At 31.8% G+C, this 42792-nt stretch carries 41 protein-coding genes and 1 pseudogene; 14 read left to right on the top strand and 28 right to left on the bottom strand.

Features of this window, described 5'->3' with window-relative positions; all coding sequences use genetic code 11:
• Nucleotides 1-120: 120 nt before the first annotated feature.
• The 6 genes from COC46_RS04805 to COC46_RS04780 form a co-directional block, all read right to left on the bottom strand.
• Nucleotides 121-627, bottom strand: coding sequence for a DUF3189 family protein (locus tag COC46_RS04805; RefSeq protein ID WP_098808613.1), 507 nt, complete (start codon nt 625-627; stop codon nt 121-123).
• 24 nt (nt 628-651) lie between these two features.
• Nucleotides 652-1320 (bottom strand): DUF421 domain-containing protein, encoded by a 669-nt coding sequence (locus COC46_RS04800; protein WP_098808612.1) that lies wholly within the window; start codon nt 1318-1320, stop codon nt 652-654.
• 98 nt (nt 1321-1418) lie between these two features.
• The gene (locus COC46_RS04795) at nt 1419-2636 is read right to left on the bottom strand and encodes an NAD(P)/FAD-dependent oxidoreductase (protein ID WP_098808611.1); all 1218 of its coding nucleotides are present in this window, start codon (nt 2634-2636) and stop codon (nt 1419-1421) included.
• Between the two features lie 129 nt (nt 2637-2765).
• Nucleotides 2766-3815: a class III poly(R)-hydroxyalkanoic acid synthase subunit PhaC gene (gene phaC / locus COC46_RS04790; RefSeq protein WP_098808618.1), complete on the bottom strand. Its 1050-nt coding sequence runs from the start codon at nt 3813-3815 to the stop codon at nt 2766-2768.
• Between the two features lie 77 nt (nt 3816-3892).
• Complete coding sequence (locus tag COC46_RS04785) at nt 3893-4636, bottom strand: 3-oxoacyl-ACP reductase (protein WP_098808617.1); 744 nt, start codon at nt 4634-4636, stop codon at nt 3893-3895.
• Nucleotides 4637-4657: 21 nt separating this feature from the next.
• Complete coding sequence (locus COC46_RS04780; protein WP_098808610.1) at nt 4658-5137, bottom strand: polyhydroxyalkanoic acid synthase subunit PhaR; 480 nt, start codon at nt 5135-5137, stop codon at nt 4658-4660.
• Between the two features lie 208 nt (nt 5138-5345).
• On the opposite strand from COC46_RS04780, the gene phaQ reads away from it, so the two are divergent.
• The 5 genes from phaQ to nagE all read left to right on the top strand — a co-directional run bounded on the left by phaQ (nt 5346) and on the right by nagE (nt 8662).
• The gene (phaQ, locus tag COC46_RS04775; RefSeq protein WP_098808609.1) at nt 5346-5765 is read left to right on the top strand and encodes a poly-beta-hydroxybutyrate-responsive repressor; all 420 of its coding nucleotides are present in this window, start codon (nt 5346-5348) and stop codon (nt 5763-5765) included.
• A 47-nt stretch (nt 5766-5812) separates the two neighbouring features.
• Entirely contained in the window at nt 5813-6322 is a 510-nt protein-coding gene (locus tag COC46_RS04770) for a hypothetical protein (protein WP_098808608.1), read from the top strand.
• Between the two features lie 62 nt (nt 6323-6384).
• The gene (locus COC46_RS04765; RefSeq protein WP_098808607.1) at nt 6385-6828 is read left to right on the top strand and encodes a MaoC family dehydratase; all 444 of its coding nucleotides are present in this window, start codon (nt 6385-6387) and stop codon (nt 6826-6828) included.
• A gap of 93 nt (nt 6829-6921) precedes the next feature.
• A complete protein-coding gene (locus tag COC46_RS04760; protein ID WP_098808606.1) occupies nt 6922-7110 on the top strand; it encodes an alpha/beta-type small acid-soluble spore protein in 189 nt (62 codons plus the stop codon).
• Between the two features lie 187 nt (nt 7111-7297).
• On the top strand, nt 7298-8662 hold the full coding sequence (nagE, locus tag COC46_RS04755) for an N-acetylglucosamine-specific PTS transporter subunit IIBC (protein WP_098808605.1): 1365 nt from the start codon (nt 7298-7300) through the stop codon (nt 8660-8662).
• 571 nt (nt 8663-9233) lie between these two features.
• Here the strand turns inward: nagE and COC46_RS21870 are convergent.
• Nucleotides 9234-9416 carry a hypothetical protein gene (locus tag COC46_RS21870; protein WP_141550871.1) on the bottom strand — a complete coding sequence of 61 codons (183 nt, stop codon included), beginning with the start codon at nt 9414-9416 and terminating at the stop codon, nt 9234-9236.
• Between the two features lie 285 nt (nt 9417-9701).
• Here COC46_RS21870 and COC46_RS04750 point away from each other — a divergent pair, with 285 nt between their 5' ends.
• Nucleotides 9702-10529 (top strand): CAP domain-containing protein, encoded by an 828-nt coding sequence (locus tag COC46_RS04750; RefSeq protein WP_255294812.1) that lies wholly within the window; start codon nt 9702-9704, stop codon nt 10527-10529.
• Between the two features lie 102 nt (nt 10530-10631).
• On the opposite strand, the gene COC46_RS04745 is transcribed toward COC46_RS04750, so the two are convergent.
• The 3 genes from COC46_RS04745 to adhE form a co-directional block, all read right to left on the bottom strand.
• Complete coding sequence (locus tag COC46_RS04745; RefSeq protein ID WP_098808604.1) at nt 10632-11321, bottom strand: copper homeostasis protein CutC; 690 nt, start codon at nt 11319-11321, stop codon at nt 10632-10634.
• Nucleotides 11322-11331: 10 nt separating this feature from the next.
• Entirely contained in the window at nt 11332-12240 is a 909-nt protein-coding gene (locus tag COC46_RS04740; protein ID WP_098808603.1) for an RluA family pseudouridine synthase, read from the bottom strand.
• A gap of 92 nt (nt 12241-12332) precedes the next feature.
• A complete protein-coding gene (gene adhE / locus COC46_RS04735; RefSeq protein ID WP_098808602.1) occupies nt 12333-14936 on the bottom strand; it encodes a bifunctional acetaldehyde-CoA/alcohol dehydrogenase in 2604 nt (867 codons plus the stop codon).
• 587 nt (nt 14937-15523) lie between these two features.
• On the opposite strand from adhE, the gene COC46_RS04730 reads away from it, so the two are divergent.
• Complete coding sequence (locus COC46_RS04730) at nt 15524-16162, top strand: YitT family protein (RefSeq protein ID WP_098808601.1); 639 nt, start codon at nt 15524-15526, stop codon at nt 16160-16162.
• A gap of 250 nt (nt 16163-16412) precedes the next feature.
• Here COC46_RS04730 and COC46_RS23070 read toward each other — a convergent pair.
• Nucleotides 16413-16611: pseudogene (locus COC46_RS23070) on the bottom strand (histidinol dehydrogenase); the annotation flags it as partial.
• A 200-nt stretch (nt 16612-16811) separates the two neighbouring features.
• Between COC46_RS23070 and COC46_RS04720 the strand changes: the two are divergent.
• Complete coding sequence (locus COC46_RS04720; RefSeq protein ID WP_098808599.1) at nt 16812-17237, top strand: MarR family winged helix-turn-helix transcriptional regulator; 426 nt, start codon at nt 16812-16814, stop codon at nt 17235-17237.
• Nucleotides 17238-17275: 38 nt separating this feature from the next.
• Here the strand turns inward: COC46_RS04720 and COC46_RS04715 are convergent, their stop codons facing one another.
• The 5 genes from COC46_RS04715 to COC46_RS04695 all read right to left on the bottom strand — a co-directional run bounded on the left by COC46_RS04715 (nt 17276) and on the right by COC46_RS04695 (nt 22479).
• Nucleotides 17276-18322: a polyamine ABC transporter substrate-binding protein gene (locus tag COC46_RS04715; RefSeq protein WP_098808598.1), complete on the bottom strand. Its 1047-nt coding sequence runs from the start codon at nt 18320-18322 to the stop codon at nt 17276-17278.
• A gap of 28 nt (nt 18323-18350) precedes the next feature.
• The gene (locus tag COC46_RS04710) at nt 18351-19154 is read right to left on the bottom strand and encodes an ABC transporter permease (protein WP_098808597.1); all 804 of its coding nucleotides are present in this window, start codon (nt 19152-19154) and stop codon (nt 18351-18353) included.
• Nucleotides 19154-20005 (bottom strand): ABC transporter permease, encoded by an 852-nt coding sequence (locus COC46_RS04705; RefSeq protein WP_369700016.1) that lies wholly within the window; start codon nt 20003-20005, stop codon nt 19154-19156. Before COC46_RS04705 ends, COC46_RS04710 begins: the two co-directional genes overlap by 1 nt.
• The gene (locus tag COC46_RS04700) at nt 20002-20976 is read right to left on the bottom strand and encodes an ABC transporter ATP-binding protein (protein ID WP_098808596.1); all 975 of its coding nucleotides are present in this window, start codon (nt 20974-20976) and stop codon (nt 20002-20004) included. The genes COC46_RS04705 and COC46_RS04700 overlap by 4 nt, the downstream gene beginning before the upstream one ends.
• Nucleotides 20977-21090: 114 nt before the next feature.
• The gene (locus COC46_RS04695; protein WP_255294811.1) at nt 21091-22479 is read right to left on the bottom strand and encodes an aldehyde dehydrogenase; all 1389 of its coding nucleotides are present in this window, start codon (nt 22477-22479) and stop codon (nt 21091-21093) included.
• A gap of 327 nt (nt 22480-22806) precedes the next feature.
• Here COC46_RS04695 and COC46_RS04690 point away from each other — a divergent pair, with 327 nt between their 5' ends.
• Entirely contained in the window at nt 22807-23427 is a 621-nt protein-coding gene (locus COC46_RS04690) for a DUF47 domain-containing protein (RefSeq protein ID WP_098808594.1), read from the top strand.
• An 11-nt stretch (nt 23428-23438) separates the two neighbouring features.
• Nucleotides 23439-24449, top strand: a complete 1011-nt coding sequence (locus COC46_RS04685; protein ID WP_098808593.1) for an inorganic phosphate transporter — start codon at nt 23439-23441, stop codon at nt 24447-24449.
• Between the two features lie 108 nt (nt 24450-24557).
• Here COC46_RS04685 and COC46_RS04680 read toward each other — a convergent pair whose 3' ends face one another.
• On the bottom strand, nt 24558-25763 hold the full coding sequence (locus COC46_RS04680) for a D-alanyl-D-alanine carboxypeptidase family protein (protein WP_098808592.1): 1206 nt from the start codon (nt 25761-25763) through the stop codon (nt 24558-24560).
• A 201-nt stretch (nt 25764-25964) separates the two neighbouring features.
• Entirely contained in the window at nt 25965-26633 is a 669-nt protein-coding gene (locus COC46_RS04675; protein ID WP_255294810.1) for a DNA alkylation repair protein, read from the bottom strand.
• A 160-nt stretch (nt 26634-26793) separates the two neighbouring features.
• On the opposite strand from COC46_RS04675, the gene COC46_RS04670 reads away from it, so the two are divergent.
• Nucleotides 26794-28005: an MFS transporter gene (locus COC46_RS04670; RefSeq protein ID WP_098808591.1), complete on the top strand. Its 1212-nt coding sequence runs from the start codon at nt 26794-26796 to the stop codon at nt 28003-28005.
• Nucleotides 28006-28221: 216 nt separating this feature from the next.
• Here the strand turns inward: COC46_RS04670 and COC46_RS04665 are convergent, their stop codons facing one another.
• From COC46_RS04665 to qoxA, 6 genes are all read right to left on the bottom strand, one after another.
• Nucleotides 28222-28740 carry a hypothetical protein gene (locus tag COC46_RS04665; protein ID WP_098808590.1) on the bottom strand — a complete coding sequence of 173 codons (519 nt, stop codon included), beginning with the start codon at nt 28738-28740 and terminating at the stop codon, nt 28222-28224.
• Nucleotides 28741-29423: 683 nt separating this feature from the next.
• Complete coding sequence (gene katG, locus COC46_RS04655) at nt 29424-31622, bottom strand: catalase/peroxidase HPI (RefSeq protein WP_098808588.1); 2199 nt, start codon at nt 31620-31622, stop codon at nt 29424-29426.
• Between the two features lie 486 nt (nt 31623-32108).
• A complete protein-coding gene (gene qoxD / locus COC46_RS04650; RefSeq protein WP_098808587.1) occupies nt 32109-32390 on the bottom strand; it encodes a cytochrome aa3 quinol oxidase subunit IV in 282 nt (93 codons plus the stop codon).
• Nucleotides 32387-32986, bottom strand: coding sequence for a cytochrome c oxidase subunit 3 (locus COC46_RS04645; RefSeq protein ID WP_369700017.1), 600 nt, complete (start codon nt 32984-32986; stop codon nt 32387-32389). Before COC46_RS04645 ends, qoxD begins: the two co-directional genes overlap by 4 nt.
• Nucleotides 32955-34922 carry a cytochrome aa3 quinol oxidase subunit I gene (gene qoxB / locus COC46_RS04640; RefSeq protein WP_098808585.1) on the bottom strand — a complete coding sequence of 656 codons (1968 nt, stop codon included), beginning with the start codon at nt 34920-34922 and terminating at the stop codon, nt 32955-32957. The genes COC46_RS04645 and qoxB overlap by 32 nt, the downstream gene beginning before the upstream one ends.
• The gene (gene qoxA, locus COC46_RS04635) at nt 34922-35821 is read right to left on the bottom strand and encodes a cytochrome aa3 quinol oxidase subunit II (protein WP_098808584.1); all 900 of its coding nucleotides are present in this window, start codon (nt 35819-35821) and stop codon (nt 34922-34924) included. The genes qoxB and qoxA overlap by 1 nt, the downstream gene beginning before the upstream one ends.
• Before the next feature lie 961 nt (nt 35822-36782).
• Here qoxA and COC46_RS04630 point away from each other — a divergent pair.
• From COC46_RS04630 to COC46_RS04620, 3 genes are all read left to right on the top strand, one after another.
• Nucleotides 36783-37112: a DUF1904 family protein gene (locus COC46_RS04630; RefSeq protein WP_098808583.1), complete on the top strand. Its 330-nt coding sequence runs from the start codon at nt 36783-36785 to the stop codon at nt 37110-37112.
• A gap of 249 nt (nt 37113-37361) precedes the next feature.
• Nucleotides 37362-38720, top strand: coding sequence for an arsenic transporter (locus COC46_RS04625; protein WP_098808582.1), 1359 nt, complete (start codon nt 37362-37364; stop codon nt 38718-38720).
• 35 nt (nt 38721-38755) lie between these two features.
• Nucleotides 38756-39421: a DUF2642 domain-containing protein gene (locus tag COC46_RS04620; RefSeq protein ID WP_098808581.1), complete on the top strand. Its 666-nt coding sequence runs from the start codon at nt 38756-38758 to the stop codon at nt 39419-39421.
• 217 nt (nt 39422-39638) lie between these two features.
• On the opposite strand, the gene COC46_RS04615 is transcribed toward COC46_RS04620, so the two are convergent.
• Genes COC46_RS04615 through COC46_RS04600 form a run of 4 tightly spaced genes read right to left on the bottom strand, consistent with a single transcriptional unit; the run spans nt 39639 to nt 42308 of the window.
• Nucleotides 39639-40832 carry a DUF4097 family beta strand repeat-containing protein gene (locus COC46_RS04615; RefSeq protein ID WP_098808580.1) on the bottom strand — a complete coding sequence of 398 codons (1194 nt, stop codon included), beginning with the start codon at nt 40830-40832 and terminating at the stop codon, nt 39639-39641.
• Nucleotides 40829-41284 (bottom strand): hypothetical protein, encoded by a 456-nt coding sequence (locus COC46_RS04610; protein ID WP_098808579.1) that lies wholly within the window; start codon nt 41282-41284, stop codon nt 40829-40831. The genes COC46_RS04615 and COC46_RS04610 overlap by 4 nt, the downstream gene beginning before the upstream one ends.
• Before the next feature lie 14 nt (nt 41285-41298).
• On the bottom strand, nt 41299-41763 hold the full coding sequence (locus COC46_RS04605) for a hypothetical protein (protein WP_098808578.1): 465 nt from the start codon (nt 41761-41763) through the stop codon (nt 41299-41301).
• The gene (locus tag COC46_RS04600) at nt 41760-42308 is read right to left on the bottom strand and encodes an RNA polymerase sigma factor (RefSeq protein WP_098808577.1); all 549 of its coding nucleotides are present in this window, start codon (nt 42306-42308) and stop codon (nt 41760-41762) included. Before COC46_RS04600 ends, COC46_RS04605 begins: the two co-directional genes overlap by 4 nt.
• Nucleotides 42309-42792 lie beyond the last annotated feature (484 nt).

The raw sequence follows: 42792 nt of genomic DNA, 5'->3' as shown, positions 1-42792 counted from the left end.
GTTTAGCATTGAAGAACATTTAGATCACTTTATCATTAATAAAATTTACTTATTGTTCCAATATTGACAACTTTATATTTCAACACTCTGAAAAAATGGACGTAACATAACGTCCATTTTTTAATCTTTATTAAAGTTTTTATTAGAAAGATCTGTGACCTTTTCAGCAGCTAAATGATGATATTTTTGAGTATTTTCTACTAACTTTATCAAATTTAAATATGTTTGCTTTGCTCCTAATACAAGTAATGGTACTCCAATAAAATCCAAATGCAAAAATCTTGATGTAAAGCCCCCTAAAGTCATTGCTAATGGTACTGTTGGGGAAGTACTCGATAAAATAATTTTATCTTCCTCATTTAATAAGATTTTCCCTAAACCTTCGATAGCTGTCGGCACATTTTTAGTATATCGTTTTGCTACTGTATACACTTGGTCTCCATTTTCGTCTTCACCATGAAAAAATAGTTTTCCACCATCTTTTGGTTTTAGTTTATTAAATAAGTATGTATTCTTTACTTCTTCTGTTGTGGGCTGACGATCAAGTGGCAATTGTTTTAAATGATATGCAGCAGCCAATGGTGAAGAATGTGTACCTCCAAAACAGTAATAAATATAATATTTCATTTATCTCATCCTCAAATTTTTGTATTAATACGTATGTAAATGTAGTTGCTTAGAATCCCATTCTGCAAAACATACCTGTTTCAGTGATAAATTTGACTCAGACAGTTTTTTATGTACCCACTTTTCATCTTTTTTCAGCGAGTTTAGAGCTCTTTCAATTATTTTCCCATCACTAATCACTACGACTGGTAAAAATTCTTTTTCCATTTGTATTTTTAAATCTTGCTTAGTAGGTGTATCGTAATTAGATTTCTTCAAGACACTAATCGTGCCGTCATTTTCTAAAATAGCATACGCAACTTCACTTACTGAAAAAGTATCTTTCGCTCTAAGTAATTGCATCAATTGATCGGTATCTAAACGATTTTTTTTCAATTCTTTCCATTGAATTGCTCCGTGCTTAATTACGACTGCAGGATCCCCTTCTAAGAACTTTCTAGCCCAAATAGACTTTTGTGTTAATATTTCAGTCACAAATATTAAAGCACCCCACGTAAAAATACTAAAAAGAATTTTTGGTAGATTTGCTTCGGTATCGTATATCGCATCTCCAAGTATATTTCCTAGCACGAGAGATGATATCAAATCAAATGGTGTAATTTGTGTGATTTGTGTTTTCCCATTAATTTTAACGACAATAAAAAGTGCTATATATCCGAAAAACAATTCAGTAAACATTTCATGATAACTCATGTAATACACTCCTAAATTTTTATTACCTATTAAATTTTCTTACTACCTTACTCTTTTTATACATATAAATGGTAATCGTTTAAAATTCTAATTAATATTTAATTATTCATATATAGATGTGCGTCTGGATGTGTACCAATGGCTACTAGATCTTTTAATATTTTAGCTAAAATATAACTATATACTGTTCCGTTACCACCATAGGCCATTAAAAAAAGGCAGTTAGGATATTCATTGTATTGTTTGATCATTGGTAAACCAGTATGTGTTCCTCCAAATGCACCTGTCCAATAGAATTCTGCTTTGGCTTCTTTATACTGAGGAAACAATTCTATTAAATTTTTAATAAGTTGTTCTTTTTTATCAAATAACATAGATTCCCGTTTTTCAGGAATTATTGTAGGTTCATCAAGTCCGCCAACAATAATTCTCCCTTCAACCGTTGTACGAATATATAAATATGGTCTTGCAGTCTCCCAAATTAAACAATTTTCATACCATGCTTCTTTATTCTCAATTAATGGTTGGGTTGCAATTGCAAATGTCGAAGTTAATACTGCATTTTTCTCACTTTTTACTTCTAGGGATTCATAGCCACCAGCAAAAATAACTTTTTTTGCACGAATTGTATGCTTGTTTTTAGTAAATAGTTGAACGCCTTCTTTTGTACCAATAATGCTAGTTACTTCTGTATCTGAATATGCCTTCAAACCTCGTTTCAGAGCATATAAGAGTAGTCCATGGGCGCATTTATACGGATTTACTTCTGCATCATCTCCTGTGAATAGTGCCCCTTCTTTAGTAAAATTAAACTTTTCTTTAACTTGGGCTTTAGTAAAATATTCAACATTAAAGCCATTTTCCTTTAATACTTTGTATTCCAAATCAATCATTTTTTTTCCATCTAAATCACTAGCATAATAGAGACTACTTCTTTTTATAAAATCAGGATTAATTTCAATTGTTTTTGACATTTCTTCAATGCCTTTAATTGCCTCTACACATAATTGGTAATGACGTACAGCCTTTTCTTTTCCATATGAATGAATAAATGAATTTAATGATTTGTCATTTGTATATTGTAAGAGTCCGGTATTAGCACTTGTACTACCATGAGCTACTTTTCGTTTATCAAGTAAAATCACCTTAGCCCCTGTTTGACTTAAGAAATATGAACATAAACTTCCCGACTCACCACTTCCTACGATTACAAAATCACAATCTAGATCCTCATCTAGTTGCTTAATATTATTTAACTCAGATTGTGTATTAATATATGTTGTTGGCCAATACAGGACCCCACTAATACTTTTCATCTATAGACTCCTTTCAACCATTTTTAAGGTAGTTTTTGTCAATTGAATAAAAAAAATCCCACTTTTTTAAAAGTGAGATTTTTTAACGTAAATAGTATTGATTTTAAACCTTATATTGAATTGCTGAAATTATGATCTTTCAGCTAACCATTTTCCAATTGTCGGATATGTCGTTTTTAACGAAACAGGTCCAAACATAATCGAAACATGCCCTGATGGAATCGATACATATTGTTTATCGACACTAGAAATATGCTCATTTAGAGCCTCTACTTGGCAAGGCATCGCAATATGATCTTTCGTAGCAGAAATATTTAAAACATTAGCTTTAATGTTAGATACATCTACTCTTCTGCCTCTAATTTCTAATTCACCATTTAATAATTTATTTTGTTGATAAAATTCTCTAATCCATTGACGATATGCTTCACCTGGGAATGGAATACCGTCTGTCACCCATTTTTGCATTAACTTCCATGACTTAATGAATTTTGTATTATCAGATCTGTCTAATAATGTTACATAAGGACCAACGAAATTCGTCATTGGTTTTAACATTTTATTACCGAAATCAATCATTTCAGGTGGAATATTCCCTAATGTATCAACAGCTTTATCTAGTGCAAAATATTTTTCATTTAAAAATGCCCCGTATAATCCTGTATCCGAAAAATCGAATGGACTAGTTACAAAAATTAAGTTTTTAATTGGCGCATTTTCATAAAGTGATGCATAAATACTTGTTAACGTACCGCCCATGCAATACCCTAACATAGAAATTTCTTTTGCACCTGAAAAACGTAGCACTCGATTTACTGCTTTTGCAATATAGTCATGAATGATATCGTCGAATTTCAAATGACGATCCTCATGACCAAAAGTGCCCCAATCTAATAAATAAACATCAAAGCCCTCATTAACGAGATACTCTACAAAAGAATTCCCCTTTGTTAAATCAAGGATATATGGCTTATTAATTAGAGCATAAACAAGCAGTATTGGAGTCTTTTTAACCTTTTTTGTAGTTGGAATATAATGATACAATTTACTTTTATTTTTAGTCCAAATGACTTCTTTAGGAGATTGGCCTACTAAAGGTTCTCCTTCTTTTATAAGTATATCTGCTGTCTTCTTCATTCTTTTGTATGATTCTTTTAATCCATTTGGAAGCGATTCCATAGCTTCTTCTAACTTTTGTGAACTAAACACACTATTCCCCCCCTTTTGTAATGATAAATGATATCTATAAGTAAGACTTAAACGTAAAGTCCGCCATTTACATTAATCTGCTGGCCAGTAATGTACTCTCCACCTTCACATAGGTAAACAACTGCTTTTGCAATCTCATCAACTGTACCAAATCTTCTTTTTGGGATTTTTGATTTAATTTGTTCTTTTACATTCTCAGGTATTTCGTTAACCATATCAGTTTCAATAAATCCTGGACATACTGAATTTACTGTAATGTTTGTTTTTGCTAATTCAAGTGCTAATGATTTAGTAAATCCAATCATTCCGGCTTTTGCAGCAGAATAGTTTGTTTGACCAAAACCGCCCGCTTGACCAATAACTGATGAAATATTAATAATTCGTGCGTTATCAGATTCTAATAAGTGTGGTAAAGCTGAATTACATGTGTTATAAACACTGCTTAAGTTTACATCAATCACTTCATGCCAATCTTCTGCACTTAGTTTTTTGAAACTACGATCTCTAGTGATACCAGCATTGTTTACAATAATGTCTAATCGGCCAAAATGCTCAATTGTACGATCAATTAAGTCTTTTGCTTGGTCTAAATCAGCAACATTAGCTTGAACTGCTAATGCCTCATAACCATACTCAAAAAGTTCATCTACAACTGCTTTTGCGTGTGCTTCACTATTATTATAATTGATTACAACTTTTGCACCTTTTTCTGCTAAGTTAAATGCTATAGCTTTTCCTATTCCTTTTGCTCCACCTGTTACGATCGCTACACGATTTACTAAATCCATTATCATTTCTCCTTTTTTAACTAATTATTGTTTTGTTGTTGTTGTAGTTAATTTTTGTAAAAGTTGTTCAATGTTAGCCATTGAAGACTTTAATTCACTAACTTGTTGATGAATTGATTTGGTTTCAGCTTTTACTTTTGTAAGATCTCGTTTTAATGCAACAATGTCTAACTCTTTTTTCAATGCTGCTACATCTAAATCAGGCTGAGAATCTAAATATAATTGATCCTCTAATGTATCTACTTTCGATTCTAAATTAATCACTAAGCTAGCTACATTTGCGATATCTTCTTTAGACGCAATATTTGAAGCCTCTAAGAACGTTTTTGATTGATCGTTCAGCATCTTTTTACAGAATAGATTAAAATCTATTACAGAACCCATCCACTCGGAAAATTCTTCTTTCTGAACATATTCATTCATCATTTTTCCAAAGTATTTTTCGTTAACATCATACATTTGCTTCCACATTTTCAATGGATCTGAATAATTTTGCTCTGACATTTAAATCCCCCTCACTACTTTTAAGTATAGAAAACAAGTTAACGACAAAACAATCCAATGTTTTCGTGATATTTCTACATCTCCTGTCGAAATTTGTTTTTTAATATTCATTATATTTAAAATACATTGACAATAAATTTAACTAAGTGTAAATTACACCTAAGGGATGATGATTCCATTACTACGATATAGGAGGGAACAAAAATTTATGACTACCAACGAAAAAGAAACAAGTAAAAAAAATAAAAATGAAACGACTGATACACTTACATTGCCAAAAAACTTCTTAGTTCCCTTTCTACTTCTCAGCCTTAAGCAATGGAATATGCATGGTTATAAATTAATGCAAGTATTATTTGATTTGGGCTTTACAACGCTTGATTCAAGTAATGTATATCGGATTCTAAGACAACTTGAAAAAGAAAGTTATATTAAATCTAGTTGGGAATATGGAATGGAAGGACCAGCAAAACGAATTTATTCAATTACAGATGCTGGTGAGGAATATTTAAAAACTTGCCATAATTCATTTACACAATATAATCAGATGCTCCAAACATTTTTTTCGATTTATACTACTTCATTCTTTCCATTTAGCAACTCTGATGAAAGTTATAAAGATGATTGAAATTGCAGCAATGCATTCAATAATAAATTTTTCTGGAGGAAACACTAATGACTGAAAAAACAATCGAATTACAAACTGAACTTGCAGCTGAGAATTTTCAAAAAATGCTTCAATATTTATTAGACAATCAATTACAAATTCAACAATGGACAGAGTCTTTATTTCAAGAACAAGCAAAACAATGGAAAACATTAAACGAGCAAGTACAAGTTCAACAACAAGAGTCTTACGAGCAATTCCAAGAAATGATTAAGTTATTAAATGAAATTAAGCCAACAATTAACCAAGAAACTTATGAAAAAACTTGGAAAAAATTATTTGATCAATTTGCTCCATTTCAATCTTTATGGACAAATATGAACCAAAATCCATATCAACCATTTTTTCAAGCTATGGGTACATTTTCAAATCAACAACAACAATTTTTTCAACAATTGTTTAAACAACCATTAAACAACACACCTTTTACAGCTTGGACGAATATGTATCAGCAGTTCCAAAAAACTCAAGAAGATTGGTTAAAAAACCTACAAGAATTCTCTTTCGCAAAATTTTAAGTTTAAATATAAACAATTTTCTTGATTAGCTAGGCATTTCATCAAGGAGAGGATGAAACAAAATGAATGTTTTCGAAAGTGCAAGACATGTACAGGAATTTCATTTTGACTCCATTTCAGTTGGTGACGAAGCTACTCTTGAAGTAAAAATTACTGCAGAGTTAATTGAACAATTCGCTGCAATATCAACAGATGTAAATCCAATTCATTTATTAGATGACTTCGCAAAAGAAAGCATCTTTAAAGAAAGAATTGCACATGGCATGTTGATTTGCAGCTTTATTTCCTCAGTACTAGGTACTAAACTACCCGGCAAAAACACCATCTACTTATCTCAAGAAGTATTTTTCAAAGCACCTGTAAAAATTAATGACACGATTAAAGTAATAGTCAGTGTATTACGCAAAAGAGACGATAAAAAATTACTAACGCTTCAAACGAATGTATATAATCAAGAAAATTTACTCGTTGTTGAAGGATCAGCATTGGTTAAAAAGTTAACATAACCCTAATATGACTGTATTTACCAAGCATGATAAAACCCTAAATGTAAAAAATACAATTGTAAGCTATTACTTACAGAAAGGGAGATAAATATCATGGCTAGAACAAATAAATTATTAGTTCCAGGTGTAGAACAAGCACTTGATCAATTTAAATACGAAATCGCTAACGAATTTGGAGTAACATTAGGTTCAGATACAACTGCACGTTCAAACGGTTCAGTTGGTGGCGAAATCACGAAACGTTTAATTGCTCAAGCGCAAAGTCATTTAAAGGGTCTTTGATTTAGGTAAAAACAAATTATATAAAATGGCTTAATATAGGGGGGAGATTTTAATCTTCCCTTTTTATTTTTAAATTTTTTGGAAAAAAATAGCAATCTTTATCTTAACTAGTTGTATAGACAAGTTGGACCTTTTAAGTTAATATTGAAAGCGTAATCATTATTATAATTTTCGGAGGGAAAATAATATGCTTAGTTTCTTACAACGCATTGGTAAAGCATTAATGTTACCAATCGCTGTCCTTCCAGCTGCAGGACTTTTACTGCGCTTTGGACAACCCGATCTACTAAACATTCCGTTTATGGCGGCAGCTGGTAATGCAATTTTCTCTAATCTTCCATTAATCTTTGCGATCGGTGTTGCGATCGGTATTTCAAAGGATGGAAATGGAGCCGCTGGTCTTGCAGGTGCAATCGGTTACTTCGTATTGACTGCAGGAACAACAACGATTAATAAAGATATTAATATGGCTGCACTTGGTGGTATTATTACAGGGGTAATTGCTGGTATGCTTTACAACCGATTCAGTGGAATTAAATTACCTGAATGGTTAGGATTCTTTAGTGGACGTCGATTCGTCCCTATTATAACGTCCGCAACCATGCTAGTATTAGCAGGAATATTTGGTTATGTATGGCCAGCTATTCAAGATGGAATTAACTCAGTTGGTAACTGGATTATTGGAGTAGGTCCATTTGGTGCTGCAGTATTCGGTTTCTTAAACCGTATTTTAATCCCATTAGGATTACATCACGTATTAAATACAATTTTCTGGTTCAATTTAGGTGATTTTACAGACGCGGCTGGCAAAGTAATTCACGGTGACTTAAACAGATTCTTCGCTGGTGACAAATCTGCCGGAATGTTCATGACTGGTTTCTTCCCAATTATGATGTTCGGTCTTCCTGCTGCTGCATTTGCAATGATCGCTGCTGCGAAACCAGAAAGACGTAAAACTGTTTCAGGTATGTTTATTGGTCTTGCTTTAACATCATTCTTAACAGGTATTACTGAACCAATCGAATTTGCATTCATGTTCATTGCACCAGTACTATATGCTTTCCATGCAATCTTAACAGGTTTATCAATGGGGATCGTAAATGCTTTAGGAATTAAAGACGGCTTTACATTCTCAGCTGGATTTATGGATTATATCCTGAACTACAATATTGCAACTAAGCCTATTCTGTTACTTCTAATCGGTCTAATCTTTGGTGTAATTTACTTTGTAGTGTTCTACTTCGCAATTAAGAAATTTAACATCAAAACACCTGGTCGTGAAGATGAGGAAATTGAAACTGATGAAGTAACAACTGAAATTGGTGATTCCTTATACCTTCAAGGTTTAGGTGGAAAAGAAAACTTAACAAACATCGATAACTGTACAACTCGTTTACGTTTACAAGTAAAAGATGCTTCAAAAGTAAATGAAGCACTTCTTAAAAAAGCTGGTGCTCGTGGCGTTATTAAATTAGACGATAAAAACGTTCAAGTAGTTGTAGGTACAAACGTAGAGTTTGTTGCTGAAGACTTAAAGAAACAAGTTAAATAATTGAATTTACAAAGCTTGCCTATATGGGCAAGCTTTTTTTGATATTATTGAGGACTTCATGAGTTAATTAATTAGACAGATTTTCTAATTAGCTTACTCATAGGGGGTTCATGAGTCACTTAAACAGATTTATTTGGATTTTCCTTTTACCTACGTGCTGGATTTTTCGGTAGACGCCTTTTCCCATATTTTTTGTAATCCGCGTTTAAATCGCCCATGCATTGTTTTTGGGATTCTATTGCAAACGCATATTTTAATTCAAACCCGTAATTGTTCATGTTGCTTTCATAAATTTCTTTTCTATATAATAAGAAGAGAGTCAAAAGAACAATAATAAAATATTTAGTGTGCTTCGCGTTCTCTTCCTTGTCTTTCATTCGTTCTAGTAATTAAAAACTTATCTTTGTAATTTTAATCGTTTGTTTCTTTTCTTCTATTAATATGCTTTTAATCTCATTCTCTATTTTATAAACCCCAAATAAATCATCACTATGTAAATTAATTTGCGGGACATAATAACCTTCTGCAATAAACCTTTGAAGAAAATCTAATCCATTTTCTTTTCTATATCCTAGATTATAATCTTAGAAATTTGTTCAAATAGTTGATGTTTGTCGTTTAAAGCTTCTTGAACGGATCTTGCCAATATAAAACCATACGGTACTGGTCTTGTATCATCAATAAATAATTTCAAATTATTCACCTTCAATACGTTTTTTACAGAATGATTACAATCGTAACCGAATGACAACAAAACTGGATTTTCCTTCCTGTAATATAACAAGGAAATGCAACCATATCTTTATTTCATATTTTTTTTATGGAAATAAAATACATATATTTAGGATTTTCAATTATTAATATTCTAGTAATATAGTAGTAATAACAACGATTTTTTTAATTTCTGTACTAAGACAGAACTACCAAAAAAATCCTCAAATTTAGTTCCCCATTTTTTCCCATAATTATGTCATGCGTTTTCATGCTAAAGTATTACTTGTACAGCGAGACAATACCCAAACAAATGGAGGAATAAGACATGAAAAAAGTAATCTCATTATCAACATTGGCTGCTACTCTACTAGTAGGTGCTCCTGTAACTGCAGTACACGCGGATACAATCAATAAGGATACAAAGACATATACTCAAAAAGTTGATTTAAATAATGTATTATTTAGCTACTTTAATCTACCAAGCTTAAACACTACTAATGGTAAAGTAGATTTATCTAAATTCGGTATTGATATGACTAAGCTTCAAGATTCAATTAAACAACAATTAGAAGCTCAATTAAAACAAGGTAATGGTTCAAATACAACTACAAAACCAACAGTACCAACGAAGCCATCTACACCGGTTAAACCAACAGTACCAACTACGCCATCTACACCGGCTAAACCATCAACACCATCAACAAAACCGACGGTACCAACTACACCATCTAAGCCAACAACTCCGTCAACTGAAACACCATCAAATTCAGCATCTTTATCTGCTTATGAATCAAAAGTAGTTGATTTAACGAATGCTGAACGTACAAAAGCTGGTTTAAAACCATTTACAGTTAATGCAACATTATCTAAAACTGCACGTTTAAAATCACAAGATATGACTGACAAAAATTATTTTGACCACAACTCACCGACTTATGGTTCACCATTTGATATGATGAAACAATTCGGAATCTCTTATAACTATGCAGCAGAAAACATTGCTAAAGGTCAAAGATCACCTGAAGAAGTAGTTACTGCTTGGATGAACAGTGCTGGTCACCGTGCTAATATCTTAAATCCTAACTTAAATCAAATCGGTGTTGGTTATGATTCAAGATCAAATGCTTGGACTCAACAATTCATCGGTAAATAATTAACAATATATTGTATCTAGCTGTCTCAAAAGTAGTCCGTTTTACGGACTACTTTTTTTATTATCTGAAAATAATTTAAATTTATTCAATCATTTTTTTACTTATCTTTCTTTTATCTCCATAAGTAATCTTTCCATTAAAGAGGAATCAATCACTTCGATTGCAGAATTATTCTTTCGAACGCCTGAACCAAAATGAATTTCTTCAACATTCGTAAAATTAATGAAATCTGAAACATTTTCAATTAATAATCCGCTACCTGCTAAAATTTTTATATTTGATTCATTAGTGAATTCGGCCATTTTTTTAATAGTTTCTTTTCCATCAATGGCACTAGGAGCACCACCTGATGTTAATACATGCGTAATCTCAGGGTATTTCTTTAATATATTTATTGCATTAAGAATATCATTTGACTCATCAATTGCCCTATGAAACGTAAAGTTCATATCTTTTACACGAGCTGATACTTTTTTTAAAAGCTCCTCATCAATTGCTTTTTCTTCGGTCAATGCACCAAAAACGATACCAGTTGCTCCAATTTCCTTACATATTTCAATATCATTTAAGATTACTTCTTGGTCATATGAATCATAAATAAAAGAACGACTATGTGGGCGAATCATTACATGTACAGGGATCGAGACATTTTGAACGACATGTTTAATCGTAGCATAACTTGGAGTTAACCCTCCCTCTTTTATCCCAGTAACTAATTCGATTCGGTTTGCCCCAAATTTTTCAGCGTCTACAGCATCTTTTACGTTTGTGGCAATTACTTCTAATAGCATTTCGTTCAGCTCACTTTTCATTAAGTATTTGTTTAAGATCCGTAGGAAATGGAATATGAATGGATAAAATTTCGTTCGTAAAAGGATGAGTAAATTGTACATTACCAGCGTGTAATCCTTGACGATTCAATAATTTAATTTTACCACCATATAGTTGATCTCCAATTAATGGGTGACCTAGAAAACTTAAATGTACACGTATTTGATGTGTTCGACCTGTATCTAACTGACATTCTAATATCGTTACATTCAGTTTCGATAAATACTTTATTTTTTTATAATGTGTAATCGCTTTATCACCTTTAGGAGAAACTCTTCTTCTAGTAGGATGATGCCGATCTCTTCCAATCGCTTCATCTATTGTTCCTTTTTGTGATTTTACATTACCATCAACAATTGCTGTATATGTACGTTTTATTTTCCGCTCGCTTAACATTGAATCAAGAATTGCGCTACTTAGTGCATGTTTAGCAAAAACTACCCCCCCCGTAGTATCTTTATCTAGACGGTGTATATGTCGCACTTTTGTTTGTAATCCATTTTCTTGAAAATGAAAAGCTACTCCATTTGCTAAAGTGTTTAATTGTCCTTTTTCATTCGGATGTGTATCGATTCCATAAGGTTTGTTAGCAATTAATAAATGTTCGTCTTCATAGCATATCTCAATCGATTGATTTTGTGGAATAACCCCATAATCTTCATCTTTGAATAATAGAATTTCAATTTGATCTCCACCTAAAATTACCGTATTCCAAGGTTTAGCTTCTCCATTTAACTTACATCCTTTAGTCATTCTTAATTCATGTAGCAATTTCTTTGGAAACTGCCATCGATTTTTTAAATACGATTCAACTGTTTGGTTCTTATGTTCATCGCTTACTATCACCTTATACCAAGGATTTAGTTTCTTTATTTCCATTTTTTATTCACCACTTTCAGTATAGCTATTATACCAAAATAAGATTGACCAAAAAAGAAGCACCCGTTAAGGTGCTTCTTTTTCATACTTTCTTAACAGCCTTTGAAAGCATTCATATAAACTTCTTCTAATTCTTTTACTAGTGGTAGTTTTGGATTTGCAGTAGTACATTGATCCTCAAAAGCACGGTCAGCTAAATATGCAACCTTTTCTTTAAATTCTATTTCAGTAACACCTTGTGCCTCAATACTCATATTTATATTTAATTCCTTTGATAACTTAATAACTGCTGCAATTAAACTTTCGACACCTTCTTCAGTTGAAGTAGCTGGTAGGCCTAAGAAACGAGCAATTTCAGCGTATCGTTCATCTGCAATGAAGTGCTTATATTTAGGGAATGCAGTAAACTTAGTTGGTTTTTTTGCATTATATCTTATTACATGTGGCATTAATATTGCATTTGCTCTTCCATGAGGGATATGGAATTCCGCTCCGATCTTATGCGCTAAGCTGTGGTTAATTCCTAAAAACGCATTTGCAAATGCCATTCCTGCGATCGCAGATGCATTATGCATTTTTTCACGGGCTTCGAAATCATTCCCATTTTGGTATGCTCTAGGTAAATATTTAAATACTAATTTTATAGCTTGCAATGCTAATCCATCTGTATAATCATTCGCTAATACACTTACATATGCCTCAATTGCATGTGTCAATACATCCATACCAGTGTCTGCTGTAATGCTTTTTGGAACTGTTGTTACGAATTGAGGGTCAATAATAGCAACATCAGGTGTTAGTTCATAGTCAGCTAATGGATATTTAATATTATTCGCTTTATCTGTAATTACCGCAAATGGTGTAACCTCTGAACCTGTCCCAGATGTAGTTGGAATTGCTACAAATTGAGCTTTTCGACCCAATTTAGGATATTTGTATGCTCTTTTTCGAATATCTAAAAACTTTTGTTTAGGTCCGTCCAAAGTAGTTTCCGGATATTCAAAAAACATCCACATACCTTTGGCAGCGTCCATTGCTGATCCACCACCGAAAGCAATAATTGTATCCGGTTCAAATGACTTCATTCTATCTGCACCCTTCATAACAGTAACATCAGAAGGATCTGGTTCTACATCAGAAAAGATTTCAATCTGAATATTTTCTTGTCTTTTCTCTAAATAATATTTAATTACGTCAACATAACCTAGCTTAACCATTGCTTCATCTGTTACAATAAATGCTTTTTTAATATTTGGCATTTTTTCTAGATACTGAGTTGAATATTTTTCAAAGTAAATTTTTGGTGGCAGTTTGACCCATTGCATATTCATATTTCTTCTTCCTAATTTTTTTATATTTAATAAATGAACTGTTGTAACGTTAGTTGATACAGAGTTTTTACCGTGTGATCCACAACCTAATGTTAGTGAAGGAATAAATGCGTTATATAAATCACCAATACCACCATGAGCTGAAGGTGCATTTGAAATTACGCGACAAGCTTTCATTCTTAATCCAAATTCTCTTTGGATTTCTTCATTATTACTATGAATAACAGCAGAGTGTCCTAATCCTCCAAGCTCTAGCATTTCTTCACAACGTTTAAATCCTTCTTCTTTACCATCTACTTTAATGGCAGCTAAAACCGGACTTAACTTTTCTCTTGTTAAAGGTTCTTTAGCGCCTACACTGTCACATTCAACAATTAGAATTTTTGTATCTTCCGGAACATTCACACCTGCAAGTGATGCAATTTCATAAGCAGATTTACCAACTATGTCCCCGTTCACGGCACATGTTGCTTCATTAATTACGAGCTTTTCTAATTTCTGCTTATCCTCTTTTGTCGCAAAGTAACAATTATTCGCTTTTAACTCTCTTTTCACTTCATCATATATTTCTTCGTCTACAATTACTGCTTGTTCAGATGCACAAATCATTCCATTATCAAATGTTTTTGAGAGAATAAGATCATTAACTGCACATTTAATTTCAGCAGATTTCTCTATATAGCAAGGTACATTTCCTGGTCCAACACCTAATGCAGGTTTTCCGGTACTATAAGCCGATTTAACCATTCCCGCGCCACCCGTTGCTAAAACAAGTGCTACACCTTCGTGATTCATTAAACACTTTGTTGCTTCAATAGACGGAACTTCAATCCATTGTACACAGTTTTCAGGTGCGCCTGCATTAACTGCGGCATCTCGAACAATTCTAGCTGCTTCTCTACTACATTTTTGTGCAGAAGGATGGAATGCAAAAATAATTGGATTTCTAGTTTTAATTGCAATTATCGCTTTGAATAAAGTAGTTGATGTCGGATTTGTTGTTGGCGTTACCCCTGCAATTAAACCTACAGGTTCAGCTATTTCTGTTATTCCAGTTTGCTGGTCTTCACTTATAATTCCAACTGTTTTATTACCTTTAATTGAATTCCATATATATTCTGTTGCAAATATATTTTTAATTATTTTATCCTCGTAGATACCACGCCCCGTTTCCTCAACTGCCATTTTTGCAAGTGGCATATGTTGATTCAAACCAGCAAGAACCATCGAATGTACAATTTCATTGATTTGTTCTTGATTATATCTTTCAAATTCCTTTAATGCTTTTTGTCCTTTTACGACTAATTCATCTACCATTTCAGAAGCGTTACATAATTCATTAACAATTTTTTCTTGAACAGCCATTTGGCTCTCCTCCTCTGATGATGGACATTAATGATCTAATGACTTAATTAATGTCCTTTTATCAATTAGTATTGTGAAGTTTTTCACATATCTGTTTACAAATATTATAATATATTGTTTTTATTGAAAATGCTATGTCTAATTTGTGAAATATTTCACATTATTTATAGTTTCCCCTCCATTTCACATCCATAAACTCATTCTTTGTAGATTTTTGTTAATCCTTTTCTTTTTTCAAATATTTTCGCATATGATAAAATTAAGAATAAGTTCTATTGAACTTATTTTTACCTGTTAGACTCTTCTAACAAAACTGGCAAAAAGGACGTGTAACCATGATTGCTCGAAGGAGCATTTGGCAACGTAAAGACTTATCCTACACTTAGCGGTTTTAATTTAGAGAACCAAAAGAACTCTAAAATAAAACTGAAGGTAGGCGAAACTATGGTTGACAGGCGATTATGTTATTTCTTCAATGATATATAGCTATGTAGTTAGAAAGGCAACAAACTAACTACGAGCTCTATATACGTAGTTAGTTAATAACTTTACTTTTTAACTACTAACTACGAAAAGAGGAAATAACAATGAGTAACAATCGTTTGGGTGAGACCTTAATAATTTTAGTTGGTTCATTTATTTTGGCCACTACACTTTATCATTTTCATTTTCAAAACAATCTAGCAGAAGGTGGATTCATTGGTATTGCATTATTAGTCAAAAACGCATTAAATATTTCACCTTCAATTACAACTTTGCTACTTGATATTCCGATTATCTTAATTGCAGGAGTGTATTTAGGTAAAAAGTTAGTAATTAATACGACAATCGGAGCAATCTCATTTTCTGCTTTTTATTCAATCATTGAAAAAACATCTAATTTTACATTTAATTTTGGAGATCATCTTTGGATACCCGCTATTTTAGGTGGAATTTTCGCTGGACTTGGATTAGGGTTAATTCTAAGAAGTGGTGGTGCAACAGGTGGAGATGATTTAATAACAATCATAATGAGCAAAAAATCAAAAATATCTATAGGCAAAGTATATTTTATTTTTGACGCTGTCATTCTTCTTTGTTCACTTTCTTATCTTTCATGGAATGAAGTAGGCTATACTATTCTTTCAGTTGCAATTTGTGCCAAAGTAACTGAATTAGTTTATGAAAGTAAATTTCAAAATAAATCTGTTTCAATTAAAACAAATGAAAAAAGATTACATGCTTAATGCATGTAATCTTTTTTTGTTTCAGAAAAATCCACGAGCTCATTTAGAACATTTTCAGCAGCTAAATCATATAGACAATCTTTAAAAAGAATTGCCAGTCTTCGATAATCATTATATTTGTCTAACAGCTCGTCCACAGATGAAGATTCACCCATGCTATTTTTCTTTACTTCTTCTTGCTTTTTAGCAAACTTAATTGTAAATGTACCTAGTTTTTCAAACATTGATCCGTAGAACTCATCAAAGTTCGATACGCTAACTAATTCTTCTTCTTCAGCGTCTACTTGAAGACCATCAAATTCTCGTAAGAGTTCGTAAATAATGCTACTGTACTCATCATTTAAATAAATACTTTTTTCGATCCTGTATCCGATCACTCGATAAAAATGACCATCGTTTTTCGCAAATTGAACAGTATCATTTATTTTAAACTTAAAATACTTAAACATTGTACTTCACCCCTACCAATGTCTTTTATCATACTATTTACAAAATACTATGGATACTATACAGCCAAAACTTGACAAATTTAAAAATATCTCCTAAATTACATACATTCTTGAAAATGCTTGAGAAAATTGGTAACCTATACGTACAATACCTGCATTATTAACATCTTTTAATCTTAGTTTAGGAGGTGGATATTGCCTTGTTAACCGATAACGACAAACTTCTTCTAGATGATTTAACAAGTTTAATGATTCGAGTTCGAAAAAACTGGCAAAAATCAGATGAGGAAGTTAAAAGTTCCTTAACTCCACCAAAATATTTACTTTTATACTTAATATATAAGAATCAAAAAATTTCAGCTTCAGAGCTAGGTAAACAAATGGGACTATCTTCCGGTTCAATCACAACCGCAGTAAAGAAATTGGTTGATAATCATTTAATTTCTCGAAAAAGGGATAGCCGTGATCGTAGAGTTACATGGCTTGAACTAACAGATGAGGGAAAACACATGATTGAAGAACTTTTCAATTTTCGCCAAGGTTTATGGCTAACTTTATTTGAAAAGCTATCTCATAATGAGAGAGACCAATTCCGATTATTATTAAGCAAATTAATTTCAAACTAAAAAGGTTATCTCTTGTGGAGATAACCTTTTTTCTATTATTACTTTCCTGTTTTTAATTCAGTCCAATACTTATCGTATAATTCTGTTTGATCTCCAACGTCCTTAATCCAGTTCGTTAAATCAGTTTGTTGTTTTGTTACATTAATAAATGGATTTTGTTTATACTCCGCAGAATGATATGGTTCAGATTTACTATTAGGATCAGCATATCCAATTGCCTCATAATTTTGTGCACTTACTTTTGGATCATATAAATAGTTAATAAACTTTTCAGCTAACTCTTTTTGTTTTGCGTCTTTTGGGATAGCTAAAGTATCTGCCCATCTTGATGATCCTTCTTTTGGTACTACCCATTTAACATCTTTAAGCTCTTTTTGTATATAAGCCGCATCTCCTGACCATACTTGGCCAATCCAAGCATCTTCAGTTATAAACTTTTGTTTTACCGTATCTGTGTCGAACGCTAATAAGTTTGGAGTTAACGTTTTTAAATTATTATAAGCTTTTAGTAATTCATCTTCATTTGTTGAGCTATTTGAAAAGCCATTTTTTATTAATCCCATTCCAAATACTTCTCTATTATCATCTAGTAATGTAACATGACCTTTGTATTTAGGGTTCCATAGATCATCCCAGCTATTTATATCTTCTTTTACATATTTTGGATTATAGGCGATTCCCGTTATTCCTCCAGTATAAACAACTGAATAATCACCTTTCGGATCAAATTCTTGATTAGTGTATTCCGGAGCAATATTATTTAAATTTGGTATTTTACTTTTATCAAGTTTCGCCAACATGTTTTGATGAATCATCAATTTAACCATATAATCTGATGGTTGGATGATATCATAATTCGAACTACCAGCTTTTAATTTTGCATATAATTCTTCATTACTTGCAAATACTTGATAATTGATTTTAACATCATATTTCTTCTCAAATGATTGTAAAACTTTCTCATCAAAATTATCTGCCCAGCTATAAATATTTAATTCTTTTTTACCAACTGAACAAGCAGATAATAGCAAACTTACTAAGCCTAAAGAAACCATTATTGTAGCAGTTTTTTTAAATATACTCATAATGCCTACTGACTACCTCCTTTAATTTTTAAACAATATAGGATTTTTTTTCTGTTTTTTCATTGTTCATACCTTTTGTTCGATAGACTTCAGATATAACCATTAAGAAAATAATGGTAACAATTAAAATTGTTGAAATTGCATTTATTTCAGGGGTTACACCCTTTTTAACCATTCCATAAATATAAATTGGTAATGTAGTGGAACTTGGTCCTGAAACAAAAAAGCTAATAACAAAATCGTCAATACTTAATGTAAAACATATAAGTGCAGAAGCAATAATTCCAGGCATTAGCGCTGGTAAAGTTACAAATCTAAATGTTTGCCATGGTGTAGCACCTAAGTCACTTGCAGCATCTTCTAAGTCTGAAGACATTCCTGAAAGTCTTGCTGCTAAAAGTATAATTACATATGAAATACAAAAAGTGACATGAGCAATAATAATGGTCATACTACCTAATTCAATATTGAAATTCGTAAAAAGTATTAGTAATGAAAGTCCCATTAATATGTCCGGAACGACAATTGGTAAGTAAACTAGTCCACTAATAAAATTTGAAAATTTATATTTATGCTTATGTAAAGCAAGTGCACAAATAGTACCAAGAATTGTTGAGAGTACTGTAGTTACAATTGCAATAAACAAACTATTCATTAAAGCATCTATTACTTGTGGGTTATTAAAAAGATTTAAATACCAATCAAAAGTAAATCCAGTCCACTGTGCATTAATCTTAGATTTATTAAACGAAAATAAAATTAAAATCAAAATTGGTAAATATAAGCAAATTAATATTATAGTAGAAAACCCAATAAGTATCGGTTTTTTCATTATTTTTCACCTCTACTTTTATCAGCACCAATATTTTTTGTCGCTAAATAGTAAAGTCCTATTAGTCCGATTGATGTAATGACTAAGAAAATTGATAGCGCGGAACCAAATGGCCAGTTTCTCGCAGCTAAGAATTGATTTTGAATTACATTTCCTATTAATGCAACTTTAGAACCACCCATTACATCCGAAACGACAAACATACCAAATGAGGCAACAAATACTAATATACTACCCGCAAAGATACCCTTCATAGTTAATGGGAGAGTAACATAAATAAATGTTTGATATGGTGTAGCACCTAAATCATTTGCAGCATCCAATTTTCGATTATCTAATTGTTCTATTGCTACAAAAATCGGTAACACCATGAATGGTAGTAATGTATATACCATTCCCATTATGACGGAAGGCGTATTGTAAAGTAGTTGTAATGGTTCTTTTATTATCCCTAATTGGATTAGCAATGTGTTAATAATTCCCTTTGAACGAAGGATAACAATTAATGCATACGATCTAACTAAGAAATTAATCCAAAAAGGAATTGTGATTAATAAAAGTAAAATTCTCTGCCATTTTTCACTTACAACAGTAGCTGTATATGCATAAGGATATCCAACCAAAAGTGTAATGATTGTAGTGACTAATGCAACCCAAAAAGTCGTCCATAAAACTTTTAAGTAAAGTGGGTCAAAAACTTTTACTATATTTTCTAAAGTAAATGTTTTTTCTATTTCTCCATACATTCCATTTTTCATAAATGCAAAGCCAAAAATTAAAAGTAATGGTAAAAGAAAAAAAACTAGTAGCCAGATAATCGTAGGTGCAATTATGTACTTTTCATTTCTCAATACATAAACACCTCATCTTCCGACTTCCAGCTAATCGCAACTTTATCATTTCTAGAAAAAGTTGTTTGATCAGGCATTTGATAGACAATGATTGTTTGATCATGCTTATGTAAATCAATAAATATTTTATTTAATGTACCAACAAATTCCACATCTCTTATTATGCCTGTATAATTATTTTTTTCATCTGTAGCATGTGAAACTTTAATATTTTCGGGTCTAATTGCAATTTCTCTTTCGCCTCTATTAAAGAAATTATTTTCACCTATAAAGCTTGCAATAAATTTACTTGCTGGATTTTGATAAATTTCCTTTGGTGTTCCGATTTGCTCGATTTTCCCATTATTCATAACAACAATTCGATCACTCATACTCATTGCTTCTTCTTGATCATGGGTTACATAGATAAAAGTAATTCCTAATTCGCGTTGAAGATTTTTTAATTCTCTTTGCAAATCTTTTCGAAGCTTAAAATCAAGTGCTCCTAAAGGTTCATCAAGTAATAATACTTTTGGATTGTTCACTATTGCACGAGCAATTGCAACCCTTTGCTGCTGACCACCAGATAACTGACTAGGTTTACGATTCCTAAATTCAGTTAATTGTGTTAGTCTCATCGCCTCAGTAGATCGTACTTTTTGCTCTTCTATTGAAACACCTTTCATCTTTAATCCAAATTGAATATTTCTTTCAACATTCATATGAGGAAATAATGCATAGTGTTGGAATACTAAGTTCATATCTCTTTTATATGGTGGCAAATTATTTATTGCTTCTCCATTTAATTTAATGACACCTGATGATGGTTCTTCAAAACCAGCAATCATTCTTAAAAGTGTAGTTTTTCCACATCCACTTGGTCCTAGAATTGTTAAAAATTCTCCCGAATAAATTTCTAATGAAAGCGGAGAAATCACATTATTTTCACTAAAATTTTTCTCAACTTGTTCAATTTCAATTATGTTTTTCATTTTCGCGTCCCATCTATATTAATATTTTATTATTATGTAAAAATGACTAAATTATTTTTAACATATAAAAAGCCCCTTTTGTCAAGGAGCTAAGAAACTAAGTACAATTAACCTTTATTTTAACAATTTACGAATAAACCGTAAAGCGTTTTTTGTTGTGTGATATCTAATTTTTAAGTCCATTTTAGTAGTTTGTAAGAGCACGCTTTTATCATGTGTAAAGGCTGAAAAGCTGTACTCCCCATGATAATTTCCAGAGCCACTTTCTCCTACCCCTCCAAATGGTAAATTTGGATTTGCCATATGATAAAGAGTATCGTTTACACATCCCCCACCAAATGGAACTCTTTCGATTACTTTATTTGATATACTCTTACTTTCTGTAAATATATATAGTGCTAATGGCTTAGGGTGTTGATTAATTTCATTCATTACTTCATCTAAATTTTCGTATGAAAGAATTGGTAAAACTGGACCAAATATTTCTTCTGACATAATTGGAGATTCCCAAGATAGATTAGTTATCAAAGTAGGCTCAATTTTATGAGTTAATGGATCATATTCCCCACCGTGTACAATCTCACCATTATTCAAAAAGTTCACTAATCGATTAAAATGACGTTCACTAATGATTTTGGTATAATCATTGTTTAACAAAGGTTTATCGCTATAAAAATGAACGATTTCATTCTTTAAGGCATCAATAAAATCTTTTTTTACCAATTCGTGGACATAAATATAATCAGGAGCAATACAGGTTTGTCCAGCATTCGTAAATTTTCCCCATACAATTCTTTTAGCAGCTAATTGAATATTTGCATCGTTATGGACAATTGTTGGACTTTTTCCACCTAATTCAAGAATTATTGGTGTTAAATTTTTACTTGCGGCTTCCATGACAATTTTTCCAACTTGAACACTTCCAGTAAAAAAGATTAAATCAAGTTTTTGCTGTAATAATAGTGTACTTTCTTCGATTCCACCTTCTACTACTGCAATATATTCTTGATCAAATAGCTCTTTAATTATTTTTTGAATAATAATAGATGTATTAGGAGTTAACTCTGACGGTTTAATGATTGCAGTATTTCCACCAATTATTGCACCTATTAAAGGTGCCATTGTTAATTGAAACGGATAATTCCAAGGTGAAATAATTAACGTTACTCCATATGGTTCTCTGTAAATATAGCCTTTTGTTCCAAAATGAGTGATAGGTGTTTTAACTTTTTTAGGTTTCATCCATTTTTCAATATTCTTAATTGCTTCTGATATTTCTTTTAAAGTAAATCCAATCTCAGTCAAATAAGCTTCAAAATCTGATTTATTTAAATCTTTTTTTAAAGCTCTTTTTATTTCTTCTTCATTCTCTACTATTGAGTTATATAGTTTTTTTAATTGGGCAATTCGAAATTTAGAAGTTTTAGTTGCACCAGTTTGAAAATAAGTTTTTTGCTTTGTTACTAATTGTGTAATTTCAGATGCTTTATATGTACTTTCCAAAATCATCACATCCTTTTTTAGTTCAATAGTTTAAACATATAAGCTTATGCTAATTTAAAAACTCACATAAAGTCAATATTTCTGTGAATACTATTATTAATATAAATGTGTAGAATTCGAAATATTAACTTTGTTAAGGGATTGTAAAGAAATTGTAAATTTGTAAATTAATTAAACGTTTTTAATTGATTAATTTCAAAAACCAATTATTATTATTAACGTGGCCTTTACTTTTTTCGACATTTTTACATAGTTTCTGACATAATAAAATTTACTGAATAATGTGAAGGTGATAATAAATTATATGTTTTAGTTGGAGGAATCATAATGTTTTTTGGACAAAAAAAGGATGTATTCTTTGAAAAGCTTTTAAGTATAGCCCAGAACTTAGACGAGTCATCAAAGTATTACGTTGATTTTAAAATAAAAAATGCTAGCGACTTAAAGAAGTTTCAAGAAGAAATGAAGGATTATGAAACTAAAGGTGATAAGTTCATTCACTCTCTAATCGTTGAATTAAATAAAACTTTCATTACTCCAATTGAGCGTGAAGATATTTTACAACTTGCTATGAAAATGGATGATGTACTCGATGGATTTGAACATTGTTCGGCACGTTTTGAAATGTATTCAATTACATCTGCTGATGAATATATGGTTAAATTCGTTGATATTTTACAAAAAGCAGTTGAAGAAATTTTACAAGCTGTTAAATTACTTTCAAATAAAAAATTACTTGAAATTCGTGTCCATGCGATAAAAATTAAAGATTACGAATCTCAATGTGATGAATTGTTACGTACTTCAATTAAACAATTATTTATGAATGAAAAAGATCCTATCAAAATTATACAGTATAAAGAAATCTACGAAGGTTTAGAATCTGTAGCTGATAGTGCACAAGATGTAGCAAACACTCTTGAGCAAATTATCATGCGAAATGCGTAAGGAGTCATAAAATGGAGCATTTATATTTACTTACGATTTTAATCGTGATTTTTGCATTATTGTTTGATTTTATTAATGGATTTCATGATACTGCAAATGCAATTGCAACTTCAGTTTCAACAAAAGCATTGAGACCGCGTACAGCTATTTTATTAGCAGCGCTAATGAACTTTATCGGTGCGATTACATTTACAGGAGTAGCAAAAACGATTACAACTGGAATTGTTGATCCAATTACGATTGAAGGTACAAATGGACTAGTTGTCGTAATTGCTGCTTTATTAGGCGGTATATTCTGGAATTTATTAACTTGGTATTTCGGTATTCCAAGTAGTTCTTCTCATGCGATCATCGGTGCTATAGCTGGTGCTGCTATATCAGCTAAAGGATTTGGAGTTTTAGAAGCTGAAGGTTTAATTAAGATTATCGAAGCTTTATTAATTTCTCCAGTTATCGCGATTACGCTCGGTTTTATCGTTATGACAATTTTAGCAACTATTTTCAAACGTTCTAATCTTTCTAAAACAAATAAAGGATTTAGATTGTTTCAGATATTCACAGCCGCTTTACAGTCATTTACTCACGGAACAAACGATGCACAAAAAGCAATGGGGATTATTATGATTGCTTTAATTGCTGCTAAAATTGAAACACCAGGTGCAGATGTACCATTATGGGTACGTATTGGTTGTGCAACAGCAATGGCACTCGGTACATCTGTTGGTGGATGGAAAATCATTAAAACTGTTGGCGGAAAAATCATGAAAATTCGTCCGATCAATGGTGCAGCAGCTGACTTATCTTCAGCAGCAATTATTTTCACATTTACAGCTTTACATTTACCAGTTAGTACTACTCACGTAATCTCTTCTTCAATTATGGGTGTTGGCTCAGCACAACGAGTTAAAGATGTAAACTGGGGTACTGCTCAACGTATGCTTATAACTTGGGTTATTACAATCCCAATTTCAGCAGCTGTATCAGCTATTTTCTATCAAATATTAAAGTTATTCTTAGTCTAAGAATAAACAAAAAGGCGAATTTGTAAATCACAGTTCGCCTTTTTATGTATAGATAATATTGAATTTTAAAAGGCTAAACGCTCTTATACGTCTAACCTTTTTAGATTTTTACATATATTCTCTTTTCCTTTTTGGTCTTGAAATATAAAAAATTACAACAAGTAGTAAAATTATCGATCCAGCAATTAAAAATGTACTTAATGAAAGGATTGTAGGTCGATCATAGGATTTAGCAGCTAATAAATCAGTACTTAAAACTTTTTCGTTATTAGCCCAAACTTCAACATCACCAAGTATTTGATTTTTAGCAATTCCATTTTCCTTATATTTCTCACCTATTGTTGATGAGGGATTTAATTTTATTTCATAGTTTGTATTTGTACCTAGTGACGTTAAAAAAGCCAAATCTTTCGCTATTTTTGTTTGAATTAAATCGTCTCTTATTGTTACTTTTTTCTGCCAATCTGATTGTTTTATTAACGTTTTTTTATGGATCTTTGAAAATGCATATGAATCCATTAAATTAATATCCTGCAAATATTGCGGTTTTGAAGAGCGTAATAGAATATTTATAATCATTTGGCCGTCTTTTTTGTCAATTTCAATCAAAGTATTTCTAGCTGAATCTGTATAACCTGTTTTACCTGCATAAAAATAAGGATTTTTAAACATTTTTCCGCGATTAAAAATATACACATTCTTTTGCTTAGATGTATTAATATGAGCATCTTTTGTACCCATCGCTTTAATGATTAACGGGTATTTTAAAGCTGCCTTTGTGATTAATGCTAAATCCTGTGCAGTCGTATAATGATTTGCATGATGAAGTCCATTTGGATTCATAAAATTTGTATGATTTGCGCCAATCTTTTTAGCTTTTTCATTCATCATTTTTACAAAATTATCCATGTTCCCGCCAACTCTTTCACCAATTGCATACGCTAAATCATTTGCACTTAAAATCATCATCGTTTTTAATGCTGTATTCCGATCTAAAACTTCACCTTCAGAAAAAAGTATTTGCGAATTGCTTTTTTCTTCTTGAATACTTCTTTTTGTCATTTGAATTTTATCATTTTCTTTTAGATGATCCATCATAACCATTGCAGTCATTATTTTAGTAGTACTGGCAGGGAAATCAACTTTATTGGCGTTCTTACTATATATAACTTCTCCATTATCAGCTAATATTGAAATAGCCTTATCACTAAATAAATTCAGTTCATCTGCGTGTACAGTTTTCTGAATAAAAACCCCACAAAATAAGCTAATACAAAGACATAATTTTATAATATTATGAAAAGTAGATTTCATATAAAATACTAAATCTCCTTTATATTTTTCATTTGATTGTATCAACACACACTAATGTTATATTTCCAGATTAAAATCTTTACTTAAAAAAACAATAATGCCCCTATTATAACCTTTTCAAATTAATGTCTCAACTAGACATAATGTTGGAATAGATTCAAAAAATCATCGGATATTTCCCGGAAAATCGACATATTCTTTTTACCTTGATTTCACAATATTTTTTAATCCCTCCCTTTTGCTTAAAGATGATAGATTAGTCTTTATTATAAATGATTCAACCGCTTTAGGATCGACATATGAGTATTCTCTCAATGCCCAACCTATTGCTTTTTGAATAAAAAATTCTTTGCTTTCAGATAATAGACTGCAGTATTTGAAAAGACGCTCCTGATCTGTCTTCTCTTTAAACTTCATTTGAAATAATAACGCTACTCTGTTTAACCACATATTATCTGACGTAATCCACTTATTAGCGTACTCATCGATCAATTCAGGATATTTAAAAAAATGATAACTAATCAGTCGTCCTGCAATTGTATCAACCGTATCCCACCAAGATTTTTCCACTACTAGTTGTTCATATAATTTTATCCGTTTTATTTCAGCTTTTTTATATTGGCGGTCTAATAATGTTAATGCAATATATTGAAACTCTCTTTCTTCCAAGTCCCAAATATTTATAATTGACTTTATATTTGGTGGTTCACCATAATGCGTTCGATATTGCTTCAATAGGATATTTCGTTCTGGTGCTTTAATACCTAAAAAAGTAAATTTGTTTTTCATATATGCTTCCATTGCGGGTCGATTTTCATTGTTTTGATGTTCTTTAAAAAACCTCTCTAACTCAGCAGAATAGTTGTCCAATTTTACAACTCCCCTTAATACGCTCTAATTATCATTTTGCATACTGTATTTCCTTTATTATAATAGAGTCTAAAGTTTAATGGAAAGACTATAAAGCAAAATTGTGTAAATTTTTTGAATATTAGTTTATGATAGATAAGTCAAAAGAAAGGAGGATATTATGCAACCAGCAGTTAATACAAAGGTTATTAGTCAATCAACAATGTATCAAATTTTATTTGCAATTAGTTTAGGACATTTATTAAACGACTCGATGCAAGCAGTTGTACCAGCCATATTTCCAATTTTAGAAAAGACAATGAATTTGACTTATACAGAAATTGGATTCATAGCCTTTGCGCTTAATATGACATCCTCTGTGATGCAGCCCGTATTTGGTATTTTTTCCGATCGAAAGCCTTCACCATTTCTCCTTCCAATTGGAATGGCTTCAAGCTTATTAGGAATGCTTTGTTTAGCATTTGCTCCTAATTTATTCATTGTATTATTATCAGTCCTATTAATTGGTATAGGCTCAGCCATCTTCCATCCAGAGGGATCAAAAGTTGCTTTTTTAGCATCTGGTTCAAAAAGAGGTCTCTCACAGGCTATCTATCAAGTAGGAGGAAATACTGGGAACTCTTTGGCTCCAGTCTTTACAGCATTAATTTTCGTTCCACTAGGACAAAAGGGTGCTGTATGGTTTACTATACTAGCTGCCATTGGAATTTGCGTATTAATTTACGTTTCTACATGGTATCGAAATAAGCTGAATGAAACCCCTTTTAAATTGAAAAATAAAAGTCAATCATCAAACGAAAATCTTAAAATTACTTCTGCAGTTAAACTAGCTATTATTTTGCTAATATTTATTACATTTGCTCGTTCCTGGTATTCAGCAGGCATAGGTAATTATTATCAGTTCTACTTAATTAAAAGCTATGGTTTATCGATAAAAAGTACACAATTGTATTTATTTATCTTTATGATTGCAGGAGTAATTGGTACATTCATAGGTGGCACTCTAGCTGATCGCTTCGGAAAACGGAATATGATTTTATTTTCATTAATCGGTACATTCCCATTAGCTTTATTACTTCCTCATGTTTCTTTATTAGCGGTTATCCCAATACTATTTTTAATCGGTATCATTAGTTCAAGTTCATTTAGTGTAATCGTTGTTTATGCTCAAGAACTCGTTCCTGGTAAAGTTGGAATGGTTAGCGGTTTAATAGTTGGTTTAGCATTCGGAATGGGTGCTTTAGGAGCCGTATTATTAGGCGTTATTGCTGATACAACTAGCCTTAAGTTTGTAATGAACTTATGTAGCTTCTTGCCACTTCTAGGTTTTGTAGCATTTATGCTACCAAATGATCGTAAAAAAACAGTTTAAGTAAGAATCTAAAAAAGCAATTTTTCATTTAAAACTAATGAACTTTAAAGAGACTGTCAAATAGACAGCCTTTTTAATATTAAATAATCGTATGTTTTTTTCTTTTTAAAAAATCTGTAAATATCAATATAACAAATCCTACATTCTCTTCATTTTAAATTTTTCTGCAATTTTAAAAAAAGGCGATCTTGTTATACAACAAACACACTGTTTTACTTAATATACGCCATCTTTCCAAACTAATTTCCCTTCTCTTGTATATGCTTCTATTTTAAGTGGATCTGGTTCACCCTCTTTTGAGTCTTCTAATATATTAAAAGTTACAAACCAAACTCTTATTCCTTGTGTAGTATTAATTATTTTTGCCTCTGTTTCCATTGTTTTTTGTTTAACAATGACTCTTACTATGTCATCTCGCGTAATCACTCCTGCAAATGTAACAATCGGTACCTTTGGATCATTATTCATAGTCCAATCAAATCCTTCTTCAGGACGAACTTCCGCATTCCCACTGTTAAACCAAATATTAAAATCATTTGACGAAAATGCATGACGGAAACCGCTTTTATCTTTGTATAAGTAAATAGTGCCTTCATCTATTTTTTCTTTATAGAGTAAAGTTGTTGATTTTGGAAAAGGTACATGATCAATAAACTTATGTGAAGAAGGTGTTACTGTTTTTGTGGAACAACTCACTAATGTAAAGCACAAAAATAGTATAAATAATTTCTTCATGTACTCACCCTTCAGTCATTTTCCTACTAAATATATTCGAATACATTATTCAATATTTGCACTAACTGTTATTATTTTCCTTGTTCAACTTAAATAAAAAAAACGCAAGCAGTTCGTGAACTTCAACTAATGCTAATTGGCTTAACAAGTATCCATAGTACTATCGTAAAACCTAGCAAAAACAGTCCAAATATGAATGAACTAATTTTAAAAATAATTATATGATATCTTTTCGGAAATATTTTTTTAGATATAAATTCTAGTAAAGCGAATAATAATTCATAAAACTCTAATGTAGTTATGCCACCAGTAAAATCGTCATAATCTTCGTATTTCTTAAAAGTAATGTAAAATGCATTTCCACTCAATAATAGTAAAATCAATGTGCATAATAGTAGAACGTAAATATTCATTTTAATATGCCTCGCCTAGAAATCTATTAATAGTATTTTAAAATATTAGAAGCTCTATAACAATAATTTCAAAAAAAGTATTTTTACTGCGAAGCATATGAAAATAATTTACCATTCAGCGCAGTAAAAAAATCGTCTGCTTCCTCTAATCAAATAAATTGAAAAATCCTCCCTGCAATAACAGGAAGGATTTTTATTTGTTCTTTTAAATTATAAGACTTGTTTCTCTATTACTTTAGCATAAAAATATTTTCATATTTTGCATTTTTCTTAGAGTGTTCTTCCTCGAGCAAGGTCGAAACGGTCTGCATTCATGACCTTAACCCAAGCAGTTATAAAGTCGCGTACAAACTTCTCTTTGTTATCGTCTTGAGCATATACTTCTGCTATCGCACGTAGAACTGAATTCGAACCGAACACTAGGTCAACACTAGTTGCTGTACGTATTAATTCACCTGAATTACGATCGCGTCCTTCAAATACGTCTCCGTCTACAGGTGTCCATGCTACTCCCATGTCTATCAAGTTTACAAAAAAGTCATTAGTAAGTGTGCCAACTCGATCAGTGAAAATTCCATGTTTTGTTCCATTATAATTTGCACCTAGGGCGCGCATACCGCCAATAAGTGCAGTCATTTCTGGTGCAGTAAGGCCTAATAGTTGTGCCTTATCTATTAGTAGCTCTGCTGAACTTACACTAAACTCTTTCTTTTGGTAATTAATGAAACCATCAGCGATAGGCTCTAGCACCGCAAAACTTTCGATGTCTGTTTGCTCTTGTGTTGCATCACCACGTCCTGGAGAAAAAGGAACCAATACATCAAAGCCTGCATCATGTGCAGCTTTTTCAATAGCGGCACTACCACCAAGCACAATCAAGTCGGCCATGCTCACTTTCTTATCTAGATGATTTTGGATGTTAGCTAATACATTCAGTACTTTTTCAAGTTTTGCAGGCTCATTTACTTCCCAATCTTTCTGCGGGGCAAGACGGATGCGAGCACCATTAGCACCGCCACGCATGTCTGATCCACGGAAAGTACTTGCTGATGACCAAGCAGTTTTTACTAACTCATTAATTGTAAGTCCTGAATCTAGGATCATTAATTTGATTTTTTCAACATCAGCGTCATTTATTTTAGATTCATAAGCAGGTATAGGATCTTGCCATATTAGAACTTCTTCTGGAACTTCTGGACCTAGATATCTTGAACGTGGGCCCATATCTCTGTGTGTTAGTTTAAACCATGCACGTGCAAATACATCAGCAAATTCTTCTGGATTCTCATGGAAACGACGAGAGATCTCTTCGTATTCTGGATCATAACGCAATGCCATATCAGCAGTAGTCATCATAGTAGGAACACGAACAGTTGGATCTTCTGCATCAGGTGCAAGATCCTTCTCCTCAGGATTTACAGCTAGCCACTGATAAGCACCTGCAGGACTTTTTGTTAGCCACCACTGATAGCCAAATAATAGATCAAAGTAACCATTATCCCACTTTGTTGGATTTGCAGTCCATGCACCTTCAATACCGCTAGTGATCGTGTCACGACCTTTACCAGATCCATGAGTACTTAACCAGCCTAGGCCTTGAGATTCAATAGAAGCTGCTTCTGGCTCTGGGCCAACATGAGTAGCATCTCCTGCTCCGTGTGCTTTACCAAAAGTATGTCCACCTGCGATTAGTGCAACAGTTTCTTCATCATTCATTCCCATACGTGCAAAGGTTTCGCGTATGTCGCGACCACTTGCAATCGGATCTGGTTTACCGTTTGGTCCTTCTGGGTTAACGTAGATAAGACCCATCTGAACAGCAGCGAGTGGATTCTCCAGGTCACGATCACCTGTGTAACGCTTATCCCCTAGCCACTCCGTTTCATTCCCCCAGTAGATATCCTCTTCTGGATGCCAAACGTCTACGCGTCCTCCTCCAAAACCAAATGTTTTTCCACCCATTGATTCAATAGCAACATTACCTGTTAGAATATATAAATCAGCCCAAGAGATCTTGTTGCCATACTTTTGCTTAATCGGCCAAAGCAATCGACGAGCTTTATCGAGATTTCCGTTGTCAGGCCAACTATTAAGGGGAGCAAAACGTTGTGTACCAGTTCCAGCACCACCACGTCCGTCGCCTGTACGATATGTACCTGCGGAGTGCCAAGCCATACGTATAAAGAATGGACCATAATGTCCATAGTCAGCAGGCCACCAATCTTGACTATTTGTCATTAAAACGTGAAGATCTTGCTTAAGTGCTTGGTAGTCTAACTTTAAAAATTCTTCTGCATAATTAAATTCTTCATCCATGGGATTTGATTTTCTGTCGTTCTGATGTAGAATGTTCAAGTTTAATTGGTTTGGCCACCAGTCTTTATTTGCGGTGCCACTTGATTTTGGGGTAGTAGTGCTACCGTGATTAAACGGGCACTTTGCAATGTTAGAAGAGTCATTAGTTTCCATATTTGTTTTCCTCCTTAAGAGTTTATGTATACGTAAATATTTATACGTAACAGACAAGATATGATAATGATTATGCTATCATTATATTAAACTTCTACTTATTTTAATAGAAATAAGTATCACTATTAAGAATTTTTAGATAAATATATGAACAATTGATGTCATTCTATATGATAAAAAAGATGTAATAAAAAGTAGGTCATTCTATAAATAAATTTTTTCCAATCACTTGCTTGTACTATTCTAGTAATTAATTTCGTACTTTATTCCTGTTTCCTTTATACTGTCATCTATTACAAAAAAAACTGCATTTTTGCAACTTACAATCTTTAAATAATGTATGTATAAATTGTACATATAATCAATTAACTTTTACTTATTAATCAATTCGTTATTCGCTATTTTAATATCAATTTTTAACAAAAAATTTAACATTATACCTTAACAAAACAAAAAAGCTCTTCGATAAACGAAGAGCTTTTCATATTACATACCCCAAATTAATGTCCAAAGAGTACCAAAAACAATTGCCACTGCGATAAATACCGCGTAACCTAAATTGATATACAATACTCCTTTATCTTCATTTTCATTCATATGCATGAAAACAATTAACTGAAGACCAGCTTGTAATAAAGCAGTTACAATTAAAATAGCAAATGAAACATTAAAAGGTAAATCTAAATAGTAAACACTTAATGCTATGATTGTTAGAACAAGTGATTGGATGAAGCCAACCACTTGATGCTTAGGAAATAATGCACTCATCCAATCAGTCCTTTCAGATACACAAAACTAAAGATAAAGATCCATACTACATCTAAGAAGTGCCAGTATAGTGAATAAATAAATGTTTTGTTTGCTGTAGTTTCTGTAATTCCTTCACGAGAAACTTGAATTAAGATTGCAATACCCCAAAACATACCGAATGATACGTGGGCACCGTGAGTACCTAGTAAAACGAATAATGCTGATAATGCTCCACTGCTTTGGATTGTCGCACCTTCATGAACATAAGTAAAGAATTCTGTAATCTCTACTCCAAGGAAGATTGCTCCTAAAGCTAGTGTAAAAACAAGGAAACTCATAAAAGCTTTTTTATGGTTTAATTTAATTGAGTTTACTACAAGACCAATCGTAAAACTACTAGTTAGTAAGGCAAATGTTTCGATCATTAAACCTTTCATTTCAAATAATTCTTTTTGAGTAGGTGCTGAACCAGTATTATTAGCTAAAGTGAAATACACTGCGAATAATGTTCCGAATAAGGCGATTTCAGCTCCTAAAAAGATCCAGAAGCCTAGAATTCTATTAGAACTTTCTTCACCTAGACTATATAGAGGCTTGCTGTTCATAATGATCACCTCGTAATTTTTTCTCTGTTTCAATAACTTCTTCTTTATGAATATGGTAGCCATGATCACGTTGGAATGAACGTGCAATTAAGCATAATGCGATAGGAACTGCAAATACAATCATTGGAACCCACCATTCAAATATTAAGAAGAAACCAAATGCCATAAATGCTGCACCTAAAATGAATGGTATACCGCTATTACTTGGCATATGAATATCTGTAATCTCGCCTTCAAGTAATGATTTACCTTCTTTTTTAGCCTTCCAGAATGGATCTAGAGTGTCAACTTTTGGAATAACTGCGAAATTATAAGGAGCAATTGGACTGCTAGTAGCCCACTCTAATGTTCTTGCATTCCATGGATCACCATTTACTTCTCTTGGTGCGTAACGTACACTGTGATAAATATTGTAAACAAGTAAAACGAATCCGATTGCTAATCCTACAGCTCCAATTGTAGCAATCATATTTAATGGTCCGAAACCTGACTCAGCACTATAAGTATAAGTACGACGAGTCATACCTTGTAATCCTAATAAGAATAATGGGAAGAATGTTACGTTAAAGCTTACGATAATAGTCCAGAACGTAATCTTACCAATTTTTTCATTTAATTTGAAACCAAATACTTTAGGGAACCAGTAGTAGAATCCTGCGATAACAGCAAATACTGTACCTGGAATTAATACGTAATGGAAGTGAGCTACTAAGAACATTGTATTATGATATTGATAGTCAGCACTTGCCATAGCAAGCATTACACCTGTAACCCCACCGATTGTAAAGATCGGTATAAATGCTAATGAATATAGCATTGGAACAGTAAATTCAATTTTACCTTTTCTTAATGTGAACAACCAGTTAAAGATTTTCACACCAGTTGGAATACTGATGGCCATTGTTGTAATACTAAAGAAGCCATTTACAACTGCACCTTGACCCATTGTATAGAAATGGTGTACCCAAACGATAAAACTTAGAGCCGAAATGGCAATCATACTGACAACCATACTCTTGTATCCATATAAATTCTTTCTTGAGAAAGTTGAAATAATTTCACTATAAATACCGAAAGCTGGAAGAATAACGATATAAACTTCAGGATGTCCCCAAATCCAGAATAAGTTCGCCCAAAGCATATCATTACCGCCATTGGCCATTGTAAAGAATTGAGTACCAAACTCGCGATCAAACATCATTAAAGCTAAAGCTACTGTTAAAACAGGGAATGCGAATACAATAATTACGTTTGTAATTAAGATTGACCAAGTAAACATTGGCAATTTCATTAATGTTAAACCTGGTGCACGCATTTTTAAGATTGTAACGATAAAGTTGATACCAGTCATCAATGTACCTAGACCAGCAATTTGCAGTGAAATTGCATAATAGTTATTACCAACACCTGGGCTAAATTCTTTACTTGCTAGTGGGAAGTAAGCTGTCCAACCAGCATCAGGTGATCCACCGATAATAAAGCTAACGTTTAAAAGCATTGCACCTGCAAAGAATAACCAGAAACTAACGGCATTCAAAAATGGGAATGCTACGTCACGTGCCCCAATTTGTAATGGAATGACAATATTCATTAAACCAATAATGAATGGCATAGCCATAAACAAAATCATAATTAAGCCGTGAGTTGTAAAAATTTCATTATAATGTTGTGCATCTAATATTTTTAAATCCGGGCCTGCTAATTGTGCTCTCATTAATAGTGCATCTACTCCACCACGGAATAACATTAATAAAGCACAAAGTATATACATGACTCCAATACGTTTATGGTCAACAGTCGTTAACCATTCTGTCCATAAATAACCCCATTTTTTAAATTTGGTTAAACCAATTACAATAGCAAGAGATACAACAACAATACTTACCATTGCACCATAGATCATTGGTTCACCTGTTACAAAAAAGTGATCCCATTTATAACCCATTATTTCATCCCCTCCATATTTTCCATATCATGGTGATCAGATGAATTTTTCATAGAACCATGTTGATGTCCTGCATTTTTACCTTCTGGAGCTGATCTAAATTCTAAATGAGTAGAAGTATAAGTCTTTCTACCTAAGTGCTCAATTTTTAGTAATTTATTAAACTCTTTTTCTGTTAAAGTAGGAGCTGTTTCTTTAACATCTTTAACCCAACCATCAAATTCCTTATCATTCATTGCTAATACTTCAAATTCCATACCAGCAAATCCTTTACCATTGAAATTACTATTCTTACCAACGAATGAACCTGCGTTAGAAGCAACGAAATTCAATTTAGTTACCATGTCGCTCATCGCATATTTTTGTCCGCCTAATTGTGGAACCCAAAAACTTGTAATTGGTCCGAATGAATATAGTCGGAATTCTACATTTCTATTAGTTGGCATGTTTACATAGTTAACAGTTTCAATTCCTTGTTCTGGGTAAGAGAAATGCCATTTCCAGTTTGAAGAACTTGCATAGATAACAAGCGGTTTATCATTTTCATGACCTTTAGGAACGCTTTCAACTGCGTTTGTTGTCTTAACAGTTACTACTGATAAAACTGCAACGATTATTACTGGAATTACTGTCCAAATAATCTCAAGTGTTTTACTTCCCTCTTCATGAGGTGGTTCGTAATCTTTTGGAAGTTTACTAGCACGATATTTATATAAAATAACAATATAAAGAATGTAAACTACTAATAAAACTCCAAGCATCATTAACATTGAGAAGATAATCGTATCTGCTTGCGTTTTAGCAACAGGACCCTTTGGATCAAGAACTGTAATCTTGTCACATGCACCCATAACTACTGCAACCAGCATGATCATCATGCTCGTTAGAAATTTTTTCATTTCGCTCTTCCTTCCTATAATGTAAGTAAAAGTTCAAAATAGTTTTTTTGAATTATTTCTTAGATAAGTATTTTTATAAATTGTCACTAAAATGACAAACAATGTCCACAGTTATAGTAAGATACTTTAATTAAAAAAACAAACAATTAATTACCATTTTGAAAGGAAAAAAAGAGTGTTCACATTTTAGACATATTTAAATTTGAGCTGATTTCTCAAAAACCTATATTTATCAAGGTTTATCACGTTTGCTCATCTTTTCACAACGTTCACATTTTAGACAAATATTAGATTTCGATTAATTTTCAGTTCACATTTTTTGTCCCTATATAATAGTAAATTAGTATAATAATTTTTATGGATTTTTCAAAAAAATCTGTATTTTTACACACAAAAAAAACGCAGAAATTTCTGCGTCAAAAACAGGGTTATTAATTTGGTGAAGAGAAAAACTACTGTCCTAGCATGTTTTTCTCTTCTTTAGGGTTTTGGGGGGTTCTAGGGTTGCTTTCCACATTTTTACTACTTAAATGTGAATACAAACGAAGAACTAAGAAAAACAATGGCTTGTTTCTTATAATTCTTTTATTAATCATAGATTACCACAATTGAAAATGATTATCAATACCAATAATTGCATTTTTTTAAAACCATTACAATTTTAACTTCAAAATTTTATGTTAATTTGTCAATTAATGCATGTGAAATCAAAATGGGATTTTCACTATTTTTGAATATGCCCTACTTTTAAAATTGTGAATGCTCGGCCAACTGATCGAAATATTCCATCGTAAAATGGATTTTGTTCTTTTTCTGTACAGTTATTATATGGTTTAACAGTTTCCACTTTATTTTTAAGAACAAGTCACGTTATAAAGCATATAAAAGAAAAAACCACCTTTACTTGTTTAATATGATAAAGAATATAAGTTATAATTGTAGAAAAAAAGGTGGGACATTTATGCCACAATTATTAATTAAAGGAATATCAGCAGAGGAAATTTGCAAAATAAGTAAGCCATTAATTGTAGAACTAGCAGAGGTTTGTGAGTGTGGAACAGATAATTTTACGATTGATTGTATTCATACAACTTCAATATTTGATGGTGAAATTGTAGAAAGCTTTCCATTTATTGAAGTGAAGTGGTTTGAACGAGGAGTTGAAATGAGAGATCGTTTTGCAGCAACGATCGAAAATCATATAAATACATTAAACATACCTGAATTTGAGATTGCCTTTATTACATATAGAGAAGATAGTTATTATATAAATGGAAAGAGATTTCCATAATTAATATTTCAAAATAACGTTGGCCAGCATCGTAGCTGGCCAATTTTTTTTTGAAAATTGACTTTTTCTGAGTCAACTGTACCTATAGGAAGATGTCATTTCAGGACGTTTCAACTATGTGGACAAATATACAAACTACAAAAAATGGTCTACTAACTAAGTACATGATTACTAAAATTGAATATTAGTATATTAATCGGACAAGTAGGTGACGAAAAAATACTACCGATTAGAGAAAGGTGAATAAGAATGAATTTTGAAATTGCAATGACAGCATTTATTTTCATTATGACAATGGCTGTCATATTCTGGAGACCTAAAGGAATTCATGAAGCATGGCCCGCTACAATTGGGGCGGTATTAATTCTAACAACTGGAATAGTAAGTCGCCATGACCTACTTGACATCCTTAGTAAGATTGGTGGAGCCTCAATAACAATTATTGCAACCATTGTTATGGCTGTTATTTTAGAAAGCTTTGGATTTTTCCACTGGTCCGCAGCACGTCTAGTAACATTAGCAAAAGGTTCAAGTTATCGATTATATTGGTATATACAATTACTATGTTTTTTAATGACATTACTTTTTAATAATGATGGCAGCATCCTAATAACCACCCCTATACTAATTATTCTTTTAAAAAATCTACGATTGAAACCACATCAACAAATACCATACCTTTTATCTGGTGCTTTAATTGCTACAGCTTCGAGTGCTCCAATCGGTGTAAGTAATATTGTTAATCTAATAGGATTAAAAATCGTTAACATGCCACTATATATGCAGCCCTTAATGATGTTTGTACCTACAATGTTAGGCTTATTATTTATGTCATTCATGATGTATTTCGTACTAAAGAGTAAACTTCCAGAAGTTTTACCTGCTTCAACAAATGACATTGAAGAATCTTTTTTCATTAAGAATTTTCACCCACTAAAAAGTAAAATCTCTGTTGAAACAAAAAGAAAGAGAACAAAATTTATGCTTCAAATTCTAACTTTCGTTTTTGTTATGAGATGCTTACTCTTTGTTGCATCCTTTGTTTCAATTCCAATTGAAATTGTTGCAGTAATCGGTTCGCTTATTTTACTTATATGGAGATGGTACCATTTAAGAACAAATCCTGTAGATATCTTAAAAAAGACACCATGGCAAATTCTTTTGTTTGCATTCTCTATGTATGTAATTATTTTCGGGCTTCATAATGCTGGTTTAACAGATTTTCTTGTTAAAGAAATGGAACCTATCGTTAATCAAGGTCTTTTTAATGCAACCTTGGTTATGGGTGGATTAGTAAGTTTATTATCAAATTTATTTAATAATCACCCTGCTCTTATGATTGGTACAATCAGTTTAACTGAAATGGGGCTAGATCCAGTAACATTAAAAGCAATCTATCTTGCAAATATAATTGGTAGTGATATTGGATCATTATTATTACCAATTGGAACATTAGCATCTTTAATTTGGATGCACATTTTAAGAGAAAATAAAATTAAAATAAAATGGAAAGATTATTTAAGCGTTACAATAATTGTTATCCCATTAACAACAATTATTACATTAATATTATTATTTTATTGGATACAATTATTTTTCGCTCATTAATTTGGATCTTTAATTACCTATAGGAGGAGATTAAAGTGAGTGATGTATCTACATTACTTGGAGAACAAGTTTCAGTAAGATTATCCGGAGATGTAATATTCGAAGGAATTCTTACTGATCTTGGACAAGATATTTTAGTGCTTTTTAATGGCATAAAATATTATTATATTCCATGGATGCATATCCATATGGTATATCAAAAAAACGATATAAAAGAAAAAATAAATAACCCTATTGAACCATCCATTACTCAGGAAATGGAGACAATTTCTTATCGTAAAATTTTACTAAATGCTAAAGGGATCTTTTCAGAAATCTATGTAACTGGTAATATAACTTTTCATGGCTATGTTATGAATGTACTAAGTGATTATCTAGTTTTTTATTCACCTGTATTTCATACAATGTATATTTCCTTATCACATTTAAAATGGATCACACCATATAACCATAAAGTTATTCCGTATAATTTAAATAATGAAACGCTAGCCGTCCATCCATCTACTACTCCATTACACAGATCTTTCGAAAGCCAACTAAAAAAAGAAATTGGAAAACTTGTAATTTTCGATGGTGGGACAGATCCAATGAAAATTGGGCTATTAAATAAAGTAGATAACAACCAATTGGAGCTTTCTGTTGCAAGTGGAGAAAATGTTTATTTAAAGCTAACTCATATAAAATCTGTACACTTACCATAGAAAGAAATAACCTTTGATACAAATTGTATTTAAAGGTTTTTTTTGCTTAAAAAGCGCCGTTAATGAAAACAACTGATGCAGATGTATTATTTTATAATGGCTTATAGGGATGATGGAATGGAATACAACAATCATTAACGCTTTAAATAAGCAATAACTAAAAACCAAAAAACCCCAAGCAATGCTTGGGGCTTTTAACTTAAAATATAGTAATCTTTTAATTCGTATTTACGTTAATTGATCCATTCGATGTCTTTAAATATAAATGATGTTCTCCACTTCCAACAATCGCTTTATTTGTATGATTTTCTTCTTTATTTTTTAATTTCCAACCTATATTCCCACTAAAGCTTCCATCATTTGTTTCTGCATTGATCGTAACGTTATTGTTCTTTAGTAAATCGATTTGAAGCTCACCATCATCAGAAGTAATTTTGCTATCTCCAGTTAATAATGCTTCCTCAACATTAATTGCACCATTATTTGTTTTTACATTAATTTCACCTTTAAAATCACTCAATTGAATTTCTCCATCATTCGTAGTTATTTCACTTTTTCCTTCCATATTAGCATGATCAATTGAAATTCTACCTTGACTTGTATAGGCATTTAAATAACCAGAAATATTCTTTATATTGATTTCTCCATCATTCGTTGAAATTTCACTGTCACTTTTTAAATTTGCATCAGTTACATTAATCGAACCATTACTAGTTTTTGCAACTAAGTTACCCGTTACATTTTCAAGATTAATTTGACCGTCATTTGAATTAATGACATTTTTATTATCTTTATTTGTTAAGCTTATAGATCCGTTATTCACTTTTATATTTGCTAAAATATTTTTAGGTATATCAATATTTAGCTCTGTTTGTTCATTATCAAAATGGAAGATCTGATTGTCATCCATAATCTCGATGACCATTTTATTGCCAAGTGTTTTTACTGAATAATAATCTGATAAATTTCCACTATCTGGAACACTTATATTCCCATTAACTTTCAATGAATTTGAGTCAGTTCCATTAACAATAATTTCTCCATCAGAAGCTTTAATAAAAATCTCATTAATGGATGGAGAAATAGTTTTCGTTTCATTTATTTCAACATTTTTAGATTTAAATGTATAACCAATTTCTTTCATAAACAGATGACCGATACTAAAAAGAATCGAGACAACCATCATTACGATTAGTAAAAAAATACTAAATCCATGAAAACGAAGTGATTCTTCTTTTCTTACAAAATGATTAAGCAAAATTTCAATTCCTAATAAAATACAAGCAACTGGCCAAGCATTTATTAGAATCTTCGTGTAAGGAATTGAGATGAAATTTTGAAGGAACCATAGTAAACCAATTGCAATTAATATAATTCCTGCAGTTAAAGATCCAACCTTCCAATTTCTCATATTTCTTTCTTCGACTTTCCAGTTAATAGTTTAATTCCAAGTACAACAAATACTAGACTGATTAATAAATTTTGAACTAGACTATAGTCAATAAATAGATTGTAATGTCTTGAAATATAATCTGATGTGTTTTCTAATAATGATAAGCAACCAAAACCGATTAATACCCAACCAATTAAAAATTTATTAAATTTGAATTGATGATGTAAAATTGGCTCGTCAATTAACTCAATGTCCTCACGATATTTACTATGATATTGAAGAGCATCAAAATAACTATAAAATACGATGACTGGTATAAAAAATCCGAAGCTTGAAATTAAATGTGTTAAAAATACTGTTCCGAAAAATAGCAGCATAAATTGCAAACCTCGACTCATTAAACCTAAATAAAAATGCCCAAGACCGGGTAAAATCGACAATAAATAAACTAATCTTTTACGTTTTTTCAAAGTTTGTTCCTCCATTATTTTTTATTTTCTTTAAATATTTTTGGAATTGGAATTGATAGTTTAATTTTTTCGCTTTTTTCAATTAATGAAGAAGTCTGGTCAATTGTTTGTACGACGTGACGATTTGAATTTGAAATTCGTTCAGCTAATTGAAATTGGAAAAATAAAAATGTTGCTGCAGCAGCCAAAACTAAATGGATAAAGCGAACTTTTTTTGAATTATGATTATTCGACTTTTTTTCAATAACTTGTTCTTTTCGTTCTATTAATTCAGTTTGCTTCATAATCTCGTTCATGATTTCATTAGAAAAATGAAATTCAGGTGGATTCATCCATTCCTCATGTAATTCATTAAGAAGTTCAAGTTCAGCCTTGCATGAGCTACATTCATTTAAATGCTGTTCAAGCAGAAGAGATTCTTTATTTGAAAGCTTATTTTGTTGATACGATAATAGTTGATCAGAAGTTAAATGTTTCAAATGATCCCTCCTTGATGCTTGTCTTTAATTAATCGTTTGGCTCGATATAAGCGTGACTCAACAGTTTTAACGGCTACATTTAATTTCATAGCTATTTCACCGTAAGTAAGTTCTTCAAAATAATATAATTTCAATACATCGCTATATGCTTGTGGCAATTCAATTAAATATGAATGAATAAGTTCTTTATCGATCGTTTTTAGTAAAGCTTCCTCAGGTGTTAAAATTTTCTCTTCTGGCAAAGTAGAAAGTAATTCACCAGTTTCATGTTCCTGTTGTTTAACTTGTTTTCGTTTAAAATCAATTGCTTTATTCATTGTAATTCGATAAATCCATGTTGCCAAACTTGATTCCCCGTTAAAGTTTTCGAGAGAACGATACAATTGGAGAAAGACTTCTTGCGAAATATCCTCAGCGTCCTTTTGGTTCGTTGAAACCTTCAGTGCTACTGCATATACCTTTGCTTGGTACCTTACTATTAAATCCTTAAATGATTGATGATTTCCATTTACTATATTTCTTACTAATTGTTCATCCGACTCCATTGCATCACCTCTTTTCCGCTTCCTTAACTTTAGACGAAGACAAATTTAATAACCCTGCAAAAAAATAATATTTTTTTAATAAGTTTTTTTACAACTATTTTGAATTGAATTATAGTCAAATAAAAAAAATCAATTATTAAGTAGTTTGTGAGAAAATACTGATTTAATGAATAATTGAACAGAAAAAAAGCTTATATTGTGGAATACAAGCTTTCATGATATTTTGTCAGTTGTGAAGAAAACAAGGGTGTGCGGTTTTAATGATTCTTTCCTGATTATAATTTTGCGATTATCAGATTTTAATTACGATTTGTCTTTTTTATTTGCGATTCGCTTTTTTTATTTGCGATTCCCAGTTTTTAATTGCGATTCGCCTTTTTTATTTGCGATTCCCAGATTTTATTTGCGATTCACCTTTTTTATTAGCGATTCCCAGATTTTAATTGCGATTCGCCCTTTTTATTTGCGATTCCCAGTTTTTAAT

Origin of the sequence: Bacillus sp. AFS041924, from assembly GCF_002577195.1 — a bacterium.
GTDB lineage: Bacteria > Bacillota > Bacilli > Bacillales > Bacillaceae_G > Gottfriedia.
The sequence above is the reverse complement of the archived record's forward strand: the minus strand, read 5'-3'. Positions and strand labels throughout refer to the sequence as shown.

Coding starts and splice junctions, on each gene's coding strand:
- COC46_RS04690 (WP_098808594.1), top strand. CDS start 22,807: ATGTTTTTTGGACAAAAAAAGGATGTATTCTTTGAAAAGCTTTTAAGT.
- COC46_RS04780 (WP_098808610.1), bottom strand. CDS start 5,137: ATGTCAGAGCAAAATTATTCAGATCCATTGAAAATGTGGAAGCAAATG.
- qoxA (WP_098808584.1), bottom strand. CDS start 35,821: ATGAAAAAATTTCTAACGAGCATGATGATCATGCTGGTTGCAGTAGTT.
- COC46_RS04600 (WP_098808577.1), bottom strand. CDS start 42,308: ATGGAGTCGGATGAACAATTAGTAAGAAATATAGTAAATGGAAATCAT.
- COC46_RS04740 (WP_098808603.1), bottom strand. CDS start 12,240: ATGGAAATAAAGAAACTAAATCCTTGGTATAAGGTGATAGTAAGCGAT.
- nagE (WP_098808605.1), top strand. CDS start 7,298: ATGCTTAGTTTCTTACAACGCATTGGTAAAGCATTAATGTTACCAATC.
- COC46_RS04715 (WP_098808598.1), bottom strand. CDS start 18,322: ATGAGTATATTTAAAAAAACTGCTACAATAATGGTTTCTTTAGGCTTA.
- COC46_RS04700 (WP_098808596.1), bottom strand. CDS start 20,976: ATGAAAAACATAATTGAAATTGAACAAGTTGAGAAAAATTTTAGTGAA.
- adhE (WP_098808602.1), bottom strand. CDS start 14,936: ATGGCTGTTCAAGAAAAAATTGTTAATGAATTATGTAACGCTTCTGAA.
- COC46_RS04625 (WP_098808582.1), top strand. CDS start 37,362: ATGAATTTTGAAATTGCAATGACAGCATTTATTTTCATTATGACAATG.
- COC46_RS04685 (WP_098808593.1), top strand. CDS start 23,439: ATGGAGCATTTATATTTACTTACGATTTTAATCGTGATTTTTGCATTA.
- COC46_RS04795 (WP_098808611.1), bottom strand. CDS start 2,636: ATGAAAAGTATTAGTGGGGTCCTGTATTGGCCAACAACATATATTAAT.
- COC46_RS04710 (WP_098808597.1), bottom strand. CDS start 19,154: ATGAAAAAACCGATACTTATTGGGTTTTCTACTATAATATTAATTTGC.
- COC46_RS04760 (WP_098808606.1), top strand. CDS start 6,922: ATGGCTAGAACAAATAAATTATTAGTTCCAGGTGTAGAACAAGCACTT.
- COC46_RS04770 (WP_098808608.1), top strand. CDS start 5,813: ATGACTGAAAAAACAATCGAATTACAAACTGAACTTGCAGCTGAGAAT.
- COC46_RS04805 (WP_098808613.1), bottom strand. CDS start 627: ATGAAATATTATATTTATTACTGTTTTGGAGGTACACATTCTTCACCA.
- COC46_RS04800 (WP_098808612.1), bottom strand. CDS start 1,320: ATGAGTTATCATGAAATGTTTACTGAATTGTTTTTCGGATATATAGCA.
- COC46_RS04745 (WP_098808604.1), bottom strand. CDS start 11,321: ATGCTATTAGAAGTAATTGCCACAAACGTAAAAGATGCTGTAGACGCT.
- phaC (WP_098808618.1), bottom strand. CDS start 3,815: ATGGAATCGCTTCCAAATGGATTAAAAGAATCATACAAAAGAATGAAG.
- COC46_RS04730 (WP_098808601.1), top strand. CDS start 15,524: ATGAGTAACAATCGTTTGGGTGAGACCTTAATAATTTTAGTTGGTTCA.
- COC46_RS04615 (WP_098808580.1), bottom strand. CDS start 40,832: ATGAGAAATTGGAAGGTTGGATCTTTAACTGCAGGAATTATATTAATT.
- qoxB (WP_098808585.1), bottom strand. CDS start 34,922: ATGGGTTATAAATGGGATCACTTTTTTGTAACAGGTGAACCAATGATC.
- qoxD (WP_098808587.1), bottom strand. CDS start 32,390: ATGAGTGCATTATTTCCTAAGCATCAAGTGGTTGGCTTCATCCAATCA.
- COC46_RS04670 (WP_098808591.1), top strand. CDS start 26,794: ATGCAACCAGCAGTTAATACAAAGGTTATTAGTCAATCAACAATGTAT.
- COC46_RS04765 (WP_098808607.1), top strand. CDS start 6,385: ATGAATGTTTTCGAAAGTGCAAGACATGTACAGGAATTTCATTTTGAC.
- COC46_RS04665 (WP_098808590.1), bottom strand. CDS start 28,740: ATGAAGAAATTATTTATACTATTTTTGTGCTTTACATTAGTGAGTTGT.
- COC46_RS04630 (WP_098808583.1), top strand. CDS start 36,783: ATGCCACAATTATTAATTAAAGGAATATCAGCAGAGGAAATTTGCAAA.
- COC46_RS04680 (WP_098808592.1), bottom strand. CDS start 25,763: ATGAAATCTACTTTTCATAATATTATAAAATTATGTCTTTGTATTAGC.
- phaQ (WP_098808609.1), top strand. CDS start 5,346: ATGACTACCAACGAAAAAGAAACAAGTAAAAAAAATAAAAATGAAACG.
- katG (WP_098808588.1), bottom strand. CDS start 31,622: ATGGAAACTAATGACTCTTCTAACATTGCAAAGTGCCCGTTTAATCAC.
- COC46_RS04750 (WP_255294812.1), top strand. CDS start 9,702: ATGAAAAAAGTAATCTCATTATCAACATTGGCTGCTACTCTACTAGTA.